We start from the raw sequence: 54090 nt of genomic DNA on the forward strand, positions 1-54090 counted from the left end.
CCGGCCTAGGCCCGGACCTGCCCCGGTCAGGCCCCCCGCGCGCGACGGCCGGCGATCCTGGCCGCCCGCTCCATCGGGTGGCGGGGGTAGCCGTAGCGGGCCAGCAGGTACCAGTAGAGGGGTCCCATCAGCGGGCCGAGCCGCTCGGCCTGGCGGGTGTGCGCCAGCTCGTGGGCCATCAGCACCGGTGAGGGGTCCGCACGGGCGATGACGACGTGGCCCAGCGTGGTCGCGGCGAACCGCCGTCGTGCCAGCAGGGCACCGGGCAGACCGCCGGCGTCGGCGAACAGCAGCACGCCGTCGCGGACGCGGGGTCGCCGCAGGGTCAACAGCCCCACCACCAGCCCGCCGAAGGTCGCGGGAGCCGCCCACACGTAGGCCAGGACCCGCCCCAGCCGCGTGCGCGGCGCCGGCGGCGTCCACCCGGCCAGGGCGCGCACCCACGGCGGTTCGTCGGGCCGGGCGACCAGGTGGGCGTCCGGTGTCGCCCCGAGCGACGCCCGCGGCCGGTCGAGCGGGATGGCGGCGCCGCTCAGGTCCGCGGGCTCGACCACCGGCTCGTCGGCGGGCGCCGGCCGGGTCCGCAGCCAGGCACCCACGGCGACGACGGCACCGAAGGTCGCGGCGCCGCCGACGATCGTCCGCGCGCCACGGCGCACTAGGCGACCTCCAGCCGCACCCGGGCCGCGTGGCCGCCGACCTCCACGAACGCCCCGCCGCTCGCCGGCCCGTCGGCGATGCCGGTCGCCAGCACCTCGCGGCAGATGGCCGTCCGGTGGTCGGCCACGGCCTGCTTCAGCCGGCCATCCGCCGCCACCTCCACCCGGATCCGGTCGCTGAGCTCGAGGCCCTGGCGCTTGCGCAGGTCGTTGACGGTCCGGATCAGCTCGCGGGCCAGGCCCTCGCGCCGCAGCGCCTCGTCGACGGTGAGGTCCAGTGCGACGGTGACCCCCGCGTCGGTCGCGACCTGCCACCCCTCTCGCGACTCCTCGACCACCTGCACCATGGTCCCGGTCACCTCGACGGTGGAGCCGTCGGGCAGCGCGAGCGCCAGCGGCTCGCCGCCCCGCAGCCGCGGCACGGCGGTTGCGGGATCGGCGTCGCCGATGGCGGCGGCGACGTCGGGCGTCCGGGAGCCGAAGGCCCGCCCGAGCTCGCGGAAGTCCGGCTTGAGGCGGTACGTGACCGTCCCGCCGCCCTCGGAGAGCTCGATCGACTTGACGTTGAGCTCCTCGGCGACCACCTCGGCCACCGCCGCCCACCCCGCGGCGTCGGGCAGGTGCACCAGGGCGCGGGGGAGCGGTTGGCGGACGCCGATCTGCGCCTCGTTGCGCGCTCGCAGGCCGAGGGTCGTGACCTGCCGGGCCCCCGCCATCGCCGCGCGCAGGTCGGGGTCCTCCGCCAGCGGGTCGGGCCGCGGGAAGTCGAGGAGGTGGACGCTGTCCGGCGCGTCGTCGTCGACGCTGCGAACCAGGTCGTCGTACAGCGCCTCGGCCAGGAACGGGGTGAACGGCGCCAGCAGGGCGGCCAGGGTGACGAGGCACTCGTGGAGGGTCCAGAACGCCGCGTCGGCGTCCCCGGCGCGCTCGTCGTCGACGTTCCAGAACCGCTGCCGGCTGCGGCGGATGTACCAGTTGCTCAGCCCGTCGACGAACGCCTCGAGCGCCTGGCCGGCGGTGGTCGCGTCGTAGCCCTCGAGGGCGGTGTCGACGGTGCGGACGAGCGCGGCGAGCTCGCTGAGGACCCAGCGGTCCATCACGGGCCGTTCCGCCACGGGCGGACGTGGGCCGAGGGGTGCCCACCCCTCCATCCGCGCGTAGGTGGTGAAGAACACGTGGGTGTTCCAGATGGTGAGGAAGAAGCGGCGGACGACGTCCTCGACCGGCTCGTGGCCGACGCGGCGGTTCACCCACGGCGACCCGTCTGTCAGGAGCAGCCAGCGCAGCGGGTCGGCGCCGTGGCGGTCGATGACCTCCCAGGGGGACAGGATGTTCCCCAGCGACTTCGACATCTTCTTGCCGTCGGCGTCGACGATGTGCCCGAGGCACAGCACCGTCCGGTAGGCGCCCGCGTCGAACAGCAGGGTGGCCTCGGCCATCTGGGAGTAGAACCACCCGCGGGTCTGGTCGATCGCCTCGCAGATGTAGTCCGCGGGGAACCGCTCGGCGAAGGTCTGCTCCGACCCGGGCGCGTAGGGGTAGCCGAACTGCGCGAACGGCATCGCGCCGGAGTCGTACCAGGCGTCGATCACGTCCGGGACCCGGTGCATCGTCCCGTCGCAGGTCGCACGGGGGCAGGCGAAGGTGATGTCGTCCACGAACGGCCGGTGCGGGTCGAGCGCCGACAGGTCGCGGTCGGCGAGGTCGCCGAGCTCCGCGAGCGATCCGACGGCCACGTCGTGACCCCGCGGGTCACCGTCCACCGGCGCCGCGCCGGCCGTCGAGCAGCGCCACAGCGGCAGCGGCGTGCCCCAGTACCGCGACCGGGACAGCGCCCAGTCGACGTTGTGCTCGAGCCAGTCGCCGTACCGGCCGTCCCGGATGTGGGCGGGGTGCCAGTCGGTGTCCGCGTTCACCGCGAGGAGGCGGTCCTTGTGCCGGCTGGTCGCGATGTACCAGGACGGCTTGGCGTAGTACAGCAGCGGCGACCCGCACCGCCAGCAGAACGGGTAGGTGTGCCGGTAGGTGCCCGCCGAGATCAGCAGCCCGCGGTCCCGCAGGTCGGCGATGATGTCGTCGTCGGCGTCCTTCACGAACCGTCCCGCGAAGGGCGGGACGGCGTCGGTGAACCGGCCCTCGAGGTCGACGGGGTTCAGCACCTCGACGCCCTCGGCCAGCCCGACGGCGTGGTCGTCGGCGCCGAAGGCTGGCGCCAGGTGGACCAGCCCGGTGCCGTCGTCGGTCGTCACGAACCCCGCGGTGACGACGTAGCGGAAGTCGCCCTCAGCGGGGCGCACGAACTCGAACGGCCCCCGGTAGTGCACGCCGACGAGCTCGTCGACGGCGACGTCGCGGTGGATCACCGCCCCCTCGCCCAGCACCGCCGCGACCAGGTCCGCGGCCACGACGACGGGGTGGTCGTCACCGGGCGCCTGGGCGAGGACGTAGCGGATCCGCTCGCCGACCGCGACGAAGGTGTTCGAGATCAGCGTCCACGGGGTCGTCGTCCAGATCGCGAGGGACGCGCCGGCCTCCGCGAGCGGCCCCTCGAGCACGGGCATGCGGACCACGACCGACGGGTCCTCCGCCTCGGCGTAGCCGAGCGCCACCTCGTGGTCGCTGAGCGACGTGCCGCACCGGCCGCAGTGGGGGACGACCTTGTGGCCCTCGTACAGCAGCCCGCCGTCCCAGAGCTGCTTGAGGGACCACCAGACGCTCTCGATGTACGACGTCGACATCGTCCAGTAGGCGTCGTCGGTGTCGACCCAGAACCCGATCCGCTCGGTCAGGCGGACCCACTCGTCGACGTACCGCTCGACCGACTCGCGGCACAGCTGGTTGAACGCCTCGACCCCGTGGTCCTCGATCTGCTGCTTGTGGGTGAAGCCGAGCTGCTTCTCCACCTCGAGCTCGACGGGGATGCCGTGGCAGTCCCAGCCGGCCTTCCGCGGCACCCGGTAGCCCTTCATCGTGCGGTACCGCGGGAAGATGTCCTTGAACACCCGCGCCTCGACGTGGTGCACGCCGGGCCGGCCGTTCGCCGTCGGCGGGCCCTCGTTGAAGCTGAAGAGGGGACCCTCCGCGCGCGCGGCGAGGGTCCGGGCGAACGTGCCCTCGGCGCGCCACCGCTCGGCGATGGCGGCTTCCCTCGCGGGGAGGTCGGGCTGGGCGTCGACGGGTGGGAACACGCGGCGATCCTATCCCCGGCGCGGCCGGTCCCCGGTGTGGCACGATGCCACCACACGACACCACGGGGGGACACATGCCGCACGCACCGCAGCCGACCGGACCGGGGACGACCGAGCCCGACGTGATCGAGCGACGGGGGGTCCGGGGACTCGGTCCCGCGGCGCTCGCCGTCGCCACCGCGCTCGCGCTGGTCGCCGCGCTGCTCGTCGTCGGAGGCGCCGGGCGCGCCAACGCGATGGACGAGGCCGCGTACCGCCGCGCCCACGTCGCGGAGGTGCAGCGCACCTACAGCGCCGGGGTGGTGTCCAGCCGCGACGGGGCCGTCCACCGGCCCGACGGGTTGGACGTCCCGGGCCTGCTCGACGCGGTCGCCGACCGGGCCGACCCGCGCACCTTCGCCGCCGCTGCCGTCGTGGCCGCGGAGCGGGCCGGTCTGACGGCGGCCGCGACGTCCTCGTCGTCCGGCGCCCCCGGGGCCGATGGCGCCACCTCCTTCCAGCAGACGCCGTTCCCGCAGCCGACGGTGGGGTACGGCCCCGGCATCTACGGCGGCTGCTGCGGCTCCCCCACGGTGGTCGTCGGCGACCTCACCGGCGACGGGCTCGCCGACGTGGTGCGCTGGGACGTCGAGGAGCCCGACGCAGTCGGCGGAGGGGGCGAGGCGTCGGAGGGTGAGGGTGCCGACGAGCCGGCGGCGCCGCGGGTGACCGCCACGATCTCCGCGGTGCGCGGCGTCGACGGCGAGCCGGTGTGGACCACCGCCCGCGGCGACCTGCTGCCCTGGACGGGAGTGGTGCTGCAGCCGGTCGGGGACCTGACCGCCGACGGCACCGCCGACCTGCTGGTCAGCATCCAGCGCTTCGACGAGGTGCCCACCGGCGGGTGCGGGTCGACCAGCTGCTCCCACTCCGAGCGGTTCACCTGGGACGTCGAGCTGCTCGAGGGCCGGGACGGCACGACGGTCTGGCGCACGTCCTACGAGGGCTCGTCGACCTACTCCGAGGACTTCGACCCGCCGGGCTTCTCATACGAGAGCAGCACGACCAACGCCTTCATCCCCCTCCAGCCCCTCGGGGACCTCACCGGTGACGGGCGGGGCGAGGTCCTCGCGACCCTCACCACCGAGGCGGGCCGCAGCACCCACACCGTCGAGGGCAGCTACCCCGACGCGATCACCGAGACCGCGCGGTCCTCGGGCAGCGCCTCCACCGAGCTGCAGGTCCTCGACGGGGCGGACGGCTCCGTCGTCGACACGATCACCCAGCCCGAGGACGACGCGGTCCGCAGCGCCCAGGTCGTCGGCGACGTCTCCGGCGACGGGTTCCGCGACCTGCTGGTCACCGAGCGGCAGCTGTCCTCGTCCGAGCGGGTCTGCACGACCGAGGGCACGCAGCGGACCTGCACCGAGGAGGGCACCCGCGGCGGGCTCGGCGTGTCGGTCCACCACACCGACGACCTGTCCGTGGCGTGGGAGGCCGCCTTCCCCCTCGAGCTCGGCTGGGCGACGAGCCCCGGCGACCTCGACGGCGACGGGACCCCCGACGTGGTGGTGGAGGCCTCCACCGCGGCGGAGCAGACCGTCGTGGCCGCGCTCGACGGCCAGGACGGCGAGGAGATGTGGACGCGCGTCGGCGACAGCGACACGGGTCGGGGCGGACCCGTCGCCTTCACCCCCCTCGACGCCGACGACGCCCTCGACGTCCTCCTGGTCGAGGTGGACTGGCGCACCTCGTCGGCCGTGACGATCCTGCGCGTCGACGGCGCCACGGGCGACCTGCTCGGCGAGTCGACGACGGCCGTCGACGTCGACGAGGGCACCTATGCCTACCTCACCGCCACCACGGCCGGCGACGCCGACGGCGACGGCAGCGTCGACGTGATGATCATCGCCGAGCGCGAGGACCCCGAGGTCGGCTACCGGATCGAGGCGACGGTCGAGTCCGGGCGAACCGGCGAGGTGCTCGTCCAGCTGCCCGCGACCCGCGGGTACGCCGACTACCCCCAGCCCGTCGGCGACCTCGACGGGGACGGCGGCAGCGACGCGGTGTACACCGAGTACCCCGAGGGCGGGGTCAGCGAGACCCCCGCACCGCCGAGCCCGACCGTCACCGCACAGCCGACCGCGACCGCACAGCCGGGCGCGACCGAGACCGCCGAGCCGGCCCAGCCCGACGTGGTCACCCGCGCGGTCCGGCTGCGCGACGGGTCGGTCGTGTGGGAGCGGGTCGGCATCGGCGAGCCGTACGGGTACAGCCCGACCACCGGTCGCCTGACCGACGGGCCCGGGACCGACCTGCTGCTCCACACCTACGTCGACGTCCCCCTCGGGTTCCGCCCGGTGACGCTGGCCCTCGACGGCGTCGACGGCGCCACCCTGTGGCAGGCGCCGCCGCCACCGGAGGTCCGCCGCGTCGCCGCCGGCGAGCGGATCGGCACGGCCGTCGCGGTCTCCGCCGCGACGCACGACAGCGCCGACACCGTCGTCCTGGCCCGCGCGGACCGGTTCCCCGACGCGCTGGCCGGCGGGCCGCTCGCGGCCGCGCTCGGCGGGCCGCTGCTGCTGACCGGGTCCGCGGGCCTGGATGCGCAGACGTCCGCCGAGCTGCTGCGCCTCGGCGCGGCCACCGTGATCCTGCTCGGCGGCGAGGACGCGCTGTCGGGCCAGGTCGCCGCCGACGTCGCCACCCTCGGCATGGCCGCCGAGCGGATCGCGGGCGGCGACCGGTACGCCACCGCCGCCGCGGTCGCCGACCGGGTCGCGGCCGCGGCCGGCGCGGCCCTCGACCGGGTCGCGATCGCAGCCGGCGGGTCGGGCGATGCCGCGGAGGGGTGGAGCGACGCGATCCTCGCGTCGGCGTACGGCGCCGGCACCGCCGTGCCGCTCGTGCTGGTCGCCGCGGATGCGGTGCCCGACGCCACGGCCGAGGTCCTCACCCGCCTGGCGCCGACGGACTACCTGACGCTCGTCGGGGACGGCGCGGCGATCACGGCCGAGACCGAGCAGCAGCTCCGCGACCTGCTCGACATCGAGACGATCCGCCTGGCGAGCGACACCCCGACGATCACGTCGGTCATGGTCGCCGACTTCGCGCTCCGCGAGGGCGCTGATGCCTCGTCGGTGTGGGTGGCGACCGCGTCGCAGTTCCCCGACGCGCTGGCGGCCACCGCCGCGGTGGGGTCGACCGGTGGGGTGCTGCTGCTCGTCGACCCCGACGACCCGAACCCCGAGGTCGTCAGGCGGTTCCTCCGCCGCTGGTTCACCGCCGTCGAGTCGGTGACGCTGGTCGGCGGCCCCGCCGCCGTCCCCGCGACGACCGAGGACGCCCTGTCCGCGGGGTTCGGGGGTCCGGGCTCGTGACCTGAGCCGCGTGGCAGACTCGACGGTCGATGGACGCCCGGAGCAGACTCGTGTACGCCACCACCGCGGTGGTCGCCGTCGTGTGGGTCGTCCTCGACCAGGCCACGAAGATGGCGGCGGTCCGGACCTACTCGACCCAACCGCCTGACGACCTCGGCCCGCTGGTGCTGCGCCTCATCTACAACGAGGGCGGGGCGTTCAGCCTGCCGATCGAGCTGCCGTGGCTGTTCGTCGCGGTGACCGTCCTGGTCTGCGTGCTGGTCGCCCGCGCGCTGCCGGACACCCACTCGCTCGGGCTGGCCACCGCCTACGGCCTGGTGGTCGGCGGGGCGATCGGCAACGCCGCAGACCGGATCTTCCGCGACGGCGCGGTCGTCGACATGCTCGACCTCGACTTCCCGCCGCTCGAGTCCTTCCCCGTGTTCAACGTCGCCGACATCGGCATCACCGTCGGCGCGGTCGCGGTGGCGGTGCTGATGTTCCTCGCGGAGCGCCGCGCGGTGACCGGCCAGGACCGCGCGGTGCTGGACGACACCGATGCCGCCGCGTCGCCCGAGGGCGATCGACCCCGCGACGAGGCACCGGCCGAGGCCGCGGCGACCACGACGTCCCGGTCCACGCCGGCCCGGTCCGGCGGCGACGAGCCGGCCGGGGCCTGAGCCTCCACGACATGGCCGACGAGCCGACGGGCAGCGGGGAGCTGCTGCGCCGCCGCGCCGGCGACGCCGACGCCGGGACCCGTCTCGACGTCGCCCTGGCGGGCTGGCTGGAGGAGTCCCGCTCGCGGGCGCAGCGGCGGATCGAGGCGGATCAGGTCACCGTCGACGGGGCCGCCGCGGTCAAGTCCGCGGCGCTCGAACCCGGGCAGGAGGTCGTCGTGGCCGCCCCGCCACCCGAGGTGCGACCGACCCCGCCGCCGGTGGACGTGCGCTGGGCCGACGAGCACCTCGCCGTCGTCGTCAAGCCCGCCGACCTGGTCGTCCACCACGGCGCGGGGGTGCGCGGCGCGACCCTGGTCGAGTCCCTCCAAGCCCAGGGGGTGCCCCTCGCCGCCGGCGACGCGGGCTCGCCCGACCCCGACCGGCCCGGGATCGTCCACCGGCTGGACCGCGGGACCAGCGGCCTCCTCGTCGTCGCCTCCTCGCCCGAGGCGTTGCGCGCGCTGAAGGCGACCTTCGCGGCCCACGACGTCGAGCGGGAGTACTGGGCGCTGGTCGAGGGCCACCCCGAGCCGCCGGTCGCCACGATCGACGCGCCGATCGTCCGGTCCACGTCGAACCGGACGGCGTTCACGACCGGTGACTCCGGACGCCAGGCCATCACGCACTACACGACGATCGCGGTGCACGATGGCACCGCGGAGCTCGAGGTCCGCCTCGAGACCGGGCGGACCCACCAGGTCCGCGTGCACCTCCGCGCGATCGGCCGTCCGGTCGCCGGCGACGTGCTCTACGGCGCGACGCCGGCGGTCTCGCGCCGCCTGGGCCTGGGGCGCCAGGCGCTGCACGCCCGGCGGCTCGCGTTCGACCACCCGGTCACGGGCGAGCGGATCGACCTGACCGAGCCCCTCCCCCCGGATCTCGAGGCCGCGCGGGACCGGGCCCGGGGCGGGGCTCAGACCGGCCCGTAGCTGTTGCCCTCGAGCGCCGGGCGGAGCCCGCTGACCGCCATGCAGTCCTCGCAGAGCTTGCCCATGTCGACGTTCTCGTGGTGCACCAGCTTCAGCACGCCGGCCCGACCGCAGTCGGTCCGACCCTCTGCCGCACCGATGTCCATGCCGCCGACCGAGCTCGCATCGGCGTGGTGGATGTGCGTGCGGTCGTCGTCGAGCCAGACGCGGATCTTCGTACCCATGCAGAACCCCTACCCGGTCCGGTGGTCCGTACCCTTGGACGGACGACCGACGGGCTCATCGACACCGCAGGGAGGCGACGTGCCATGTGGGACCCCACGAGCTACCTGCGCTTCACCGACCACCGCGAGCGGCCGTTCGCCGAGCTGCTCGCACGCGTGGGCGCCGTGTCGCCCCGCCGCGTGGTCGACCTGGGCTGCGGGCCGGGGACGCTGACCCCGCGCCTGGCCGAGCGCTGGCCGGACGCGGTGGTCGAGGCGATCGACTCGTCACCCGAGATGGTCGCCGCCGCGCGGGACCGCGGCGTCGACGCGCAGGTGGTCGACGTGGCGGACTGGCGACCGTCGGCGGACGTCGACGTGGTCGTGAGCAACGCCGTCCTGCAGTGGGTCGACGGACACGACGAGCTGCTCCGCGGGTGGGTGGCGGCGCTGGGGGAGGGGGCGTGGCTCGCGGTCCAGGTGCCGAGCAACTTCCATCGCCCCTCCCACGCCCTGGTGCGGGAGCTCGCCGCGTCGTCGCGCTGGGCTGACGCGCTGGCCGGCGTGCGCCTGCGGGGGCCGGATGCGGTGCTCACCCCGGAGGGCTATGCCGACCTGCTGGCCGACGCCGGTGCACGCATCGTGGACGTGTGGCAGACCACGTACGTCCAGCCGATGACCGGGGAGGACCCGGTGCTCGAGTGGATCAGCGGGACCGCCCTCCGCCCGATCCGGCAGGCGCTGGACGACGACGCCTGGGCGGCGTTCCGCGGCGAGCTGGCACCGCTGCTGCGCGACGCCTACCCCTCCCGGGGCGACGGGATCACCTGGTTCCCGTTCGACCGGACCTTCGCGGTCGCCAGGGTCTGATCGGTCTGATCAGGGCGCCCACAGCAGCGTGTCGGGGTGGAACTGGCTCCACGCGAACCAGAACGCCTGGTGGCTGGCGATCGGCTCCCCGTCGAGGGTCGCGGTCAGCCCGCCGGCGTCCGGGAGGAGGTGGACGCCGGCGAGGCTGACCTCCTCTCCGGCGTCGAGGGCTGCGAGCGCCTCGTCGGCGGGGAAGGCCACGGGGGTGCCGTCGGCGAGGATGACCCCGAGGACCTGGTCGTGGACGCCGAGCCGGTCGTCGCGGTCGCCGATCGGGAAGATCGGTCCGTCGTCGTCACGGCCGCCCAGCGGGTCGAGGTCGTAGGACCGGCCGATCCCGCCGTCCTCGGCCACGATCGTGGTGTCGGGATGGGCGTCGCGCCACTCCGCCCAGGTGGTGGTCACGACGGTCGCCTGCTCGAGCTGGGTGCCGGCGTCGTGCAGCGGGCCGCTGACCGCGCGGCCGGTGAAGGTGTCGAACACCGACTGCGTCGTCAGGTCGTACATCACCTTGTTGGAGCGGTGCAGCAGGCCGGAGGTCCGCATCACGATCTCACCGGTCCCGCCGCCGTCGGCGTCGGTGAAGAACACCTGCGCCGCCCCGCAGAGGGTGCAGTAGGGCATCGCGACCCGCCGCCCGCCGATGGTCGCGTTGACCATCTCGTGGACCTCCATGATGTTGCGGGGGAACGCGACGACCTCGTCGCCGATCTGGACCCCGAAGACGATCGCGTCGTCCGGGTACCAGTCGCCCTCGGAGGCCGGGGTCAGCGCCGGGTCGTCGAGGGCGGGGATGCACCCGTTCGGGCACGGGCCGGTCGCGCCGGCCGGGCGGTCGTCGATCCGCACCCCTCCCCAGGAGACCAGTCGCCAGTCGATGTCCGCGTCGGCGTCCTCGAAGAAGGGCGCCCAGCCGGGTTCGATGAAGCGGTAGATCGCGGCCTTGGTGTCGACGTAGCCGTCGAAGGCCGGCAGGTCCCACGCGATCAGGTGGTCGGTGAGGGGACCCCAGCTGAAGTCGTCCATCGCGCGCAGGTCGAGCCCGCTCAGCTCGTCTGCGGCGTCCGTCGCCGCGTCGTAGATCTCGACGTCGAAGGCGATCCGCAGCCAGTCGCTGAGCACCCACAGCACCCGCGGGTCACCGGTGTCGCCCAGGGCCCGGATGGCCGCCGGTTCGGGGTTACCGACCGAGGCGATCGAGCGGGCGACGGCCAGCGCGACCTCCTCGTCGAGGGGGCCGGTTGGGATGTCGGCCGGGGGAGGGGCGAACGTGACCGCGGCCTCGGTCGGGTCGTCGTCCGGGCCGGCGGTGGCGTCGGCGGAGGCGGTGTCGGTCGGGGAGACGGGGGAGGGGGAGCAGGCCGCCACGACCACGGCGAGCAGGGCGAGCAGGACCGCGGTCGACGCAGGGGGCATGGGTGCCACAGTCGCCTGGTGGGGGCGGGGGAGTGGTGAACAGAGTCGTACGGGGTCCTGCCGGGGTGATCGGAGCTCCTGCGGGTCGCGCGGTTCGCCCGTGGGCGCATGACGGGGCCGGTGCGGGGGGTGGCGGACGTGTGTCATCGACCCGTGGTGCGATGGCGGGAGGGGTGCGGGGGTGTGGCGGTCGTGTCATCGACCCGTGGTGCGATGGCGGGAGGGGTGCGGGGGTGTGGCGGACGCGTCATCGACCCATGGGCGCATGGCGGGAGGGATGCGGTCCCGTACACGGGTGCTCGGCTTCCCGGAGTCGTGAACAGATGCGAACGACGTCCGCCACGGCGTCCGTGAAGGTGGGCCTTGTGCTCATCGTGTGTCGAGAGCACGATCCGCCGGCCTCACCGCCCCGTCGCACCCCGCTCGGACTCGTCATGTCGATCGCACGCCCCGCCACGGCCGCTTGGGCCGCCCTGATCCTCGCCGCCGCGCTGGTCGCGGCAGTCCTGCCGTCACTGCCCGCGGGCGCGCAGACGGTGAGCTACAGCCTGGAATTGGTCAGCCTGGACGATGGTGACGAGCAGTTCACCGATGGTGCGTACGAACCGGCGGTGTCTGCAGACGGGAACGAGGTCGCCTTCGTGGTGGACGGCGCGCCAGGTGCCATTTACCTCCGCACCCGGACGGGGGGAACGGAGTTGGCCAGTCCAGAGTTGGAGGCCGGTGAATCCGCGACCACCCCTCGCATCAGCAACGACGGGCTTCGAGTCGTGTTCCGGACGACGAACTCGGGTTCGACGGGCCTCAAGTTCTTCAGCGCTGGGGCCGCCGACACGACCGACATCGATGGGTCCGAAGGGGGCGGCGCGTTCCCCGCTGGACCGGACATCAGCGGCGATGGCCGGTGGGCTGTGTTCTTGGATGACACCGACCCGACGATGACCCTCCAGCGCACCGATCTGGACGTGAACGAACTGGACGTCTCGATCCAGACGGAGATCGACGATTGCGGAGTCTCCTGTCACGTTGCAGTCGATCGGACCGGACGCTTCATCGCCGTCACGGGCATCCGCACGTCGGTGGACGACCCGCAGCCTGGGGTCTGGGTCTACGACGCAACGGATCCGATGTCGCCTGTCTCGCACCAGCCTCCCGGAGCGCAGCGGGTCGAGGCAGTGTCGATGTCGGACAACGCGCAGCACGTGGCCTACTTGGTCCATGGCGGAGGGACCTCGACCCTCTATCGGATGTCGGTCGCCGACGGCACCCCCGAACCGGTGCCGTTGCCCACCGGGTACGTGCCCCAAGGCCCCACGTCCTTGTCGGCCGATGGGCGGTTCCTGAGCTTCGTGATGTCCTGCGGCAGCTGTGGCGAGGGCTCGAACGTCTGGGTACACGACTGGTCAGCGGGGTCCGGGACCGCGCTCACCCTCGCCAGCCGCACGACGGACGGACAGCCCTCCGAGCCCGACGACTTCGCGCCGAGCTCCGCCATCAGCGACGACGGCCGCGTGGTCGTGTTCGACTCGAACGCACCGGGCTTGACGATCGACGACGGCAACGACGCCTTCGACGCCGATGTCTTCGCCGCCACCCGCTCGGTGAGCCAGCCGCCGACCCAGCCCCTCACCGTCAGCCTCGAGGACGTCGAGGTCGACGAGCAGGACGACGGGGAGACCGAGGTGCTGGTGACCGCGCGGTTGAACCGGCCCGCCGGGTTCGACGTGGACATCGACGTGGAGATCACCGACGGGTCGACCAGCCAGGGCGACGACTACACCAACCCGCCGGCCTTCGCCCAGGTGGGGAGCGGGACGATCAAGGTCCCTGCCGGCCAGACCACCGCGGACCTCGCGATCACGGTCCTCGGCGACGAGATCCCCGAGCCGGACGAGACGATGTTCGTGCAGATCACGTCCGTCGACCCCGCGACCGTCCAGATCGACCAGGACACCGCCACGGTCACGATCACCGATGACGACACCCCGACCCCTCCCACCCAGGTGCCCGGCACGACCTACGGCGACACCTGCGTCGTCGACCCGCGCGGACCCGGTCTGGTGAAGGACGTCGACGGCCTGTCCACCGCCGACCTCGCCCTCGGGATGTTCGAGTGCGTGGAGCCCGACGACGTCGACACCGTCCTGCTCGGCCGGGACGACGACTTCGCCGACTCGATGGCCTCCGGCTTCCTGCAGGGCGAGGCGCCGATGCTCCTCGTACCCAGCTCCGGCCCCCTCCCCGCCGACGTCCGGCAGCGCCTGATCGACCTCGCCCCCTCACAGGTCATCATCGTCGGCGGTACGGAGGCGATCGGCCAGGACGTGGAGGACGAGATCCGCGCCCTCGGCATCGATGTGGTCCGCCGCTCGGGCCCGACCCGGCTCGAGACCGCCGTCGACATCGCGGCCACCGACGCCACCGGCGCGACCACGGCGATCATCGCCCGCGCCTTCCCCGGCGCGGACGGTCTGGACCCGACCACGGCGTTCGCCGACTCGATCGCCGCCGGCGGCATGGCCGCGGAGCTCGGCTACCCGGTCCTGCTGACCGAGTCCGACCACCTCTCCACCCCCACCGCGAGCTTCCTGTCCACCTCCACGATCACCGACGTGCTGGTCATGGGCGGCACCGCCGCGGTCAGCGACCAGGTCGTCACCGAGCTGCAGGCCATCGTCCCCGGCACCGTCGAGCGCGTCGCCGGCGACGACCGGTTCGGCACCGCCGTCGAGGTGGCGGAGAAGCTCGGCGCGACCTCGGCCGCCGACGTCGCCAACCTCATCATGGTGGAGGGCCAGGACGAGAACGCCTGGGCGGCCGGGTTCACGGCCGCCTACGCCTCGGCGCAGCAGGACGCCCCCATCGTGCTGCTCAACGGCGACGACGTGCCCCCCGCGACCGAGGCGTTCCTCAGCCCGAACGACCCGACCTTCGCCGTGGACACCAGCCCGACGGCGGGTGCGCAGCCGCTCACCTGCGCCGCCCAGGACGCCGCCTGCTTCACCGCCCGCGCCCTGCTCGGCCTGAGCGGGACGAGGGTGACGTTCGACCCCGCGCCCCTCAGCGACGTCGACGATGGCGACGTGATCGGCATCGACGCCGACCCGGCACTGCCGCCCGACGCCGAGCTCACCGCCGCGGGGTCCTGCCTGAAGGACCCGGTGGCCGACCTCGACGACATCGTGATCCGCGACGACGCCCCCCAGCCGTGCACGGTCACGCTGACGATCAGCTACCCCGACGGGGTCGTGCAGACCGCCTCGACCGTGTACGGCGACAGCTGACCCGGCCGGACCCGCCCCCGTCCGCGACCAGCCTCAGGGCCCGTCGACGGGCGGGGGTTGGCGCCACGCCGTGCGGCCGATGGCCAGCCCGAGGACGAAGACGACGAGGGCGGAGATCCGCAGCAGCCACGGGTCCCCGGCGAAGAACGACACGGTGACCGCGACCACGGCGAGCAGGCCGAGCGCGATCGCGGTCATCGACAGGAACCGGCGACGGTTGGGGGCGGGGGTGCTCATGTCCCGGTTGTTCCCGCTCCGGCCGCCGGCACACGTGCGCCCTCCGGCCCGGCCCCCGCGTCGCCCGAGGACCGCGCCGCCAGGTACAGCGGCCCGCCCGCCGCCAGCAACGCGGCGGCCGCGACGAACGTCCACGGCAGACCGGCCGACGTGGCCAGCGCGCCGAGCAGCGGGGCCGCCACCACGCCGCCGAGGCGGCCGGCGAGGGAGTTGACGCTGACCACCGTGGCGCGGTGCCTGGCCCCGAAGTTGCGGTGCACGAGCCCGTAGTGGGCGACGTTCGCAGCGCCGTGGACGACGTAGAAGCCGAGGTAGGCGATCAGCAGGCCGGTCATCCCCGCCACCACGCCGGCAGCGAGCACCGCGAGCCCCTGCGACACCCGCGTCACCACCGCCGCGGCGACCCACGAGCCGGTCCGCCGGGCGATCCACGGCGCCGCCGACGACCCGACCCCGGAGAGGCCCCACCCGACGGTGGCGGTGATCGCGAACACCAGCACGCCGCGGTCGGCGTCGCCGAGGAGCTCGACCACCCGCGGGCCGGCGAACACCTCCACGCCGACCATGCCCGCACCCCACACCAGCTCGGCGGCGGCCAGGCCGGCGAGCGCCGCGCTCGCCCGCAGCAGCGCGGTGGACTCGGCGACCACCGCCCAGGTCCCGCGCACGGTGGCGAGCACCGCACCGACCCGCCGCCGACCGGATCGGGGCACCAGCCGCACCTCGTCCAGGAGCACCGTGATCGCGATCCCGTCGACCACCCGCAGGGCCAGGGACACGAGGATGGGCACGGCGAGGACCGGCAGCCCGTCGGGCTGGGGGAGCAGGGCGATCCCGCCGCAGGCCAGCGCCCCGACGCCGATCGCCACGCTGAGCACCACGCCGCGCAGTGCCAGGCCCCGCTCGATGTCCGCATCGGGGTCGGCGGCCTGGGCGGCGTCGACGTACCAGGAGTCGAGCGGCCCTGACTCGAGCGCCCGGTAGATCCCCTCCACGGCCCACGCGGCCAGGTACAGCGGCACGGAGGTCGCCACGGCGATCGTGGCCGTCGACACGAGGTTGCAGAGCGTCGCGACGAGCAGCACCGGCCGACGGCCGACCACGTCGGCGAGCCCGCCGGTGGGCAGCTCGAGGACGAACACCACGACCCCGCCGACCGCGGTGATCAGGCCGACCTCGGCGAGGGAGAGGCCGCGCTCCAGCGGTGCGATGGTGATCAACGGGATCAGCAGCCCTGTGGGCAGCCACCGCGTCGCCGTCAGCAGCAGGAAGCGCCGCCTGACCTGATCGGCATCCGCCGTGCTCACGACGGTCCGCCCCGGGTCGGGAACGCGTGCAGCTGGAGGATCACCTGCTCGGTTCCCGGCCGGCCCGGGTCGGCGTGGTCGCGGCGCCAGCGGAGGACGACGTCGTGCAGCTCGGCGACCAGCGCCTCGAGCTCCTCGGCGCTCAGGTGGAGCTTCGCGTCGGACAGGTTGGACGCGGCCTGCCACGCGGCGGGCCACTCGTGGCGCTGCTCGAGCCAGTCCTCGCCCAGCCGGGCGTACCCGCGGAGGTAGTGCGCGTACAGCCAGTCTGCGGCCGCCGCCGCGTCGGGGTCGTCCGCGAAGCGCTGGACGCGGTAGGAGTGGGAGTCCTGCGCCGCCCGCCACCACCGGTCGCGGCCGTCCCCGTGCTCGAGGGCATCGGCGACGAGGCCGACGTCTGCGAGCTTGCGCAGGTGGTAGCTGGTCGTCCCGGTGTTCGACCCCAGCCGCTGGGCCAGCGCCGTCGCCGTGGCCGGGCCGTGCCGGCGGAGGGCGGTCAGCAGTCGCGACCGGATCGGGTGGGCCAGGACCTTGACCTGGACGGCGTCGAGGTCGACGTGGCTGAACCCGCCGTCGCGGGGTGGGGAGGGGACCTCCGGTTCGTGCATGATCGCAGAATACTTCGGCAGAAAGGTTCTGCACAGTTGTTCTGCGGTCCTGATCGCCGACGGTGTGTTGCGACATCGTGGTCCCGGTTCCACGGTTCGCGGCCGCAGAGGCGGCAGCATCGGGACCGACGCCCTGACCGCGTGCCCCGACCCGGACGACGCCGCCATGACCCCCCCATCCCCGCCACCAGACGACGAGGCCGACGGCCTGCCGCTGCCCGTCCGGATCTACCGCGACGTCCTGAAGGCCGCCGTCCGGCTGCTCGCCAACCTGCCGGTGTCGCTGCGGGGCGACGCGCAGGACGATCTCGTCACCGTGGCCACGGCCGGGCTCGACTGGATGGGCCAGCTCGATCGGGTCCGCCTGGCCCGGACCGCCGTGGCCGACGCCGCGGACGTGCTGGCGTCGATCCCTCCCCCTCCACCAGATCCTCGCGCCGACCTGCCGCCCGGCGCCTACCACCACCCCGACTACCGCTCGATGCCGATCGACCGGCCCCCGCCATGGGTCGCGCCGAGCGCGCAGACCCCGCCCCCGCCGCCGCCGGGCAGCTGGTCACCTCCGGTGGTGGCCGCCCCACCGGGGAGCGGCCACCGCACCTGGTAGGCGATCAGGCGGCCGGGTCGAGGACGACCTTGGTGTAGCCCTCCTCGCGCTTGTCGAACCGCTCGTAGGCGTCCGGCGCCTCGGCCAGCGGCACGCGCTTGGACACCACGAAGCTCGGGGTCGCCCGGCCGGCGACGATCAGGTCCCGCAGCTCGCGGTTGTAGGACTTGACGTCCGCCTGCCCGGTCCCCATCGACAGGCCCTTCTCGAAGAACGAGCCGACCTCGAACAGCAGACGTCCCTCGGCGGCCTCCTCGGTGGGGGCGCCCGGGTCGGACGGGACGTACAGGCCGACGACGCCGAGACGGCCGGTCGCCCGCGTCGATCCGACCAGGTTGTTCAGGACCATGGCCGGGACCTCGTCGGTGTCCTCGCCCGTCTGGGCCTGGTAGCCGACCGCGTCGATGCCCTTGTCCGTCCCGCCGTCCGTGGCGTCGAGGATGAACTCGACCGGATCGACCCGGCCGAAGTCGACGGGGACGGCGCCGGAGTGCTCCTCGGCCATCGCGAGGCGCTCGGCCACCTTGTCGACCATGAAGATCTGCGACGCGCCGCGCAGCATCGCGGAGTACGCCGCCATCTGACCGACCGGACCCGCCCCGTACACCGCGACGGTGTCCCCGGGGCTGACGTCGGCCAGCTCGGTCGCGTGGTAGCCGGTCGGGAAGATGTCGGCCAGCATCGCGAAGTCGTGCTCGTGGTCGTCGCCCGCGGGCAGGCGCAGGGCGTTGAAGTCCGCGAAGGGGACGCGGAGGTACTCCGCCTGCCCGCCCCGGTACGGGCCCATGGACACGTAGCCGTAGGCCCCACCGGCGAACCCCTCGTTCACCGTCAGGCAGAAGCCCGTCTTGCCGTCCTCGCAGTTCTTGCAGAACCCGCAGGCCACGTTGAACGGCATCACGACCCGATCGCCGACGGACAGGTCCGCCACGCCGTCGCCGACCGCTTCGACGACCCCCATGTTCTCGTGGCCGAAGACGATGCCGGGCTCGGCGCCGGTCCGCCCCTCGTACATGTGCAGGTCGGACCCGCAGATCGCCGTCGACGTGATGCGGACGATCGCGTCGGTCGGCGCCTCGATGGCGGGGTCGTCGACCTCCTCGACCGAGACGTCGTACGCGCCGTTGTAGACCAGTGCCCTCATGATGTGCCTCGCTCCGTGTGTGTCGTGTACCCATTCGCTATCCGGAGGCTGGAGCCGCTGAACGCGTGGACACGGTCACGCAGGGCGCGCTGCGGTGGGCCTACCGCACCGCGTCGACCGGGTCTACGCTCCGCGGGTTCGCGCCCGGGCACCCGGGGCGCCGGGTGTCGGAGGTGGCCGTGGTCTTCGGACGGGTCGCGCAGTTCGTCAAGGTCGTCAAGGGCTTCCCCGAGCAGGCCCGGGTCCTGCAGGAGCAGGCGCTCGCGATGCACGAGGCCCAACAGCAGGCCCAGCACCACGGCCACCACGGCCATCAGGCGGCCCACGACCAGGGCGGGGGAGGAGGGGGCGCCGCGCCGTCGTTCGACCCGACGAGCTGGCTGCTGCCACCCTCGGAGTTCGTCAAGCGGGGGACCTGCACGTCGTGCGGTGCGCCGAAGGAGCTGCCGACGGTCCGGGAGTACCTCTACTGCGACTTCTGCGGCCAGCTGACGGACTACGACCTCCGCCGGGCGCAGGAGGCGGGACTCCGCGCGCCGACCAGCCAGACCTTCGCGCAGGTCGCGAACGAGCTGACGCCCCAGGCCGATCGGGCGCGGGACGCCGGTGACCGGCAGGGGTACGCGGCGCTCCAGCACCGCCTGCACGTCGCCCGGGCCGAGCTGACGCCGTGGACGGTCCCGCCGCGGGCGTGGAACGACGAGGCCTACCGCCGGCGGTGGATCGACTACACCACCGCCGTGGTGGTCGCCGCTGCCTTCGACCCCTCCCAGGTGGCCCACGCCGAGCGGGTCAGGAAGGCCGCGCTTCGCGTCCAGTGGCGCGGGGGCATGGGGCTCGGGGCGTTCGGCGGCTCGATCGCGATGCTCGGCCGGATCGCCACCCACGGCCTCGACATGCAGAAGATGACGCCGAAGCTCGAGCTCGAGTCGTTCTGGCCCCTCGTGGACGCCTTCGAGGCCCAGATCGAGGACCTCCTCGGGCTGATCAGGCGCGAGGGCATCGGCGAGCTCGACCCGGACATGGGCAGCGACGAGCTCACCCGCCGCCTGGCCAAGTCGGTCATGGCCCAGGGCTGGCTGCGCCACATGGAGCCCGAGGACGGCGAGGCCTACATCGAGCGGATGGGCCTGCGCCACGAGTACCAGCGGGCGAGGGTGCACGGCGACATCCGCCACTGCGGCGGGTGCGGGCACGACGTCACCGCCCTGCCGGGGGCGACCGCGGTGGTGTGCGACGGCTGCGGCCGGCGGGTCGACCTCGCCTCGCCGCAGGCCACCTGCACGGGCTGCAACGCGGTCGTCTGCTTCATCGAGGGGGCGACGCACCTGAACTGCCCGTACTGCGCGGCGGAGATGCGCCGCGTCTGAGCGATCAGCGGATCACACGTCGGCGTGGTCGGCAGCCGCGCGGCCGAGCGCCCCGGTGAGGACCTCGACCGGCTGGGCGCCCGAGACGCCGTAGCGACGGTCGAGCACGAAGAAGGGCACGCCGCTGATGCCCAGCTCGCGGGCGTCGTCGATGTCGCGCCGGACCGCAGCGGCGTAGGTGCCCTCGGCCAGCACCTGGCGGATCTCCTCGGGGTCCAACCCGACGTCGGCGCCCAGCGCGGCGAGCTCGTCGTCGCGGCCGATGTGGCGGCCTTCGGTGAAGTGGGCCGCGAAGAGGCGCTCGGTGGCGTCCCGCTGCACGCCGCGGACCGCGGCCAGGTGGAGGACCTGGTGGGCCTTCAGCGTGTTGGCGGGCCGCTGGGCGGCGAAGTCGTAGCGCAACCCGACCTCGGCGGCGATGCCGCTGACGTGGTCGTGCATCTGGGCGACCTGGTCGGCGGGGATGCCCTTGGCCTGCACCAGCAGGTCGACCGTCGAGCCGGGGTAGTCGTCCGGCAGGTCGGGCATCAGCTGGAAGGAGCGGTAGGTCACGTCGACCGGCGGGGTCGCCCCGTCCTGCGCGAACGCGGTCACCGCCTGCTCCAGACGGCGGCTGCCGATGTAGCACCACGGGCAGGCGAGGTCCGACCACACCTCCACCGCGATCGCCGTCTGGGTGGAGGTCCGGGCCGGTGTCTCAGCGTTCATCGTTTGAAATCGTACTAGCCCGTGCGCGCGCGGCCAGGCGGATGAGGTGGTCGCGCTCCGCGACGTCGGTGGCCCGGTGGGCGGCCTCCGCGTAGGCGCCCGCGGCGGCGGTGGTGTCGCCGGCGAGCTGGTGGAGGTGCCCGCGCACGGCGTGCCACCGGTGCCGGTCGCCGATGGTCTCGCGGAGCCGGTCGGTCTCCCGCAGCCCGGCGGCGGGACCCAGGACGTGGCCCACGGCCACGGCACGGCCGAGCACCGCCGCCGGATCATCGCGGAACGGGTCGGCGGTGAGCGCGACCAGGTCGTCGTACCAGGCGAGGATCTGGGGCCAGTCGGTCTCCTCCGCGCTCGTGGCGTCGTCGTGGAGCGCCGCGATGGCCGCCTCGATCTGGTAGCGGCCCGGCGGACGGTCGTCGGTCTGGACGGCCAGGGCGGACTGCAGCACCCGCACCCCCTCCGCGATCTGACGGGTGTCCCACAACCGTCGGTCCTGCCGGTCGAGCGTCACGATCCGTCCGTCGGCGTCCAGGCGCGCCGGCAGGCGAGCGTGGTTGAGGAGCATCAGGGCCAGGAGACCGCGGGCCTCGGGTTCGTCGGTGGCGAGCGTGAGCTGTCGGGCGAGCCGGATGGCCTCGCCGGTCAGGTCCACCCGACTGCCGTGGCCGGTCGTGTAGATCAGGTACAGGACCCGCAGCACGACGGCCAGGTCCCCCGGGCGGTCCAGCCGGCGGCCGTGGAGGGTGCGCTTGGCGCGGCTGATCCGCTGCGCCATGGTCGCCTCCGGGACGTAGAAGGCGTCGGCGATCTCGCGGGTGGTGAGGCCGCCGACCGCGCGGAGCGTGAGGGCGACCTGGGAGGTGGGGGACAGGTCCGGGTGGCAGCACAGGAACAACAGGAAGAGGGTGTCGTCCCCCTCCTCGGTCGCGCCCTGCGCGGGGTCGGACAGGCTCGGGTCGGACAGCCTCGGGTCGGACAGCACCGCGTCCTCGCGGCGCTGCCGGGCGGTCTGGCCGCGGCGGGCGTCGACGAGCCGCCGGGTGGCGACCGTCGTCAGCCACGCCCTCGGGTCCCGCGGTGGCTGCGTCGGCCAGACCCGCAGCGCGTCGAGCAGGGCGGCCTGCAGCGCGTCCTCGGCGGCGTTGAAGTCCTCACCGCGGCGGACGAGCCCGGCGAGGACCCGGGGGACGAGGGCGCGCAGCGCACCCTCGTCCACCCCGTCGACCTCGATGCGGTCGGGCACGGCGGTCGGTCTGCTGACCTAGCTCATGACCTCGCGGACGTCGATCCACTCGTAGAGCGGCTCGCCGCCCGGGCCGGGCTCGGACGAGACGTACGCCGCCACCTCCATCGCGCGCTCGTGGGAGTCGACGTCGATCATGAACCACCCGGCGATCAGGTCGCTCGTCTCGGGGTGCGGGCCGTCGGTCGTGACCGGGGCGGCGTCCGGGCCGCCGTAGCGGACCCAGGTCTGCGTCGGGGTGAGGGCCTGGGCGTCGACGAACTCGCCGCGGTCGCGCAGCAGCTCGGCGACGTGGCGCTGGAAGGCGATGTGCGCCTCCACGTCGGCGGGGTCCCACTCGTCCATCGGCGGGAACGGGTGGTGCGGCGTCGGGCCGCCGCGGTAGTGCTTGAGGAGCAGGTACTTGGGCATCGGTCTCTCCTGTGTCGTGGGCCGCTCCGTGCGCGACCTCACCTGGTGAGCGGAGCGGCCTGGCGGTTCTCGACATCGACCGCGGAGATTCTCCCACCGCCGCGGGTACGATCACGGGCACCGGCAGCGCGACGGGCCACCGGGGATGGAGAGGTGCCCACCGTGGTGACCCGCAAGACCGACGACGAGATCGCGCGGATGCGTCGCGCCGGGCAGCTGCTCGCACGCCTGCACGACCACCTGGCGACGCTCGTCGCCCCGGGTGCGACGACCCGGCAGCTCGAGGACGCGGCGCAGGCGTTCATCGCCGATCACGGTGGCCGACCGTCGTTCCAGGGCCCGGTGGCGGAGGGGTACGGCGGCTTCCCCGCCGCGCTGTGCACCTCCGTCGACGACGCGGTCGTCCACGGGTTGCCGTCCCAACGGCCGCTGGTGGAGGGGCAGGTCCTGACCATCGACGGCGGCATCATGCTCGACGGGGTGCACTCCGACGCCGCGCGGACGCACGTCGTGGGGGACGGGTCGGTGGCGTCCGCGGCGATCCAGCGCCTGCTGGACGGCACCCGTGCGGCCCTGTGGGCGGGCATCGCCGCCTGCCGGGTCGGCAACCGGGTGGGTGACATCTCCGCGGCGGTGGAGGCGGTCGCCACCCGCCACGGGCTCGGGGTCATCGCCGACCACGACGGCCACGTGCTCGGCGGGCACGGGATCGGCCGCAGCCTGCACGAGGACCCGCACGTCCCGAACCGCGGCCGCCCCGGCCGTGGCCTGCGCCTCAAGCCAGGGCTCGTGCTGGCGATCGAGCCGATGCTGACGCTGGGTGACCCCGACTGGCACGTCGCGGAGGACGGCTGGACCGTCCGGACCGTCGACGGTGCGATCGCCGCCCACGAGGAGCACACCGTCGCGGTCACCGAGGCCGGACCGGTGGTGCTGACGGCTCCGCCGGGCGAGGGGTCGGCAGCCGCGTCAGGCACCTGACCGACGGGGTGTGGACACACGGGCCGGTCCGGGTTCTGTGTCACACCCCCTCTGTAGGTTGACGGTGTGGACGTGGTGGAGGTCATCGACCCGTTCGTCGAGGAGGATCTCGGCGACGAGGGGGCGTACCTGCGCTGCGTGGCGGCTGACGAGCTGCGGCGGGCGGTCGACGCCGCGGACGAGGCGATGCGGCAGGTCGTGTTGGCGTTGCAGTTCGCGATGACCGAGCAGCCCGACCCGTCGGGTGCGGCGCCTGAGGACCTGGCCGGCCTCGCGGTCGGGATGGTCGGGCAGGACCGGCGGTTCCTCCGCCGGGTGGTGCTGGTGTTGGACGCGATGCCGATCGTCTGGCGGGCCTTGGCCGACGGGCGGGTGTCGTGGTCCCAGGCGGCCGGGGTCGTGCGGGCGGTCGCCAACCTGCCGCGGGCTGACCGGGCGGTGGTGGACCGCCAGCTGTCGGGACTGATCGACCGGGCCGATGATCCTGACCGGATCGTGGAGGTGGCCCGGGCGGTCGCTGCCGAGCTGGACGCCGCCCGTCAGGCCGACCGGGACCGGCGGCAGCTGGCGGCGAACGTGCTGGTGGTCCAGCCGGCGTTCGAGGGGGGTGGTCGGGGCTACTTCGAGTACGACCCGGTGGCGATGGAGACGGTGCTGTCCGCGGCGTCCGCTGCGGCGGATGCACCGGTCGGCGATGACGATCCCGAGCCGGTCGACGCGGACGGGAACGTGATCCCGAAGGCGTGGCGGACGCCGACGCGGCGGGGCTACCAGTTGGCGGAGGGGTTGCGGCGGGTGTGCGCGTCGTTCTTGGCCGGAGTGACCGGCGGCCCGACCGGGACCGCGACCGCGAAGCCGTCGTGCCAGGTCATCATCGATGGTCAGCTCCTGGCTCACCAGGCGCACCGGACTGAGGTGACGACCGCGGGGCGAGAGGCCGTGGCGGCCGGTGAGGTGGGGTGGCCGACCGCGGTGCTGTTGTGGGGCCTGGCGGGTGGCCGGACGGTGCTCACGAGGCTGATGGCCGAGGTGATCTCCTGCGACGCCAGCCTCATCCCCGTGCTGCTCGACGACACCGACACGCCGGTCGCGATCGGCGACGCCGACGCCCCCATCACCACCCCGATGCGCCGTGCCGTGGCCGCCAGGGACCAGGGCTGCCGGTTCCCCGGCTGCCGCGCACCCCAGCAGTGGACTGACTGCCACCACGTCGTCCCCCGGGCGCGCGGTGGGGGCACCCACGTCGGCAACCTGGTCGCCTTGTGCAGGGTCCACCACGTGGCCGCGCACGAGCGCGGCTGGCAGCTGCACCTCGCCCGCGACGGGACCCTGACCGTGACCCATGGCCGCTACCGGCACACCAGCCGGCCGCGGCTCCGACCACCCCCGCCCAAGCCCCCGCCCGCACCCCTGATCCGCGGTCGAGCACCCGCCGGCCGACCATGCGGCCTGCCCTTTTAGGGCTCGGACGCCACCGTCGCGCCCCGACCGGTGGTGGGGGAATCCCCACCACCGACTCGGCGGGTCACGGGATGGTCCGCGACGCCGGCTTGCACGATCGTGGTCGCCACCACCCGACGACGAGGGAGACCGACGCGTGACGATGGCGGAGGGCGTGCTGGACGACCCGACCTGTGGGCGTTCTACTGGCGACCACCATGACCATGAGCGGCCAGGCCCTGTGGACGGGCGCCCGATGAGCGCCGTGGAGCAGCGCGAGCCGCTCGACGAGCCGGCGACCCCGCCGTGGGCGATCCCCGAACCGCCCCCGGCCTCGGCGTTCCCCGACCCCCCACGTCCGGCTCCGGTCGGACCGTCCGCGTGGGCGGAGAACCTCCGGCTGCCAGACCGTGCCCGTGCGCTGCGCCGGGACGTGGCATCCCTCCTCCAGCGACTGCTCCCCGGCCTGGTCGCCTACCCCCTCCTGGCCCTCGGCCTTGCCGCGGTCATCCCCTCCGGGGTGGCGCTCGGGTTCGCGACCGTGTTCGTGCTGCCCTGGCTGGCGCTCGCGGTCACGGCGCTGTGGCTCACGACGGTGCTGGTGGGCGTGGTCGCGCCGCCCGTCAGGGCGTGGCGTCGGCGGCTCCCGTTCCGCACCAGGGTGGCGCGCGCCGTCCGGCCGGTGCTGACGCCGATCGCCGCGGTGGTCACGTGGTGGCTCCTCGCGTTCCGCCGTGCTGCCAGACGTGACCGATCCCGCCTCGCCGTCCGGCACGCCGTGACGATCCCCGCGCCGCACCGCCAGGTGCCGCGGCGGTGGACCGACGCCGCACGCATCGTCATGGCCGATCCGATGACCTGGCGCGACCTCGCCCACACCCTCGTCGGCCCCGCCTACGCCGTCGTGGCGTGCAGCACCGTCGCCGGGATGCTGGTCGGCGGCATGTCCCTGCTCGTCGCCACCCCCTCCATCGCCGGTGGGCTGCTGCTGTTCGACCTCGAGGCGTGGGCGGCGATGACCTCCGGCCTCCTGCTCCTCTCGCTCTCGCCCTGGGTCGCCGAGCGCCTCGCACGCGGTGCGGTCCACCTCGCTGTCGGGGTGCTCTCCCCGGGTCAGGACGCAGCGATCCGCGCCGAGCTGGACGACCAGCGCCTCCGCCGCCAGCTCGCCGTCGACGCGGCCGAGCGCGAGCGGCGGCGCATCGAGCGCGACCTGCACGACGGCGCCCAGCAGCGGTTGGTGGCGCTCGGCATCACCCTCGGGTTGGCCCGCCAGGCCCTGCCCGACGACCCCGACGCCGGCGCGGCGCTCGTGGCCGAGGCCCACGAGGAGGCCAAGCGGGCCCTCGCCGAGCTCCGCGACCTCTCCCGCGGCATCCACCCGGCCATCCTCGGCGACCTCGGGCTCGACGCCGCGCTCTCCGACCTGCTCAGGCGGTCGCCCGTCCCCACCTCGATCATCGTCACCGTCCCCGAGCGGCCGCCCACCGCCGTCGAGTCCACGGCCTACTTCGTCGTCGCCGAAGCCCTCACGAACGTGGCCCGCCACGCGTCGGCGCAGCGCGCGTCGGTCCACATCAGGCGGACCGACGACCTCCTCGTCGTCGAGGTCGCTGACGACGGGATCGGCGGGGCGGATCGCAGCCTCGGCACCGGGCTCGCCGGCCTGGCCGAACGGGTCGAGGCGCACGACGGCCACCTCTCGGTCGACAGCCCCGTCGGGGGGCCGACCACGGTCCGCGCCGAGCTGCCGTGCGGCTGGTGATCGCCGAGGACTCCGTGCTCCTGCGCGCCGGGCTCGAGCGGCTGCTGACCGGTGCCGGCCACGAGCTCGCAGCCGCGGTGGGGGACGGGGCCGCGCTTCGCCGGGCCGTCGACGCCCACGCCCCGGACCTGGTCATCGCCGACGTCCGCATGCCCCCGACCCACACCGACGAGGGGCTCCGCGCTGCCGTCGACGTCCGCACCGCGCACCCGGGCACGCCGGTGCTGGTGCTGTCCCAGTACGTCGAGGAGCGCTACGCCGCCGAGTTGCTGGCCGACGACGGGGGAGGGGTGGGCTACCTGCTGAAGGGCCGCGTGATGGACGTCGACGACTTCCTCGACGCCGTCGACCGGGTCGGCGCCGGTGAGGTCGTGATCGATCCCGAGGTGGTCCAGCAGCTCCTCGGCCGCCGCCGGCGCGCCGCGCCGCTCGCCCGGTTGACCCCGAGAGAGCGGGACGTGCTCGCGCTCATGGCCGAGGGGCGGACCAACGCGGCGATCGCCGCCGAGCTGGTCGTCACCGACGGCGCGGTCGAGAAGCACGTCCGGAGCATCTTCGCCAAGCTCGACCTGACCTCCAACCCGGAGTCGAACCGCCGCGTCCTGGCCGTGCTGACCTACCTCGAGGGGTGACCGGGATCAGTCCACCGGGATGTCGGCCAGGGTGCCGTCGAGCAGCTCCTGGCTGACCTCGCGGACCTTGCGGCGCTCGCTCCGCGCGTGGCGGCGGATCACCTCGAACGCCTGCGCGGGGGTGAGGTCGTGCCGCTCGGCGATGATGCCCTTGGCCTGCTCGATGACCACGCGCGTGTCGAGCGCCTGCTGGAGCTGTGCGGCCCGAAGGTTGGCGGCGTTCACCTCGCGCTCCTGCAGGATCCCGATCGCGGCCGCGTGGGCGAAGGCCTGGGCCAGGCGACGGTCGTCCTCGGCGAAGCTCCCGGTGTCGCGCCGGTAGAGGTTGAGGGCCCCGATGCACCGGTCGCGCAGCCTGATGGGGAACGCGAAGCCAGCGTGCATCCCGAACCCCCCGAGCTGGCTGACGAGCTCCGGCCAGCGGTCCGCGTGGGCGGAGAGGTCGTCGGCGATGACCTGGTCGCAGGTCCGATACGCGTCGATGCACGGCCCGACGCCCGACGCGAGCTCTGCCCGCTCGATGTCGTCCATCGCCGAAGAGGTGGCTGCGGTCAGCCGCAGGGTCCCCTCCGGCCCCTCGAGCAGGACCCCGGCCACGTCGGCCTCCAGGATGTGAGCGCAGCGGTGGACGAGGAAGGTCAGGAGCTCACCGACCTCGAAATCGCTCGCGAGGGTGTCCGCCAGCTCGACGAACGCGTCGATGATCTCGTGCTCGCGGTGGCGGTCGGCGTCTTCTCGCATGCGTGTCGTCCCGTCCTGTCCGGCTGCCCGACGCATGGTGTCACAAGTCGACGCGGCTCAGAACTGGAAGTAGATGAAGGGGGCGACGCCGACCGGGCCGAGCGTCTCCACCACCATGAGGAACCCCGCGAGGAGCACGCCCTGCAGGATCACGCCGCGGCGGCTGAACACCGCCATCACCCGGTCGCCGACGTCGCCGGGGGTCAGCTGGGCGAGCAGCGGCAGGACGATCGCGAGGGGGATCCAGAACGTCGGCACCGACGGGTCCAGGGCCGGCGCGACGCCCCAGCCGGTGACCAGCTGGCCGAGCAGGGCCATCGCCGAGGCGAACGTCTCGGCGCGGAAGAAGATCCAGGCGAGGCAGACCACGTGGAAGGTGATCAGCCCGCGGATGATCTTCTGCCGTCCCTGCGGGGCGACCCCGCCGTAGATGACCCCGCGGCGCTCGAGGACCTGCCACAGCCCGTGGATCCCTCCCCACAGCACGAACGTCCACGCCGCCCCGTGCCACAGCCCGCCGAGCAGCATGGTGATCATGATGTTGCGCTCGGCCGACCAGCGTCCCGCCCCGCGGTTCCCGCCGAGGGGGATGTACAGGTAGTCCCGCAGCCAGCGGGAGAGGGTCATGTGCCAGCGTCGCCAGAACTCCTGCAGCGTCACCGCGGAGTAGGGCCGGTCGAAGTTGTCGGGGAACCGGAAGCCCAGCAGCAGCGCGACGCCGATCGCGATGTCGGTGTAGCCGGAGAAGTCGGCGTAGATCTGCACCGCGTAGCCGTAGACGGCGGTGATGACCTCGACGGCGTTGAACCGCTCGGGGTTGGCGAAGACCCGGTCGACCAGCTCGGTGGCGAGCAGGTTGGCGATCACGACCTTCTTGAACATCCCGGCGGCGATCAGCCAGAAGCCGCGCGTCGCGTCGACCGCCCGCGGGTCCTGGCGGCGGCGCAGCTGGGGCATCAGCTCCGACGCCCGCACGATCGGGCCGGCGACCAGCTGGGGGAAGAACGACAGGTAGACCGCGGAGTCGAGCAGCGGCACCGCCTCGGTGTCCCCGCGGTGCACGTCGACGACGTAGCTGATCGCCTGGAAGGTGAAGAACGACACGCCGACCGGCAGGACGATCTGCAGCAGCGGCAGGCTCACGTCGAGCCCGAGGGACGACAGGGCGTTCTGCGCCGACACGACGAAGAACCCGTAGTACTTGAACCACCCGAGGACGACCAGGTCGACGGTGACGGTGCCGACCAGCACCAGGTTCCGCACCCTCCCCGCCCGCAGGCGGGAGATCGCGGTCGCCCCCACGTGGTTGACGATCGTGACCGCCGCGAGCAGCAGGCAGTACCGCGGGTTCCACCAGCCGTAGAACACGTACGAGGCGACCAGGATGAACAGCTTCCACCGGCCCCTGCGGGGCATCAGCAGCCACGACCCCGTCAGCACGACGACGAAGAAGAGCGCGAACTCGATGGTGGGGAACAGCACCTCGGCAGCAGGTTAGGTCAGCGCCGCCCGCCGACCCGCGAGGATCAGCCGTCGACCCCGCTGGCGCGGACGGCGGCGTCGACCAGCGCGGCCACGGCCGTCTCGGCGACCGCGGCGGTGCCCCCGAGGACGCGCAGCCGGGCGACGGGCGATCCGCCCTCGGCCAGTGCCGCCACGACCTCGGGCGACCGTGCCGCGGGGGCCTCCGGGTCGGTGAGGAGCAGCACGTCACCGGCCGCGGCGACCGCCGCGCCCGCCGCGAGGGCGTCGGGCCAGTCCGCACCGGTCGCGATCCACGTCGTCGCGGACGAGGCGCCGTCGGCGACCAGCTGCGCGGCCACGGCGGCGGCCGTGCCGTACCGGGTCGGCCCGGCCACCCGCTCCGGGGCGAACCCGCCGGCCGTCAGCTCCTCGAGGACGCCGTCGGACACCGCCGCGGGGCCGCCCACCACCACGGCCCGGGTGACGCCGAGGTCCGCCAGCGCAGCAGCCGTCGGGGCGGGCAGCTCGTCGCGACCCGTCAGCAGGATCGGCGCGCCGGTGCGCGCCGCCAGGGTCGACGCGGTCAGGACGTCGGCGAACGTCTCGCCGGAGGCGATCACCGCGGTCCCGTCGCGCAGCCCGATCGCCCGGGCGGCGGCAGCCGCGGTGGCGTGCCGGTCCGGGCCTGCCACGCGGGTGACCTCCACGCCGTCGGGCAGGCCGGCGAGCGCCGCGTCGGCCACCGCCGACTGCCCTCCGAGGACGACCACCCGCTCGGGCGCGAGGCGCGCGAGCTCCGCGACGGTCACCGCCGGCATGGCGTCCCGGCCGGTCAGCAGCAGGGGGGCGTCGAGGCTGGCGGCCACCGGCGCGCCGGCCAGCCCGTCGGCGAACGCGTCGCCGCGGGCGAGGACCACGACGGCGGCCCCGTCGGGGTGGCCGTCCCGGGCGATCGTGACCGCGGTCTCGTACCGGTCGACGCCGGCGAGGCGGTCGACGGCGGGTGGAGCGGTCGCCACCTGGGCGATGCCCACCTCGGTCGGGACGAGGCCCAGCAGGACGTCGAACCGCAACCGGCGGTCCTCGCCGACGGTGACCTCCGTCGTCTCGCCGCCGGTCGTGACCGCGTAGGTCGCGCCGGCCGGCAGGTCCGGTGGAGTGGCCACGGCGAGGGTGCCCGACCCCGAGGCGGTGAACCCTGCGGTGGAGACGCCGCCGAGCTCGGTCAGCGCGTCCCCGGTCCGGTCGATCGCGAAGTCCCAGCCGCCGACGGAGAACGCGGTGTCGATCGTCACGTGGTCGAACGGGCCGAGCGCGGCCGGGACGTCGGCCTGCCCGCGGTGGACCGCGCTGATCTCAGCCCACGCGTGGGTCTGCAGGCCGTCGTGCCAGTGCCACCAGTTGTGCCCGCCCTGTGGGACCGACAGGTAGTCGTGCTCGACGCCTGCCGCGGTGAGGGCCGCGTCGAACTGGTCGTTCAGGCCGGCGACCACGCCCTCGAGGGCCAGCCCGGCGGGGTCGTCGTCGGCGGGGGAGGGGCCGCCGGGCAGCCCGCGGTTGGTGCGGAACCACACGCGCGTCTGGTGGAGGTTCGCCGCCAGCCTCGTCGGGCTGTGGCCCTGCACCCGGACCGCATCGAGGACCGGATCGCCCCACACGTCGGGGAAGGCGACGGCGAGCGCGGTGGTGTCCATCGCGCCGGAGAACCCGAACGCAGCCCCGAAGGTGTCGGGGTGCCGCGCGGCGTAGTGCATCGCCCCGCCGCCGCCCATGGACAGCCCGGCGACGGTGATGCCGGCGCGGTCCTCGCGGATGCGGAAGGCGTCGGCCAGCCAGGGCAGGAGCTGGCCGATGTGGTAGGTCTCCCACTCCGGGGCGCCGTACTCGCCGCCGCGGTGCCAGTCGGTGTACCAGCCCGGTTCGTCGGGGGTGCCGCCGTCGGGCATGGCGATCACGACGTCGGCGTCAGCGGACCACTCCTCCAGCGTGGTGGGCCAGCCGTCCTGCTTGGTCGTCCACCCGTCGTACCGGTCGCCGGCGCCGTGGAGGAGCAGCAGCAGCGGGTACTCGCGCAGCGAGGCGTCGTAGCCCGGCGGCACCAGGACCCGCACCGTCGTCTGGGCCAGCGGCGGGTCCAGGCGGGGGCTGTCGAAGGTGACGTCGACCATCCGGTCGCTCAGCCACTCGACCGCGACGGGTTCGAGAGGCTCGACGTCCGCCGCCGGCGCGTTCTCCGCGGCCACGGCCGGCTCGACCGCCTGCGGCGCGGCCAGGCCGGCCACGAGCACGGTGAGCAGGACGACCAGCACGACCGCCGACCAGCGACGACCACGGGACAGGACAGGGCCAAGGGGCACGATGGGCTCCGGGAACTCCGGGGGGACCCCGGTCGACTGCGGACCGCGAGACCCTACGCCGGCCCGGTCGTACGGTGCGAGTCAGGCGCACGGTACTGGTACGAACCTGTCGCATCGAAGGTACTGTTACCAACCTGCGCTGCGCTGGTACTGTGACGTCGATGCACAGATCGGTGCTCAACAACCCCTTCGCACCCGGATCCGGGGCTGTCCCGGACGTGTGGGTGGGTCGGGACGACGAGCTCGCCGACGTCGAGGCGCGGCTGGTACCGCGACGCCTGGCCGGGCTGTTCGAACGCGGCCGGACCTACCTCGGCGACCCGGGGCTCGGGAAGTCGGTCCTCGTCAACCGGATCGCCGACGACCGTGGCCGAGCCGGGGATCTGGTCGCGGCACCGCTCCGCCTCGCGCGCGGTCGTGATCCCCTGGCCGCCCTCGCGGCCGCCGTGCTGCCGCTCGTCCCTAGCGGGGAGCGGGTGGCGTCGCGCATCTCGCGGGCGGTCGATCGCGTGCGCGACGTCGGCCTGCTGGGCGCGTCGGTCGGCGTCAGTGCCCCGGCGGAGGACCGGTACACGGGGCTGGCCGAGCTCCTCGGATCCCTGGCCGCCCACGCCAAGTCGCTCGGCCGCCTGCTGGTCATCCGAGTCGACGAGGTGCAGAACCTGGCCGGCGACGAGCTCAGCCAACTGCTCACCGTGCTCGGTGATCTGCTCGAGGCACGGGTTCCGGCGTCGACCGCGACCGGTGAGGAGGTCGAGGAGTACCTGCCGGTCGTGGTGCTGCTGTCGGGCCTCCCCCAGTTCGCGCAGCAGGCCGAGGACGCAGGGGTCACCTTCTCGCGCCGCTTCGCGACGGCGTTCCTCGAGCCGTTCACCGACGATGAGGTGCGCGCGGCTCTCACGTTCGCGTTCGCCGACGGCTACCCGGTCGTCGGCGACAGCGGGCCGACGTCGGTGCTCATGGAGCGCAGAGCTGGCGAGGCGCTGATCGAGCGGTGTCTGGGTGATCCGTTCCTCTTCCAACTGGCCGGCGCGGCCGCCTGGGACGCCGAGACCGGTCCGGTCATCACCGCCGACGACGTCGCCGCCGGTTGGCTGCGCGTCCGACGGGAGGTCGACGCACACGTCCGCAACCGCGTCGCCGGCCTCACCGACTGGCAGCTGGAGGTGCTCACCGCCGCGGCGACCCTCGGCCCTGCGGCGGACGGCACCGCCATCGCCCGGGCGGTCGGGCGGACCCGCTCATCGGAGATCGGGTCCACCCTCCAGGGGTTGGTCGCGAAGCGCCTGCTGGCACACGACCCCGCGGGCTACCGCATCATCTCCCGGTCGCTCGCCGCGCACCTCAGGGCCAGCTGAGCCGCCGGGCAGGCCCGCGGTCCGTCACAGCGCAGCCAGCACCGCCGGGTCCTCGCACGCGGCGGCGAACGCCGCGATGCGGGCGCGGATCTCGCGGCCCAGCAGCCACTGCCCGATCTGCTCGGCGATCGGGCGCAGGACCGCCGGGCGGACCGCGTAGGTGTACTTCCACACCGCGGTGGTCCCCTCGACGCCGCCCTCGGAGGACGGGGTGAAGCGCCAGCCGCCGCCGAAGGAGGCGAAGAACCACGGCCCCTCGACCATCGTCATGCCGACCGACGTCGGCGGTCGGTAGGAGACGTACTCGCTGATCATCCTCGGTCCGACCCGCGCACGGGTCAGGGTGCGCACCCCCTTCGCCGGGCGGTCGGCGCCGAGGAGCTCCTGGTGGCGGATGAACGGGTCCCATGCCAGCCGCACCTCCCCGGTGGTCTGGGACACCGCGAACGCGGTGTCGGGCGGGACGGGGACGAACGTGGACGCGGTCACCTGTGGCACCCCGCCAGCCTGCCCGACGGGCGGCCGGACCACGCCGCAGGCGGGGTCTCCGGCGATCCAGCACCGCCCGGTCGCCGCCGATAGGATCCCGCGGACGATGGCGACGCGATCAGGTTCCCCCGACCCCGAGATCGCCCCCACCGACGCTGGCGGCGACCCTCTCGGGCGCTGGTGCGCCGCCCTGGACGACGCCTACCCGCCCGTGCACGCCGAGTCCTGGGACGCCGTGGGCCTGCACGTCGGCGACCGCCTCGGCGACCGGGTCACCGGGGTGCTGGTCACCCTCGACGTGACCGAGGCGGTGCTCGACGAGGCCGCCGGGCTGGGCGCGGACCTCGTCGTCGCCCACCACCCCCTGCTGTTCGGCCCGCTCGCCCGGCTCACCCCGACCACCGCGCCCGGCCGCCTGGCTCTGCGCGCCGCCCGGCAGGGCGTCGCCGTGCTGGCCGTCCACACCAACGTCGACAAGGCCGTGGACGGCACGTCCCACCCCGCGGCCGACGTGCTCGCGCTGCAGGAGCGCCGGCCGCTGCAGCCCCTCGCCCCCGACCCCGGTGACGCCCCCACGAAGATCGTCACCTTCGCGCCCACCGACGCCACCGACGCCGTCATCCGCGCCATGGCCGCGGCCGGCGCCGGGGTGATCGGCGACTACACCGAGTGCGCGTTCACGACCCCCGGGACCGGCACGTTCCGGCCCGGGGACGCCACCGACCCCCACGTCGGCACCCGGGGGCAGCGCGAGTTCGTCGCCGAGGACCGCATCGAGGTGGTCGCCCCCCGACGTCACGTCCCCGCGATCCGCGCCGCCCTCGCCGAGGCCCACCCCTACGAGGAGGTCCCGATCGACCTCTACCCCCTCGTCGCCGACCCCTCCCCCTCCGCCATGGGGTTGGGCGTCCGCGGTCGCCTGCCCGACCCCCTCCCCCTGGCCGAGGTCGCCCGCCGGCTGGCCGACGGCCTGCCGTCCCCCCACCTGCGCCTTGCGGCGACCGACCCGGCGGCGACCGCCACGACCGTCGCGATCTGCGGCGGCTCCGGCGACAGCCTGATCGAGGCGGTCCTCGACGCCGACGGGCGGGCGACGGTGGACGTGTTCGTCACCGGCGACCTCAAGCACCACCGCACCCTCGACGCGCTCACCCTGGGGCTGCCGCTCATCGACGCCGGCCACTTCGCGACCGAGGACCCGGCGATGGACGGCGTCGTCGCCGCCCTCGAGGCCCGCCGCGACGACTTCGGCCTGACCGCGCCGATCCACCGCTCGTGCGTCGTCACCGACCCCTGGACCGACTGGAGAGCTCCTGCATGAAGGCAACCCCCGAACAGCAGCAGCAGCTGCTCACGCTGGCCGACACCGACGAGGAGATCCGCCGGCTCGAGCACAAGCGCCAGAACCTGCCCGAGCAGAAGGCCCTCGACCTGCACGTCGAGACCCAGGAGAAGGTCGCCGACGAGCTGGTCGAGGCCACCCAGACCCAGGAGCGCCTGGCTGCCCAGACCGCCCGCCACGAGCGGGAGATCGAGACCGCCGAGGCCGGCCGCAAGCACTCCGAGGCCCAGATCTACTCCGGTCAGCTGAAGTCGGAGCGCGAGCTGCAGGCCCGCCGCGAGGAGATCAGCGAGTTCAAGCGGCGCAAGTCCGACATCGAGGACTCGCTGCTCGAGATCATGGAGCAGTCCGAAGAGGTCGGCTCCCTGGTCGAGGAGCTGACCGCCCGCCGCACCGAGCTCGCCGAGCAGGTCACCGACCTGACCCGCCAGCGCGACGAGGCCGCCGCCGACATCGACGCCGAGCTCGAGGCGCTCCGCACACGCCGCGGTGAGGAGTCCGGCGTGCTCGACGAGGGCGTCCTCGGCGCCTACGACACCCTGAAGGCCAAGCGGCCCGGCCGGGTCGTCGCCCGGTTGGAGCGGCGGACCTGCACCGGCTGCCAGCTCGAGCTGACCGCCATCGAGCTCGAGGAGATCAAGGAGACCGCCCGCCACTCCCTGGCCTACTGCCAGCAGTGCGGCTCGATCATCGTTCCCGCCTGACCCGGTTCGACGTCACACCCATCGGACACACTGGGCAACGCGATGGAACGGAACGCTGCCGCGGGCACGCTCGTGCTGATGGGGTCGGGCGAGACGACCCCGACGATGGTCACCACCCACAAGGCGCTGCTGGACCGGACCCGGTCACGCACCGGCCGTGACGACGTCCGCGCCAGGCTGCTGACGACGCCGTACGGCTTCCAGGAGAACGCCGGTGAGATCACCGCCAAGGCCCGGCAGTACTTCGCCCACAACGTCGGCGTCGACGTCGCCGCGATCGACGCCGGGTCGCTCGAGGACGCCGACGGGCTGACCGTCGAGCGCGTGCGCGACGAGGTGCGGCGCAGCGACTGGCTGTTCGCCGGGCCCGGCAGCCCGACCTACGCGCTGCGGCAGTGGCGGGCCGCGGGGCTGGCGGACGCGATCGGCCAGGTCCACCGCGGTGGCGGCACCGTGGTGCTGGCGTCGGCGGCGGCGGTGACGGCCGGCTCCCACGCCGTGCCCGTCTACGAGGTCTACAAGGCCGGGCAGGTGCCCCACTGGTGGGAGGGGCTCGGGCTCGTCGAGGCGCTCACCGGCTGGCCGGCCGTGGTGATCCCGCACTTCGACAACGCCGAGGGCGGCACCCACGACACGCGGTTCTGCTACCTCGGGGAGCGGCGGCTCTCCGCGATGGAGGCCGAGCTGCCGGAGGGCACCTGGGTCCTCGGCGTCGACGAGCACACCGCCTGCATCGTCGACGGCGACACCGCGACCGTGCGGGTGGAGGGGCGCGGCGGGGTCCACGTCCGCGCGGGCGGCGAGGTGGTCCTGACCGTCGGGGCGGGTGAGGAGCGCCCGATGGCCGACCTGGCCGCCGCCGGGACCGGTCGCCTCGCCGAGGTCGGACGCCCGACCGAGACCGTCGCGCCGGGGGTGGTAGACGCCGGGTCGCAGCTCGCCACCGGCGGCCCGGAGGGGCCGTTCCTCGACGCGCTCGCTGCCGAGCAGGGGCGGTTCGACGACGCCCTGGCCGCCCAGGACGCCGAGACCGCCACGGCCGCGGCGCTGGCGACCGAGCAGCTGATCCGCGACTGGTCGGCCGACACCCAGGTCTCCGACGCGGCCGAGCGCGGGACCGCGCAGCTGCGCGGGATGATCACGCGGCTCGGGGCTCTGGCGGGGGAGGGCATGCACGACCACGTCGAGCTGGTCCGCCCCGTCATCGAGACCCTCCTCCACGTCCGCGAGGACGCCCGCCAGCGCAAGGTGTACGAGGTGGCCGACCACATCCGCGGGCACATGGACGCCGACGGGATCCGTGTCAAGGACACCCGCGAGGGCGCGGTGTGGGAGTGGGACGAGCCGTCGGACCGCTGACCGGGTCAGGGGAGGGTCAGCAGCGCGCGGTGCAGGTCGCGGGCCAGGTCGAGGTCGGGTTCGCGGGCGTTCAGCAGGTCCGCGAAGATCATCGACTCGCCGATCCGGACGAACATGTACGCCAGCCGGCCGACCTCGCGGGGGAGGGTGAGCGCCCCGGACGCAGCAGCCTCCTCCATCTCACGGCGCCAGATCGCCACCGACGCGTCGTGGACGCCGCCGGTGTCGGTGAACAGCACCCGGAAGGCTGTGGCGGGGTCCTGCTCCATCAGCTGTCGCAGCGGCCCGAAGGCCACGACGTAGCCGTTCATCCGCCGGGCGCCCTCCACGATCCGGTCGATCCCGGGCGGGTGGATCTGCGCCACCTCCGCCATCGACATCCGCTGGGTCACCTCGGCCAGGTCGTTGACGATCCGCCCGAGCAGCCGGTCGCGGCTGCCCACGACCCGGTACAGGGTCGCCCGGCCGACCGCCAGCTCCTCGGTCAGGCGGCGCATGTCCACGTCGCCGGTCGCCATGAACTGCCGTCGGGCGGACCGGACGGCATCGTCGAGGGAGATGACACGAGACACCCAGCGTGTGTACCACCCGGGCGCGGTCGCGCCGAATCAGCCGAAGGGGAGGATCAGCCGGGAGGTGTACATCCGCCGGCCGCCGCGCAGGACGACCTCGAGGATCTCGCCGGTCGCGCCGGGGTGGAAGATCGACGCCGGCACGCGGTTGATCGCCACGTACTCCTGCCACCCCTCGATCGCCCCGGACCCGTCGCCGGCGACCCGGCGGATCCGACGGCCGGCGATCTCGTACACGGAGCCGGACTCCGTGCGGTAGATCTCCAGGGTGGCGGTTGACATGTCCGCCAGTGTGGCGCATGGCCGACCGGACACAGAAGACTTGGGAACATCTTGACCCTCGGGGACGTCGAGGGTGTGGCGCCGGGGACGGTGGTCGGCGTGGACCTCGGGCTGCGGACCGGCGTCGCGGTGCTGGACGGCGTGGTCGACGGGCCCGTCCGGCTGCGCCGCTACACCTCCACCCACATCGGGTCGCGGTCGGCGCTGCGACGCGGCGCGGTCGGGATGCTGGCGGAGGTGGGGCCGATCGCGGTCCTGGCCGTGGAAGGCGATGAGGGGTTGGCGCGCATCTGGGAGCGCGCCGCCCGCGGGACGGGTGCGGAGGTCGTCCGGGTCCACGCCGAGCGGTGGCGCGAGGTGCTGCTGCTCCCGCGCGAGCGCCGGACCGGCAAGCTGGCCAAGGCCGCCGCGCAGGCCAAGGCCGTCCGGGTGATCGAGTGGTCCCGCGCGAACGGCGGTCGTGCGCCGGCGCCGGTGGGGCCGCTCCGCCACGACACGGCGGACGCGATCATGATCGCGGTGTGGGCGGCGGTCGCCCTCGGCGGGGTCGAGGTGCGGTCGCTGCCCTTCGACGTGCCGGGCTGACGGTCGGTCGTCGGTCCGTTCAGCCCAGGACGTGGGCGAGGACCTCCGGCTGGGTCATCGCGTCGGGCAGGTCCGGTCCGTCCGCGGTGATGCCGGCCACGCGGATCGGCCGGCTGCCGGCGGTCGTCAGGCCGGTGCGCGCCCGGTAGCCGGGGAGCGGCCCGTCGTCGGTGGGGAGCTGGACCCGCTCGTAGTTCGGGCCCTCGGAGGTGTCCATCACCGCGTGCTGGTCATCGGTCAGCCAGGAGACGAACACGGCGCAGCTGGCGCCCGGCCACGGGGTGACGGTGGCGGGGATCGCGCCGTAGGACGTCATGTGCCCGGCGTAGACGACCAGGTGGTCGCGCAGCACGGTCGGGGTCAGCACGACGGGTCCGCCGAGGGTCTTCGCGTGGATCTGGGCCGGGCAGGCGTTCGACCCGATCGCCACGATCGGGGTCCGGCCGTCGGTGCCGTGCGGCGAGCGGGGGAGGGGGACGACCCGGTCGCCATCGACCACGACCGCGCGGTCCGGCCAGGTGCCGGGGTAGGCGTGGGCGACGTCGATCGGCGCCGGTCCGTAGTCGGCGACGGTGTCCATGTGGGGGGTACGGTGTGGGGGCTGAGGGGAGTCGGTCGGACGGCCGCGGCGTGCTCGCACCGGCTGGTGCGGCGCACGTCGAGGAAAGTCCGGACTCCACAGGGTAGGACGCTGGGTAACGCCCAGGCGCAGCGATGCGCGGCAAGTGCAACAGAGAGCAGACCGCCAGCGGCCGGACCTCCGGGTCCGGTGCGGGTGAGGGTGAAAGGGTGCGGTAAGAGCGCACCGGCACCGGCGGTGACGTCGGTGGCCAGGCAAACCCCGTCCGGAGCAAGGCCACGCAGGTGCGATGACGCGACCCGCCGAGCACCGGGTAGGCCGCTCGAGGCCAGCGGTGACGCTGGTCCTAGATAGATGGTCGTCCTCGACAGGATCCGGCTTACAGACCGGCTCCCCCCAGCACGACCGTCTGACCTGCGGCCGAGGGGTCACCCGACCCTGGCGGTCACCAGCCGCTCCGCGCCGAAGGCATCCGGGCGGGTTGGCAGGCCGGCGGCGCGCGCCCAGTCCGCCGGGGCGGTGACGTGCGCGTCGACGCCGCCGTGTGCGACGACCACGGCCTCCGCCGCGTCCTCGTCGTACGTCGAGAGGATCGGCTCGCCCAGCACCCGGAACGCCCAGGCGGCGAGCGGGCGTGTGACGGGCGCGAGCGGTCCCCGTCCCAGCAGGTCGGGGTGGGCCACCGTCATGGCGAGGTGGCTGCCGGGGGCCGAGCAGGTGGCGATGCCGTCGAGCACCTCCTCGACCGCGGTCGGCGGCAGGTAGGGCGCCACCCCCTCCCACACCCACGCGGTCGGGACGTCGCGGCGGTGGCCGTGGCCGTCGAGGGCATCGGGGATCGTGGTGGCGGCCAGGTCGACGGGGACCAGGTGGAGGCCGTCGCGGTGGGCCCGGTCACCGAGCGCCTCCCGCTTGGCCTGCTGGGTGGCGGGCAGGTCGAGCTCCCAGACCGGCGTCGACGCGAGCGCGTCCAGCCGCCACGCCCGCGTGTCGAAGCCGGCACCCACCACGACGACCTGGGTGCAGCCGCCGTCGACGGCCACCGTCACGAACCGGTCGATCGCCGCCATCCGGAGCGCCGTGTGGCGCGACAGGCCCAGGGTGGCGACGGCCATCGCGTCCGCCCCGGCCGGCCGGACGGCCACGCGCCGGGCCGCGGCGGCGACCCGCCGCTCCACCGGCGGCAGGAACGTCGTGGCCAGCGGGTCGTGGAGGTGCCGGTAGCCGATCGCCCGCCCGGCAGCCACGGCGCGCGCGGTCAGCGACGCCCGACCGGCCGTCATCGCCGGCCCGCCCGCACCACCGCGGCGGCCCGCTCGACGTCCGAGGCGTCGTTGTACAGGTGGAACGACAGCCGGAGCCGGCCCGCACGGACGGCCGCCACCACGCCCGCCGCCTCGAGGACGGCCGGGTCGACGTCGACGTCCACGCTGACGATGGCGCTGCCCGCCGGCTCGACGTCGATCGCCTCGCAGAACGCGTCGGCGAGCCCCACGTCGTGGGCGCCGATCGTGGCGATGCCAAGATCGCCCAGCAGCTCCGCGGACGGCAGCGCCCCCACCACGCACGGCCAGGACGGCGAGAGGTCGAAGCGGCGGGCGTCGGCCGCCAGGCGCAGCGGCGGGCCGTAGATCGACGACCAGATGTCCCCCCCGGCGTACCAGCCGGCCTGGCGGGGGACCAGCCAGTCGACGTCCTCGCGCACAGTCATGAACCCGACCCCGCGGGGCATCAGCAGCCACTTGTAGGCGCTGGTGGCGGTCACGTCGAACCGGCGGGCGTCCACCTCGAGCCAGCCGGCCGCCTGGGTCAGGTCGAGGAACGTCCGGGCCCCGGCGTCGCCTGCCGCCGTCGCCAGCCCGTCGAGGTCCAGCACCCGCCCGTCGGCGGACTGCACCGCCGACACCGCGATCATGTCGACATCCGGGGTGACCGCGTCGAGGAGCCCGTCGAGCGGCACGGTCCGGACGTCCAAGCGGTCGTCGGCCAGGAAGGGGAACAGCACGCTGGTGAAGTCCTCCTCAGCAGCGAGCACCGTCGCGCCGTCGGGCAGGCAGGAGGCGACCAGACCGGCCACCGGGGACAGCACGCCGACGACGGCGACGCGGGCTGACGGCATCCCGACCAACCCGGCGTACGCCGCCCGCAGCGACTGGACGGTGGCGTCGAACGCCGGCGGGTGGACCCGCCCCTCCACCCAGTCGTCCAGGTGGGCGTGCATCGCGGCAGCCGACGCCTGTGGTCCGAGACCGACCGAGGCGGTGTTCAGGTAGCCGGGGACGGGTCGGACGCGGTCGGGGGCGAGGGCGGTGAGGTGGGACATGGTCCCGCAGTCTCCCCGACCGGGGATCACGGGTGCACGTCAGGCCCCCGACCCCGCCCCTCCGACGGTCAGGCTGCGCCCGCGGCCCTGACGGCGGGACCCTGCCGGACGGCCTTCGGCTCCCACCGGAAGGTCCGCGCGGCCACGAGGGCCCCGACGACCGCCCACGCGGTCAGCGCGGCGAGCTCGGGCCAGGCCCAGGCCGGCGATCCGCCGTCGAGCGCCCCGGTGAGCGCGTGGACGAACGGCTTCAGCGGGAACGCCCACCCGACGACCTGCAACGCGGTCGGCAGCGGGGCGAAGCTGAACACGTCGGACACGAACGACAGCGGCAGGAGCAGACCCAAGCTGATCGGCGGCACCGACTTCGCGGTGCGGGCCAGGCCGGCCACCACGACGCCGAGCGCGGTCATCGCGGCGGTGCCGATGCCGAGCGCGACCACGGCAGCCGGGACGCGGGCGAGCGGCACCGACAGGTCCCACACCAGCGCGGCGGCGACGAAGGTCACCACCGCGATCGCCACCGCGACCACGACCACGGCGACCAGGCGGCCACCGAGGTAGGCAGCCGCCGGCAGCGGGGTGCCGCGCAGCCGGCGCAGGACGCCGGCGTCCCGCGCCCGGGCGAGCTGCTCGGGCAGGTTGACGAACCCGTGGGTCGCCACGCCGTAGGCGACCATCGCCGGGGCGAGGACCTGGACGAACGGGAGGTCGAAGCCCTCGAGCGTCCCCTCGCCGAACACCGCCGGCATCAGCAGGACCAGCAGCAGCGGGAACAGCACGGCGAAGAAGACCGAGCCGACGTCGCGGCGCACCGCCAGCAGCGCCGCGCGGACCTGACCGGCCAGCAGCGCGACCCCGCCGGGACGACCGACCTCGACGACGGCGCCGACCGCGGATGCCGGGGTGACCGGCACCTCCTCCACACGGGCGGGGGTGGGCTGGCCGCCGCCGGCGCGGGTGGCCGGCTGCCAGCTGAAGCGCCACACGGCCAGCGCGGTCGCGCCGACCCCCCAGGCGGCGACGACGGCCAGGTGCTCCCAGCCGAACGCCGGGGTCCCGAAGGGGTGGAACGCATCGCGGAGCAGCGCCCCGAGGTGCGACAGCGGGAACAGGTCGCCGATCAGCGCGAGCGGGCGGGGCAGCTCGGCGCCGACCAGGAAGATGTCGGACACGAACCCGAGCATCACCACCGACCCGGTCGTGACCATGTTGACGGTCTCGGCGGACCGGAACACCGCCACCGCCGCGAACGCGAGCGCCGCCAACGACGCCGAGGCCAGCACGATCACCAGGGCTGCCTGGGGCAGCGTGCGGGCGAACACCTGCACGTCGAAGGTGAGCACCGCCACCACGACGGTGAGCAGGAACGCGACCAGCGCCACCAGCGCGGCGCCGACCACCCGGCCGCCCAGGTAGGCCCAGGCGGGCAGCGGGGTGCCCCGCAGCCGCTTGAGCACACCGGTCTGGCGGGCGAACGCCATGGCCGATGCCGGTGTGGTGAAGCTCGCCATGGCGACCGCGAAGGCCATCATGCCCGGGGTGGCGAACTGGGTGACCCGCACCCCGGTCGCCTCGTCGACGACCTCGTCGCCGGCGAGGATGCCGATCAGGACGACGAAGATGACCGGGAAGGCGAAGGTGAAGAACGCCGCTATCGGCGTCCGGACGACCCCCAGGACGGCGTAGCGGACCTGACCGGCGACGAGCTGCAGCGCCGACGGGCGCGTGGGCTGGCGCTCAGACATCGTCGGCGCGGACGTCGTCCGCCTCCACGTCGTCGACCAGCTGCAGGTAGGCCTCCTCGAGGGTGCGCCGCCGCAGCGACAGGCCGGGCAGCGACGTGCCGCGCGCGAGCGCCCAGCCGGTCAGGGCGTGCAGCGCCGCGACGGGATCCTCGGCCGTCGCCGTGACCAGCTCACCGTCGACCCGCACCGCGGGGGAGGGGAGGGGCAGGTCGGCGACGGCGACGTCGGCGGGCAGCCGGAAGGTGATGACAGCTGCGTCGGTCCCGGCGATCAGGTCCTCGGGCGTGCCGGTGGCGACCAGGCGGCCCCGCGCCACCACCGCGACGCGGTCGGCGAGGTGCTCGGCCTCGTCCAGGTAGTGGGTCGTCAGCAGGACGGTCTTGCCGAGCTCCCGGAGGCGTTCCACCAGGGTCCACGCCTGTCGGCGGGCGGCGGGGTCGAACCCGGTGGTGGGTTCGTCCAGGAACAGCAGCTCCGGATCCCCGATCAGGCCCAGGGCCAGGTCCAGGCGACGTCGCTGCCCGCCGGAGAGGGTCGTGACCCGCGACCGGCGCTTCTCCGCGAGGCCGACGAGCTCGATGACCTCCCCGACATCACGTCGACGCGGGTAGAACCCGGCGTGCGTCGCGACGAGCTCGACGACCGTCAGGTCCTCGTCGAGACCGGCGTCCTGCAGGACGATCCCGATCCGCTCCCGGTAGTCCCGACCACCGGTCGCCGGGTCGAACCCGAGCACCTGGACCTGGCCGGAGGTGCGGGTCCGGTGCCCCTCCAGGATCTCCACCGTCGTCGTCTTGCCGGCGCCGTTGGGGCCGAGGAGGGCGAAGACCTCGCCGTCGGCGACCTCGAAGGACAGGTCGTCGACCGCGCGCTGCACCCCGTACAGCTTGCAGAGGTCCTTCACGATGATCGCCGGCATTGCCGTGCCTCCTGGACGTCGCGCGCACGGTCGACGCAGTCGACGCGTCGACCTGCCGCCATGGTGCGATGGACCAGGCCCCCGCGGCAGGGTCCTCAGACCCCCCGGCCGCCGCCGTTGGTCCTGGTCAGCCGTCGAGGACGATGTCGGCGGCGACCGCGAGGTGGTTCGACGGGGCCGGCTCGTCGTCGGTCCGGCCCGCGAGGGCGACGTCGCGGACGCTGACCCCGGCGCCGGGCCGTCCTGGTCGTAGGAGGAGGTAGTCGACGCGCTCCTGGGGCTGGCGGGGTGCGCCCGGGACCGCGCAGCGGGTCGCCGCGTCCGGTTGGCCGCCGCCCAGGGTCCAGGCGTCGACGGTGACCCGGAGGAGGGGGCGCAAGGCGTCGGCGTCCGGTCCCGCCCGGAGGTCCCCGGCGATCACGACCGGCAGGTCGCCGTCGAGGGTCGGGTTGGTGACCAGGTCGGCGAGCGCCTCGGTCTGGGCGAGGTGGTCGTCGGCGTACGTCGACGACCACTCGGTGCTCACCGAGCAGACGTGCAGCGGCCCGAGGGGGTGGTCGACGGTGACCAGCAGCGCGGGCGGGCGGTGACGACGCGTCGAGGGCAGCCGCTTGGCCTGCTGGCGGACGACCGGCCAGCGGCTGAGGACGGCGACGCCGAGGTCGGCACCGGCTTGGTCGGGGTGCTCGGGCGGGGAGGGGACCGGCGGGAAGGACTCCGGCGCGAACGCGGCGTGCATGCCGAGCTCGGCGGCGAGGACGTCGGCCTGCGTCCGCGACGGGGTGCTCCACACCTCCTGCAGCCCGACCACGTCCGGCCGGAGCGCCTTCAGGACCTCGACGACGCGGTCCTGGCGGGCACGCCAGTCGTCGCCGAAGCGCCACCAGATGTTCCAGGACATGGCTCGGAGATCCACGTCCGCGACCCTACCCACTCCCTGGCACCGTGCCCGCTCACCAGCGGGCGCGGGACTCCTCCGCGAAGCCCTGGACGGCGTCGAGCTCCAGTCGGCGGCCGTCCGCGTCCCGCACCCAGCCGGTCCAGGTCCCGAAGACCTGGTGGGTCTCGCGGCGCAGGACGGCGAGATCGACGGTGGAGTGCTCGTCGTGGCGGGGGTGGAGGGTGACGTCGAGGTGTCCGTCGGGGTCGTGGACCCGCCACGGCCGGAGGGGCGCGTCCCAGTCGTAGTCCCAGGTGAGCTCGGTCCCGATCTTCGTGAGCCGGCCGTCGACGAGGATCCCGTTCTCGGTCGCACCGGTCCCGGCCGTCCAGCGCCCGCCGAGCTGCAGGCCCACCACGACGTCGTCGGCGCCGGTGGCGGGGCCCGCGCCCCCTCCCCAGTTCCAGCGGGTGGTGTACGGCCAGCGACCCCGGCCGACGTCGAGGACGCCCCAGGCGGGCCGGTCGTCGGACCCGAACACCCAGGTCCGGTCGCCGACGGCCACGCGGCCGCGGGCGGGTCGGGCCTGGTGCTTGGAGGTGTACTGGAACCGGCGGTCGGTCCAGGGGATCACGACGTTGAGGGACTGGTGGCCGGGTGGCAGGTCGACGACGACGTCGAGGGTCCCGGGCCGGCCGTCGCGGTCGCGCCACGACGCCGCCAGGTGGGTCGCGCCTGACGCGTCGTCGCGTAGGGCGAGGTCGAGGCCTCGGCCGCGCACCCGCACCGGGACGGTGCCGGCCATCTCGGGCAGGTCGATGCCGACCGCGAGGGGTCTGAGGAGCTCCGCACCGCCGGTCGCGCCGGTCGCGAGGTCCGCCCACCACACCTCGGCCATGCCGACGTAGTCGATGTCGGCGACCAGGGCGGACACGACCAGGTCGCCGGCCAGGACGGCCCAGTAGTCCCACCGCTTCGTCCGCCCCCACGATCCGCGGAGGTTCGCGCGGTGCAGCGGGTGGCGCGACCAGCCGCGTGCGGCGGGGTTGAGCCGCCTCCCGTCCGGAGTGGCCAGGTCGACGCGGGTGGTCAGCTCGGGTTCGGGGGTGGTGGCGGGCATGGCCCGATGGTGGCCGCAGACCCGCCGCCGGGCCCAATCGGGGGCTAGACCGCGTGCAGTCCGTGCGCGGCGAACCGGTTGCGGACCCGCGCGAGGGCGGCGGCGTCCGGCGGCTCGACGTCGGCGATGGGGTAGGGCCGCCCGAGCGCCGCGTACTTGGCGGCGCCCAGTCGGTGGACGGGCAGGACGTCGACCCGCTGCACGCAGCCGAGCGACGCGGCGAACCCGGCGACGCCGTCGACCACGGCGTCGTCGTCGGTCATGCCCGGCACGACGACGAACCGGATCCAGGTCGGCTGCCCCCGGTCGGCCAGCCGGCGGGCGAGGGCCAGGGTGGGTGAGATGTCGCCGCCGGTGAGTGCCCGGTACCGCTCCGCGCCCCAGGACTTGAGGTCGAGGAGGACCAGGTCGGTGGCGTCGAGGATGCCGACGAGCGACGCGACCCGGTCCTCCGGGGTGCGGTCGAGGCTCGACGGCGTCATGGAGGCCGTCCAGGAGATCCCGTCCTCGGCGTGGGCGTACGGGATCTTCGCGAGCGACAGGGCGGTCGGCACCACCCCGTGGACATCACGGCCGTTCATGGGGTTCGCGCCCGGCGCGAACGGCTCGCCGGCCTTGCGGCCGTCCGGGGTGGCGCCCGTCCCCCGGCCGTACACCACGTTCGAGGTGATGGTCAGCACCGACTGGGTCGGGATCGCATCGCGGTACGTCGGCTTGCGGCGGAGCTTGAGCTCCTGGACGTCGGACTCGGTGATGCGGCCGGCAGCGAGGTCGCGCTGCAGGTAGATGTCGAGGAACGTCGCGCTCGACGACCGGACGTACACCGTCGTCGGCCGGCGACTGCACGGCGAGGCCCGCTGACGCCGCGAGGCCAGATGTGCAGTCGGGCCACCCTCGTGGCCGAAGTGCACATCCTGGCCGCTGGGGCCGCCCGAGCGCGGTCCCGGTCCACCGACCGCGAGTAGCCTCCGCCGTCGTGACCCTGCCCCGACGTGACCTGGCCGACGATGCGCTGGCCGCGCCGTTCGAGGCGCTCCGCGACGAGCTCGACGTCCCGGCCGCCTTCCCACCCGCGGTGGTCGCCGCCGCCGAGGAGGCCGCTGCGCGCGGGCCGTCCGGGGATCGCGAGGACGCGACCGACCTCCCCCTGGTCACGATCGACCCCCCGGGCGCGCGGGACCTCGACCAGGCGCTGGGCGTCACCGACGGCCCGGCCCGCGGGCTGGTCGTCCACTACGCGATCGCCGATGTGGCCGCCTTCGTCCGCCCCGGCGACCCGGTGGACGTCGAGGCGTGGGACCGCGGCGTGTCCCGCTACAGCCCCGACGTCGTGACCCCGCTGCACCCGCCGGCCCTCAGCGAGGGGGCCGCGAGCCTCCTGCCGGGCGAGGACCGGCCGGCGGTCCTGTGGACCCTCACCGTCGACGCGACCGGGGAGCTGACCGGCACTGCCGTCCGACGCGCCACCGTCCGCAGCCGTGCGCAACTGACCTACGCCGACGCCCAGCGGGCCATCGACGCCGGCACGGACGCGATGCTCCTCCGCCTCTCACGGCTCGGGCGGCTCCGCGCCGAGCGCGAGTGGGTCCGCGGCGGGGTCTCCCTCGAGCTGCCCGACCAGGAGGTCCACCGCACCGACGACGGGCGCTGGGACCTGCGCTACCGCGCGCCGCTCCCCGTCGAGTCCTGGAACGCCCAGGTCTCGCTGCTGACCGGCCACGCCGCCGGCCGGCTGATGGTCGACGCCGGTGTGGGGGTCCTGCGCACCCTTCCCGCCCCCGCCGGCGACGCGATCGACGACCTGCGCCGGCGTGCCTGGGCGTTCGGCCTGCCCTGGCCCGTCGAGATCGACTACCCGGCGTTCGTCCGGACCCTCGACCCCCACGTCGCGGTCGAGGCCGCCATGCTGTCCGCCGCCGCCGTCGGCCTGCGCGGCGCGGGCTACGCCGCCTTCGACGGCGAGGTCCCACCCCTCCACCGCCACGAGGCCATCGCGGCGGTCTACGCCCACGTCACCGCACCGCTGCGCCGCCTGGTCGACCGCTACGCCGCCGAGGTGGCGCTGGCCGTCGCCGCCGACGTGCCTGTACCCGGCTGGGTGACCGACCGCCTGGCCGACCTGCCGACCGCGATGGCGCGGGCGCGCGGCCGGGCGGCGGCGCTCGACCGGGCGGTCCTCGACCTCGTCGAGGTGCAGGTGCTCGCCGACCGGCTCGGTCAGGAGTTCGCGGCGACCGTGCTGCGCACCTCCGACCGGGGCAGCGACCTGCAGCTGCGGCACCCGGCGGTCACGGTCCGGGTCGACGAGCAGCTCGACCCCGGCACCGAGGTGCGGGTCCGGGCGGTCGCCGTCGACGTGGGCGCCCGGACCACCACCGTCGAGGTCGTCTAGTTGGGCGGCACCACGTAGGAGGACAGGGTGGCCTCGGCCTCCTCGTCGACCGCGGCGACGCCGCCGGCGATGCGGAGGCGCTCGGGTTCGGCTGCCTCGATCGCCTGGACGCTCTCGGGGCTGTTCGCGAGGTCCATCCCGTCGATCAGGTAGAAGACGCCGCGGGTCGCGGCCACCGCCGCACCGGACACCAGCCCGTCGGGGAACGCCCTGCCGGTCGCCACGTACACGTTGCGCTCGTACGTGCCGAGCTCGACCGACCGGGCCGCCACGGCCGCCGAGGTCGCGTACACGTCGTCCCCGGCGATCCGGGACACCTCCCCGGCGGCGGCGTCGATGGCGCCGGCGACCTCCGCGGACACGTTCGACTCGTTGCCGACGATCGTGACCTCCATGTTCTCGTCGAGGAGGTCGGAGGTCTCACCCGGCAGGCGCGCGGCGTTGACGAGCAGCAGCGGGATCCGGTGGGTGGCGCCCAGCGCCGAGGCGCTCAGGGCGTCCTGCCAGCCGCGGGAGGGGTCGGCGTGCTCGCCCTCGGCGATCAGAACCTCGCCGAGCAGGCCCATGCGCTCGGCGATCAGGGCGGCGGTCGCGAAGCGGTTCGACCCGCCGATCCGCTCGACGGACAGCCCGTCGCGGAACAGCTCGCCGGCGATCGCCTCGGACAGCGCCGCCTCGCCACCCAGCAGGATCGCGGTCTCGGCGCCCAGGCGATCGATCTCCTCCGACACCTCGGCCGGCAGCTGCTCGGCCTCGCTCAGCAGCACCGGCGCGCTCATCGACGCGGCCAGCGGGGCCGCGGCCAACGCGTCGGCGTACACGCCGCCGGTGGCGATGAACACCGTGTCGGCCGTGAGGTAGGTGTCCTGCGACACCTCGATGGCGGTGGTGACCCGGCCGGGGCCGGCGAGGCGGGCGATGTCGAGGGGCTCGTCCTGGGCGACGGCCGCCGGGACGGCGGCGAGCACCAGGGTGAGCGCCACGACCAGGGTGGTGGCGGTCTTGCGCATCGGGGTCTCCGGTCTCAGGCGATGCCCACGATCTCGGCGGTGGCGAGGACATGGCCCTCCGCCGCCTTGCGGAGCTCGTGGCGGGTGGCGCCGGGGGACAGCTCGACCAGCTCGGCGTCCATGGCGAACAGCCGGAAGAAGTAGCGGTGCGGCCCGCGGTCCTCCGCGGAGGTCGGCCCGGTCCACCCGGAGTTGTCGAACTCGTTGAGGCCCTGGTACAGCTCGAACCCCTCGTGGGAGACGAGCGCCTGGTCGCCGAGGTCCTCGGGCAGCCCGTCGGTCTCGTCGGGCAGGATCCCGTAGACGACCCAGTGGGTGACGACGCCCTCGTCGCCGTCGCGGTCCTCGCAGATCAGGACGAGCTCCTTGGTGCCCTCGGGCACCCCCTCCCACGTGAGGGGTGGGGACACGTCGTCGCCGTCCTGGGTGAAGCGGACCGGCAGGTCGTCGTCGTGGTCGAACGCGGGGCTGGTGAGGCGGAAGGCCGCCATCAGGCTGTGTTCCTCGAGATGTGCATCTACAGGTCCGACAGTGTCGCATGTTCCGACCGCGGCCGCGGGCGGACCGCCAACCCGGCTCGCTCGAGGGCGGCGCAGGCGGCCAGGACCGTCGCGTCGTCACCGCGGCGGCCCACCACCTGCAACCCGATCGGCAGGCCGCTGCCGGGACCCGTCCCGGGCGTGACCCCGACCGGGACGGAGGCGGCTGGCAGCCCGCACAGGTTGGCGGGGAACGTGTAGGCGGTCATCGCGTCGATCAGGTCGGTGTCGAGGACGCCCTCGGCCAGGTCGGCATCGCTCGGGCGGGGTGGCGCGGGCAGGGCGACGGTGGGGACCAGCAGGACGTCGACGTCGTCGAAGGCGCGGTCGAGGCCGTCCGCGAGCAGCTGGCGGACCTGCTGGGCGCGCAGGTAGTCCGCGCCGCTGATGTTCGCCGCCTGGGCGACGGCGGTCCGGATGTCGGCGGAGAACGCCTCCGGGCGGTCGCGCAGGGTCTCCCAGATCCCGGCGGTCAGCTCGCTCAGGGCGGTCGCGTAGCCGGCTGTCCGGGCCAGCTCGATCCCGGGGATCGTCACAGGGGTCGGGGACAGCTCGGCCGCCGCGGCGCGGCACGGCGCGTCGACGGCCGGGTCGGGCTGGCCCCACCAGGCCCAGTCGACGCCGTAGCGGAGGGGCCGGTCGACCACGTCGTAGCGGCGGTCCGCCAGGACGCCGAGGACCGTGGCGAGGTCGTCGGCGCAGCGGGCCAGTGGTCCCAGGTGGTCGAGGGACCACCAGCCGACGGGGGCGGTCCCGTCGCCGGGCACGACACCCCAGCTGGGCTTGATGCCGAACACGCCGCAGACCGCGGCGGGGATGCGGATCGACCCGCCGCCGTCGCTGCCGACGCCCACCGTGGTCAGGCCGGCGGCGACCGCCGCGCCGGTGCCCGAGGACGACCCGCCGGTCAGACGGGACAGGTCGTGGGGGTTGCGGGGCGTCGGCTGGGCGCCGCTGGTCCCCGTCGGGCTCAACCCCAGCTCCGTCGTGTGGGTCTTGCCGGCGATCACCGCCCCGGCGTCGCGCAGGCGTCGGACCAGGGTCGCCTCGACCGCGCCGTCGCGGGCCGGGTCGTGGTAGGCCAGCTCCCGCGTGCCGGCGAGGGTCCGGTAGCCGGCCACGGCGACAGCGTCCTTGACCGCGACCAGCACCCCGTCGAGCGGCCCGATCGCGTTCCCGGCGGCGTGGCGCTCGGTCGCGGCGCGGGCCTGGTCGATGACGTCGTCGGCGTGGACGGCGCGGAACGCCGCGAGCGGCCCGTCGACCGGATCGGCGGCGAGGAAGGTCTCGGCGACCCCGATCGGTGTCGCCCGGCCGGCGGCGAACGCGTCCTGCAGGTCCGCGAGGGTGGTCACGGGGTCCGTCGGGGGCGGGGGAGGGGCGGCGCGACCGCCGGTGGCACCGGGCCGATCCGCGCCTCGCGCAGGGCCTCCAGCCCGAGCTGGCCCCGACCGACCAGGCGCACCCCGGCGCGGAGCACGGGGACCTCGGACGCGCGCGCGCTCACGCGCAGCGCACGGCCGGTCAGGCGACGGGGGTTCGGGAGGGGCACCTAGTACAGGCCGTTCCGCTTGACGTGCTCGAGGAACGGACGTGGGGAGGACGGGAGCTGCAGGTAGTCGACCTCGGACTCCCACACCCGCAGCAGCTGGCCCCAGCTGACCTCGCGCAGCTGGATGTCGCCGGCGCGGGGCTGGTGGGGCAGCTCGCGCGGGAGGTCGCGCCGCAGCTGCTCCATCCGGACGCTCAGCTGGCGGGCGGCCGGGCTGCCGCCGGCGTAGACGACGGCGACGGCGAGCGTCTTCGACAGGTGCCGGGCGTGCTCGATGCCGGCGTCGATCAGCTCGAGCAACCGGTCGCGGCCCTTGGTGCCGCGGTCGAGCTCGTCGAGGACGGTGTCCACCAGGCAGAGCACGTCGGGCGACTCGATGCGGACCGGCACCTCGATCGGGGCGCGGAACTGCGCCAGATCCGCCTCGGTGGCGCCGGCTGCGCTCGCGCGCTCGCGGATCGCGGCGACGTACCCGCGGGACGGCTGCAGGAGCGGATCGGCGTGCTCGCCGGTCCACAGCTGCACGCGCACGGGCGCGGTGACCCCGGTCCCACCGAACTGCTGCAGCCGGTAGGCGAGCCAGTCCTCGTCGTAGTGGGTCTCGAGGGTCTGGAAGACGTTCCAGGCCAGCAGGTCCAGGCTGAGGGGGTCCTCGAGCGCGCGCTCGAAGCGATCCTCACCCAGGTGTGCGCGGGCGCGGTCGGCCCAGAAGACGGGCATCGGCTTGGTCGTGGTCGCCATGGCGGCACGAAGACTACAGAGGATCGCCGCCGTTCCTGAACCTGGGACCGCGGATCAGGGGTCGTCGACCGGCGGGGGCGGGGGCAGGTCGAGGGAGGGGTCCTCGGCGTCGGCCCGCTCGATCTCCTCCCGCGTGATGCCGAGGAGGAACAGGACCGCGTCGAGGTACGGGACGTTCACCGCGACCTCGGCCTGCTCGCGCACGACCGGCTTGGCGTTGAAGGCGATGCCGAGCCCGGCCCGGGACAGCATGTCGAGGTCGTTGGCGCCGTCGCCGACCGCGACGGTCTGGGACAGCGGGACGCCCTCGCGGGCGGCGACCTGCTCGAGGTGGCGGGCCTTCGCCTGGCGGTCCACGACCGGTCCGACCAGCCCGCCGGTCAGCGTCCCGTCGACGATCTCGAGAGTGTTCGCGTAGGCGTAGTCGACGCCGAGGTCGGCGGCGAGCGCGTCGGTGACCTGGGTGAACCCGCCGGAGACGATCGCGGTGACGAAGCCGAGGCGGCTGAGGGTCCGGATGACGGTCCGCGCCCCCGGCGTCAGCCGCAGGTGGCTGCGGACGTGGTCGACGGCGGATGCGGGACACCCCTCGAGCAGGGCGACGCGGGCGCGCAGGGACTGCTCGAAGTCGAGCTCGCCGCGCATCGCCCGCTCGGTGATCTCCGCCACCTCCTCCGCGCAGCCCGCGTGGGCGGCGAGCAGCTCGATGACCTCGCCGTCCACCAGCGTCGAGTCGACGTCGAAGACGATCAGCCGCTTGGCGCGGCGGTGCAGCCCCGCCCGCTGCACCGCGACGTCGACGCGGGCCGCGGCCGCCGCCGGCCCGACTGAGCCCTTCAGGACCGCGGTGTCGGCCACGCCGCTGACGAGCAGCTCGAAGCTCATGATCGGGTAGCGGCTGAGCCGCTCGATCCGCTCGATGTTGCCGCCGACCGCGGCGATCGCGGCGGTGATGTCGGCGATGGCGCCCGGGCGCAGCGGCTGGCCGAGGATGCTGACGTGGTGGCGGTCGACCGGGTCGCGGCGTTCCGGGCGGCGGTGGCTGACCTGCTCCACCTCGCAGCTGACGCCGTGCTCGGCGGCGACCGCCTCCAGGGCCTCGCGCACCGGGTCGACGTCCCCGCCCGGGGAGACGAGGATCCCCAGCACCAGCCGGTCCTGGATGACGACCTGCTCCATGTCGAGGATGCGGGCGTCGGCTCGCGCGAGCTCGGCGCACAGGCGGGAGGTCAGGCCCGGGCGGTCGCGTCCGGTGACGGTGATCAGCAGGGCTGCGGCGTCGTCCATCGCCTCGTAGCCTGCCTGCTCAGGTCCATGGATCGCATCCCGAAGCCGGCCGAGCTGCTGGCCGCACGCGAGGCGAGCGCCGCGCTCTTCAGCCAGCTGCAGCGCTGGTTCGACGTGCCGGACGAGGTGTCCCTCGACCTCCGGTCGATCGACTCCGCGGACGCCCAGCTGGTCGACGCGCAGTACGTCATGGCCACCGCGATGCGCAAGCTGCAGGCGCTGCACCTGCTGACCACGCCGGGGGTGGTGACCACCACCGACGTGGTGCTGACCATCGTCCAGGACCTCGAGCGGGCGTTGCAGCAGGCCCCCCGTGCGCGCCTGCGGCGCGAGGCGGCGACCACGGACTGGGATGCCGAGCTGGCCGCCCTCGGCGACGGGGACCTCGATGCCGAGGACGAGCCCGAGACGCTCCTCGACGACGAGAGCCGGCGCTTCCGCGAGGCGCACCGGACGATCCGCAAGGCTGCCCAGGCGGTGCTGCAGGCGTCCGAGGGCCGGATCCGCAGGCTGGGGTAGGGCACACGTCGAAGGGCACGGCCCGCGGCGTGCGGACCGTGCCCCTCGGGGTCGCCTCCCTCGGCCTACCCGGTGTGGCTGCCGAGCTGGGCGGCCACCGCGTCGGAGACCGCGGCGGCGCCGCCGATCACCCTGACGCTGTCGGGGCCGACCGCGTCGAGGTAGTCG

Annotated in this window: 48 protein-coding genes, 1 other RNA gene and 1 pseudogene; 19 read left to right on the top strand and 31 right to left on the bottom strand. The window is 74.3% G+C overall.

Annotated elements, in window-relative coordinates:
• Positions 1-26: 26 nt before the first annotated feature.
• Both ACEQ2X_RS03895 and ileS read right to left on the bottom strand, forming a co-directional pair.
• Complete coding sequence (locus tag ACEQ2X_RS03895) at positions 27-659, bottom strand: hypothetical protein (protein WP_370324466.1); 633 nt, start codon at positions 657-659, stop codon at positions 27-29.
• Positions 659-3847, bottom strand: coding sequence for an isoleucine--tRNA ligase (gene ileS / locus ACEQ2X_RS03900; RefSeq protein ID WP_370324467.1), 3189 nt, complete (start codon positions 3845-3847; stop codon positions 659-661). Before ileS ends, ACEQ2X_RS03895 begins: the two co-directional genes overlap by 1 nt.
• Before the next feature lie 74 nt (positions 3848-3921).
• Between ileS and ACEQ2X_RS03905 the strand changes: the two genes are divergently transcribed.
• From ACEQ2X_RS03905 to ACEQ2X_RS03915, 3 genes are read left to right on the top strand one after another with little or no spacing between them, the layout of a single operon-like run.
• Positions 3922-7206: a cell wall-binding repeat-containing protein gene (locus ACEQ2X_RS03905; RefSeq protein ID WP_370324468.1), complete on the top strand. Its 3285-nt coding sequence runs from the start codon at positions 3922-3924 to the stop codon at positions 7204-7206.
• A 29-nt stretch (positions 7207-7235) separates the two neighbouring features.
• Positions 7236-7865, top strand: coding sequence for a signal peptidase II (gene lspA / locus ACEQ2X_RS03910; RefSeq protein ID WP_370324469.1), 630 nt, complete (start codon positions 7236-7238; stop codon positions 7863-7865).
• A gap of 11 nt (positions 7866-7876) precedes the next feature.
• Positions 7877-8836 (top strand): RluA family pseudouridine synthase, encoded by a 960-nt coding sequence (locus ACEQ2X_RS03915; RefSeq protein ID WP_370324470.1) that lies wholly within the window; start codon positions 7877-7879, stop codon positions 8834-8836.
• Here the strand turns inward: ACEQ2X_RS03915 and ACEQ2X_RS03920 are convergent.
• Positions 8821-9060 (bottom strand): hypothetical protein, encoded by a 240-nt coding sequence (locus ACEQ2X_RS03920; protein WP_370324471.1) that lies wholly within the window; start codon positions 9058-9060, stop codon positions 8821-8823. The genes ACEQ2X_RS03915 and ACEQ2X_RS03920 overlap by 16 nt on opposite strands.
• Before the next feature lie 84 nt (positions 9061-9144).
• Between ACEQ2X_RS03920 and ACEQ2X_RS03925 the strand changes: the two genes are divergently transcribed.
• A complete protein-coding gene (locus tag ACEQ2X_RS03925) occupies positions 9145-9909 on the top strand; it encodes a trans-aconitate 2-methyltransferase (protein WP_370324472.1) in 765 nt (254 codons plus the stop codon).
• Positions 9910-9918: 9 nt separating this feature from the next.
• Here the strand turns inward: ACEQ2X_RS03925 and ACEQ2X_RS03930 are convergent, their stop codons facing one another.
• A complete protein-coding gene (locus ACEQ2X_RS03930; RefSeq protein WP_370324473.1) occupies positions 9919-11325 on the bottom strand; it encodes a DUF3179 domain-containing (seleno)protein in 1407 nt (468 codons plus the stop codon).
• A gap of 1247 nt (positions 11326-12572) precedes the next feature.
• Between ACEQ2X_RS03930 and ACEQ2X_RS03935 the strand changes: the two genes are divergently transcribed.
• A complete protein-coding gene (locus tag ACEQ2X_RS03935; protein WP_370324474.1) occupies positions 12573-14609 on the top strand; it encodes a cell wall-binding repeat-containing protein in 2037 nt (678 codons plus the stop codon).
• 33 nt (positions 14610-14642) lie between these two features.
• On the opposite strand, the gene ACEQ2X_RS03940 is transcribed toward ACEQ2X_RS03935, so the two are convergent.
• Genes ACEQ2X_RS03940 through ACEQ2X_RS03950 form a run of 3 tightly spaced genes read right to left on the bottom strand, consistent with a single transcriptional unit; the run spans position 14643 to position 16761 of the window.
• Positions 14643-14846, bottom strand: coding sequence for a hypothetical protein (locus ACEQ2X_RS03940; RefSeq protein ID WP_370324475.1), 204 nt, complete (start codon positions 14844-14846; stop codon positions 14643-14645).
• Positions 14843-16153, bottom strand: coding sequence for an MFS transporter (locus ACEQ2X_RS03945; RefSeq protein ID WP_370324476.1), 1311 nt, complete (start codon positions 16151-16153; stop codon positions 14843-14845). Before ACEQ2X_RS03945 ends, ACEQ2X_RS03940 begins: the two co-directional genes overlap by 4 nt.
• Positions 16150-16761: an ArsR/SmtB family transcription factor gene (locus ACEQ2X_RS03950; RefSeq protein ID WP_370324477.1), complete on the bottom strand. Its 612-nt coding sequence runs from the start codon at positions 16759-16761 to the stop codon at positions 16150-16152. Before ACEQ2X_RS03950 ends, ACEQ2X_RS03945 begins: the two co-directional genes overlap by 4 nt.
• A 166-nt stretch (positions 16762-16927) precedes the next feature.
• Between ACEQ2X_RS03950 and ACEQ2X_RS03955 the strand changes: the two genes are divergently transcribed.
• Positions 16928-17368 (top strand): hypothetical protein, encoded by a 441-nt coding sequence (locus ACEQ2X_RS03955; RefSeq protein ID WP_370324478.1) that lies wholly within the window; start codon positions 16928-16930, stop codon positions 17366-17368.
• 4 nt (positions 17369-17372) lie between these two features.
• Here ACEQ2X_RS03955 and ACEQ2X_RS03960 read toward each other — a convergent pair whose 3' ends face one another.
• Positions 17373-18512, bottom strand: a complete 1140-nt coding sequence (locus ACEQ2X_RS03960; protein WP_370324479.1) for a glutathione-independent formaldehyde dehydrogenase — start codon at positions 18510-18512, stop codon at positions 17373-17375.
• Positions 18513-18577: 65 nt separating this feature from the next.
• On the opposite strand from ACEQ2X_RS03960, the gene ACEQ2X_RS03965 reads away from it, so the two are divergent.
• Positions 18578-19882, top strand: coding sequence for a heterocycloanthracin/sonorensin family bacteriocin (locus ACEQ2X_RS03965; RefSeq protein WP_370324480.1), 1305 nt, complete (start codon positions 18578-18580; stop codon positions 19880-19882).
• 12 nt (positions 19883-19894) lie between these two features.
• Here the strand turns inward: ACEQ2X_RS03965 and ACEQ2X_RS03970 are convergent, their stop codons facing one another.
• The 3 genes from ACEQ2X_RS03970 to ACEQ2X_RS03980 are packed head-to-tail and all read right to left on the bottom strand — an operon-like array spanning position 19895 to position 22241.
• Positions 19895-20590 carry a DsbA family protein gene (locus ACEQ2X_RS03970; RefSeq protein WP_370324481.1) on the bottom strand — a complete coding sequence of 232 codons (696 nt, stop codon included), beginning with the start codon at positions 20588-20590 and terminating at the stop codon, positions 19895-19897.
• Positions 20580-21830 carry an RNA polymerase sigma factor gene (locus ACEQ2X_RS03975; RefSeq protein WP_370324482.1) on the bottom strand — a complete coding sequence of 417 codons (1251 nt, stop codon included), beginning with the start codon at positions 21828-21830 and terminating at the stop codon, positions 20580-20582. The genes ACEQ2X_RS03970 and ACEQ2X_RS03975 overlap by 11 nt, the downstream gene beginning before the upstream one ends.
• Positions 21831-21848: 18 nt before the next feature.
• A complete protein-coding gene (locus ACEQ2X_RS03980) occupies positions 21849-22241 on the bottom strand; it encodes a YciI family protein (RefSeq protein WP_370324483.1) in 393 nt (130 codons plus the stop codon).
• 153 nt (positions 22242-22394) lie between these two features.
• On the opposite strand from ACEQ2X_RS03980, the gene map reads away from it, so the two are divergent.
• The 4 genes from map (at position 22395) to ACEQ2X_RS04000 (ending at position 27059) form a co-directional block, all read left to right on the top strand.
• A complete protein-coding gene (gene map / locus ACEQ2X_RS03985) occupies positions 22395-23222 on the top strand; it encodes a type I methionyl aminopeptidase (RefSeq protein ID WP_370324484.1) in 828 nt (275 codons plus the stop codon).
• A 66-nt stretch (positions 23223-23288) separates the two neighbouring features.
• Entirely contained in the window at positions 23289-24683 is a 1395-nt protein-coding gene (locus ACEQ2X_RS03990; protein WP_370324485.1) for an HNH endonuclease signature motif containing protein, read from the top strand.
• A 235-nt stretch (positions 24684-24918) separates the two neighbouring features.
• Positions 24919-26427, top strand: coding sequence for a sensor histidine kinase (locus ACEQ2X_RS03995; protein WP_370324486.1), 1509 nt, complete (start codon positions 24919-24921; stop codon positions 26425-26427).
• The gene (locus tag ACEQ2X_RS04000) at positions 26415-27059 is read left to right on the top strand and encodes a response regulator (protein ID WP_370324487.1); all 645 of its coding nucleotides are present in this window, start codon (positions 26415-26417) and stop codon (positions 27057-27059) included. The genes ACEQ2X_RS03995 and ACEQ2X_RS04000 overlap by 13 nt, the downstream gene beginning before the upstream one ends.
• 6 nt (positions 27060-27065) lie before the next feature.
• Here ACEQ2X_RS04000 and ACEQ2X_RS04005 read toward each other — a convergent pair whose 3' ends face one another.
• Genes ACEQ2X_RS04005 through ACEQ2X_RS04015 form a run of 3 tightly spaced genes read right to left on the bottom strand, consistent with a single transcriptional unit; the run spans position 27066 to position 31621 of the window.
• Positions 27066-27800, bottom strand: a complete 735-nt coding sequence (locus ACEQ2X_RS04005; RefSeq protein ID WP_370324488.1) for an ANTAR domain-containing protein — start codon at positions 27798-27800, stop codon at positions 27066-27068.
• A 57-nt stretch (positions 27801-27857) separates the two neighbouring features.
• Positions 27858-29282, bottom strand: coding sequence for an MBOAT family protein (locus ACEQ2X_RS04010; protein ID WP_370324489.1), 1425 nt, complete (start codon positions 29280-29282; stop codon positions 27858-27860).
• A 44-nt stretch (positions 29283-29326) separates the two neighbouring features.
• Entirely contained in the window at positions 29327-31621 is a 2295-nt protein-coding gene (locus tag ACEQ2X_RS04015; RefSeq protein ID WP_370324490.1) for a cell wall-binding repeat-containing protein, read from the bottom strand.
• Positions 31622-31782: 161 nt separating this feature from the next.
• On the opposite strand from ACEQ2X_RS04015, the gene ACEQ2X_RS04020 reads away from it, so the two are divergent.
• Entirely contained in the window at positions 31783-32979 is a 1197-nt protein-coding gene (locus tag ACEQ2X_RS04020) for an ATP-binding protein (RefSeq protein WP_370324491.1), read from the top strand.
• A gap of 24 nt (positions 32980-33003) precedes the next feature.
• On the opposite strand, the gene ACEQ2X_RS04025 is transcribed toward ACEQ2X_RS04020, so the two are convergent.
• Complete coding sequence (locus ACEQ2X_RS04025; protein ID WP_370324492.1) at positions 33004-33477, bottom strand: type II toxin-antitoxin system RatA family toxin; 474 nt, start codon at positions 33475-33477, stop codon at positions 33004-33006.
• A gap of 97 nt (positions 33478-33574) precedes the next feature.
• Here ACEQ2X_RS04025 and ACEQ2X_RS04030 point away from each other — a divergent pair, with 97 nt between their 5' ends.
• Genes ACEQ2X_RS04030 through ACEQ2X_RS04040 form a run of 3 tightly spaced genes read left to right on the top strand, consistent with a single transcriptional unit; the run spans position 33575 to position 36873 of the window.
• Positions 33575-34789 carry a Nif3-like dinuclear metal center hexameric protein gene (locus ACEQ2X_RS04030; protein WP_370324493.1) on the top strand — a complete coding sequence of 405 codons (1215 nt, stop codon included), beginning with the start codon at positions 33575-33577 and terminating at the stop codon, positions 34787-34789.
• A complete protein-coding gene (locus tag ACEQ2X_RS04035; RefSeq protein WP_370324494.1) occupies positions 34786-35514 on the top strand; it encodes a zinc ribbon domain-containing protein in 729 nt (242 codons plus the stop codon). The genes ACEQ2X_RS04030 and ACEQ2X_RS04035 overlap by 4 nt, the downstream gene beginning before the upstream one ends.
• A gap of 42 nt (positions 35515-35556) precedes the next feature.
• Positions 35557-36873, top strand: coding sequence for a Type 1 glutamine amidotransferase-like domain-containing protein (locus ACEQ2X_RS04040; protein WP_370324495.1), 1317 nt, complete (start codon positions 35557-35559; stop codon positions 36871-36873).
• Positions 36874-36878: 5 nt separating this feature from the next.
• Here the strand turns inward: ACEQ2X_RS04040 and ACEQ2X_RS04045 are convergent, their stop codons facing one another.
• Complete coding sequence (locus ACEQ2X_RS04045; protein WP_370324496.1) at positions 36879-37445, bottom strand: QsdR family transcriptional regulator; 567 nt, start codon at positions 37443-37445, stop codon at positions 36879-36881.
• Between the two features lie 36 nt (positions 37446-37481).
• The gene (locus ACEQ2X_RS04050; RefSeq protein WP_370324497.1) at positions 37482-37727 is read right to left on the bottom strand and encodes a hypothetical protein; all 246 of its coding nucleotides are present in this window, start codon (positions 37725-37727) and stop codon (positions 37482-37484) included.
• A 51-nt stretch (positions 37728-37778) separates the two neighbouring features.
• Here ACEQ2X_RS04050 and ACEQ2X_RS04055 point away from each other — a divergent pair, with 51 nt between their 5' ends.
• Positions 37779-38312 carry a hypothetical protein gene (locus ACEQ2X_RS04055; protein ID WP_370324498.1) on the top strand — a complete coding sequence of 178 codons (534 nt, stop codon included), beginning with the start codon at positions 37779-37781 and terminating at the stop codon, positions 38310-38312.
• 19 nt (positions 38313-38331) lie between these two features.
• On the opposite strand, the gene ACEQ2X_RS04060 is transcribed toward ACEQ2X_RS04055, so the two are convergent.
• The gene (locus ACEQ2X_RS04060) at positions 38332-38892 is read right to left on the bottom strand and encodes a hypothetical protein (protein ID WP_370324499.1); all 561 of its coding nucleotides are present in this window, start codon (positions 38890-38892) and stop codon (positions 38332-38334) included.
• 27 nt (positions 38893-38919) lie between these two features.
• Between ACEQ2X_RS04060 and rnpB the strand changes: the two genes are divergently transcribed.
• An RNA gene (rnpB, locus tag ACEQ2X_RS04065) (RNase P RNA component class A) lies at positions 38920-39290 on the top strand.
• Positions 39291-39320: 30 nt separating this feature from the next.
• Here rnpB and ACEQ2X_RS04070 read toward each other — a convergent pair.
• The 7 genes and pseudogenes from ACEQ2X_RS04070 to ACEQ2X_RS04100 form a co-directional block, all read right to left on the bottom strand.
• Positions 39321-40175, bottom strand: coding sequence for a class I SAM-dependent methyltransferase (locus ACEQ2X_RS04070; RefSeq protein ID WP_370324500.1), 855 nt, complete (start codon positions 40173-40175; stop codon positions 39321-39323).
• Positions 40172-41215, bottom strand: a complete 1044-nt coding sequence (locus ACEQ2X_RS04075; protein WP_370324501.1) for an aminotransferase class V-fold PLP-dependent enzyme — start codon at positions 41213-41215, stop codon at positions 40172-40174. The genes ACEQ2X_RS04070 and ACEQ2X_RS04075 overlap by 4 nt, the downstream gene beginning before the upstream one ends.
• Before the next feature lie 68 nt (positions 41216-41283).
• Complete coding sequence (locus ACEQ2X_RS04080) at positions 41284-42963, bottom strand: ABC transporter permease (RefSeq protein WP_370324502.1); 1680 nt, start codon at positions 42961-42963, stop codon at positions 41284-41286.
• Positions 42956-43882, bottom strand: a complete 927-nt coding sequence (locus tag ACEQ2X_RS04085) for an ABC transporter ATP-binding protein (RefSeq protein ID WP_370324503.1) — start codon at positions 43880-43882, stop codon at positions 42956-42958. The genes ACEQ2X_RS04080 and ACEQ2X_RS04085 overlap by 8 nt, the downstream gene beginning before the upstream one ends.
• 127 nt (positions 43883-44009) lie before the next feature.
• Complete coding sequence (locus ACEQ2X_RS04090) at positions 44010-44798, bottom strand: endonuclease/exonuclease/phosphatase family protein (RefSeq protein ID WP_370324504.1); 789 nt, start codon at positions 44796-44798, stop codon at positions 44010-44012.
• A 37-nt stretch (positions 44799-44835) separates the two neighbouring features.
• Positions 44836-45882, bottom strand: a complete 1047-nt coding sequence (locus tag ACEQ2X_RS04095) for a DUF2804 domain-containing protein (RefSeq protein WP_370324505.1) — start codon at positions 45880-45882, stop codon at positions 44836-44838.
• A gap of 413 nt (positions 45883-46295) precedes the next feature.
• Positions 46296-46610 (bottom strand): annotated as a pseudogene (locus tag ACEQ2X_RS04100) (glycine radical domain-containing protein); the annotation flags it as partial.
• A gap of 248 nt (positions 46611-46858) precedes the next feature.
• Here ACEQ2X_RS04100 and ACEQ2X_RS04105 point away from each other — a divergent pair.
• A complete protein-coding gene (locus tag ACEQ2X_RS04105) occupies positions 46859-48274 on the top strand; it encodes a ribonuclease catalytic domain-containing protein (protein WP_370324506.1) in 1416 nt (471 codons plus the stop codon).
• Here the strand turns inward: ACEQ2X_RS04105 and ACEQ2X_RS04110 are convergent.
• Genes ACEQ2X_RS04110 through serB form a run of 6 tightly spaced genes read right to left on the bottom strand, consistent with a single transcriptional unit; the run spans position 48271 to position 53403 of the window.
• Positions 48271-49284 (bottom strand): cell wall-binding repeat-containing protein, encoded by a 1014-nt coding sequence (locus ACEQ2X_RS04110; protein WP_370324507.1) that lies wholly within the window; start codon positions 49282-49284, stop codon positions 48271-48273. The genes ACEQ2X_RS04105 and ACEQ2X_RS04110 overlap by 4 nt on opposite strands.
• Positions 49285-49298: 14 nt before the next feature.
• Positions 49299-49775 (bottom strand): YbhB/YbcL family Raf kinase inhibitor-like protein, encoded by a 477-nt coding sequence (locus ACEQ2X_RS04115; RefSeq protein ID WP_370324508.1) that lies wholly within the window; start codon positions 49773-49775, stop codon positions 49299-49301.
• A gap of 26 nt (positions 49776-49801) precedes the next feature.
• Positions 49802-51178, bottom strand: coding sequence for an amidase (locus tag ACEQ2X_RS04120; RefSeq protein ID WP_370324509.1), 1377 nt, complete (start codon positions 51176-51178; stop codon positions 49802-49804).
• The gene (locus ACEQ2X_RS04125; RefSeq protein WP_370324510.1) at positions 51175-51375 is read right to left on the bottom strand and encodes a hypothetical protein; all 201 of its coding nucleotides are present in this window, start codon (positions 51373-51375) and stop codon (positions 51175-51177) included. The genes ACEQ2X_RS04120 and ACEQ2X_RS04125 overlap by 4 nt, the downstream gene beginning before the upstream one ends.
• On the bottom strand, positions 51376-52116 hold the full coding sequence (locus tag ACEQ2X_RS04130; RefSeq protein WP_370324511.1) for a hypothetical protein: 741 nt from the start codon (positions 52114-52116) through the stop codon (positions 51376-51378).
• A gap of 54 nt (positions 52117-52170) precedes the next feature.
• Positions 52171-53403 (bottom strand): phosphoserine phosphatase SerB, encoded by a 1233-nt coding sequence (gene serB / locus ACEQ2X_RS04135; RefSeq protein ID WP_370324512.1) that lies wholly within the window; start codon positions 53401-53403, stop codon positions 52171-52173.
• A gap of 27 nt (positions 53404-53430) precedes the next feature.
• On the opposite strand from serB, the gene ACEQ2X_RS04140 reads away from it, so the two are divergent.
• Positions 53431-53922, top strand: coding sequence for a hypothetical protein (locus ACEQ2X_RS04140; RefSeq protein ID WP_370324513.1), 492 nt, complete (start codon positions 53431-53433; stop codon positions 53920-53922).
• Positions 53923-54090: the final 168 nt, after the last annotated feature.

It is taken from the genome of Euzebya sp., from assembly GCF_964222135.1.
Taxonomy (GTDB): Bacteria; Actinomycetota; Nitriliruptoria; order Euzebyales; family Euzebyaceae; genus Euzebya.

Coding starts and splice junctions, on each gene's coding strand:
- ACEQ2X_RS04075 (WP_370324501.1), bottom strand. CDS start 41,215: ATGTCCCACCTCACCGCCCTCGCCCCCGACCGCGTCCGACCCGTCCCC.
- ACEQ2X_RS04085 (WP_370324503.1), bottom strand. CDS start 43,882: ATGCCGGCGATCATCGTGAAGGACCTCTGCAAGCTGTACGGGGTGCAG.
- ACEQ2X_RS04070 (WP_370324500.1), bottom strand. CDS start 40,175: ATGACGGCCGGTCGGGCGTCGCTGACCGCGCGCGCCGTGGCTGCCGGG.
- ACEQ2X_RS03905 (WP_370324468.1), top strand. CDS start 3,922: ATGCCGCACGCACCGCAGCCGACCGGACCGGGGACGACCGAGCCCGAC.
- ACEQ2X_RS04140 (WP_370324513.1), top strand. CDS start 53,431: ATGGATCGCATCCCGAAGCCGGCCGAGCTGCTGGCCGCACGCGAGGCG.
- serB (WP_370324512.1), bottom strand. CDS start 53,403: ATGGACGACGCCGCAGCCCTGCTGATCACCGTCACCGGACGCGACCGC.
- ACEQ2X_RS03950 (WP_370324477.1), bottom strand. CDS start 16,761: ATGCACGAACCGGAGGTCCCCTCCCCACCCCGCGACGGCGGGTTCAGC.
- ACEQ2X_RS03960 (WP_370324479.1), bottom strand. CDS start 18,512: ATGAGGGCACTGGTCTACAACGGCGCGTACGACGTCTCGGTCGAGGAG.
- ACEQ2X_RS03970 (WP_370324481.1), bottom strand. CDS start 20,590: ATGAACGCTGAGACACCGGCCCGGACCTCCACCCAGACGGCGATCGCG.
- ACEQ2X_RS04130 (WP_370324511.1), bottom strand. CDS start 52,116: ATGGCGACCACGACCAAGCCGATGCCCGTCTTCTGGGCCGACCGCGCC.
- lspA (WP_370324469.1), top strand. CDS start 7,236: ATGGACGCCCGGAGCAGACTCGTGTACGCCACCACCGCGGTGGTCGCC.
- ACEQ2X_RS03940 (WP_370324475.1), bottom strand. CDS start 14,846: ATGAGCACCCCCGCCCCCAACCGTCGCCGGTTCCTGTCGATGACCGCG.
- ACEQ2X_RS04005 (WP_370324488.1), bottom strand. CDS start 27,800: ATGCGAGAAGACGCCGACCGCCACCGCGAGCACGAGATCATCGACGCG.
- ACEQ2X_RS04080 (WP_370324502.1), bottom strand. CDS start 42,963: ATGTCTGAGCGCCAGCCCACGCGCCCGTCGGCGCTGCAGCTCGTCGCC.
- ACEQ2X_RS03980 (WP_370324483.1), bottom strand. CDS start 22,241: ATGCCCAAGTACCTGCTCCTCAAGCACTACCGCGGCGGCCCGACGCCG.
- ACEQ2X_RS03935 (WP_370324474.1), top strand. CDS start 12,573: ATGTCGGTCGCCGACGGCACCCCCGAACCGGTGCCGTTGCCCACCGGG.
- ACEQ2X_RS04110 (WP_370324507.1), bottom strand. CDS start 49,284: ATGCGCAAGACCGCCACCACCCTGGTCGTGGCGCTCACCCTGGTGCTC.
- ACEQ2X_RS03915 (WP_370324470.1), top strand. CDS start 7,877: ATGGCCGACGAGCCGACGGGCAGCGGGGAGCTGCTGCGCCGCCGCGCC.
- ACEQ2X_RS03930 (WP_370324473.1), bottom strand. CDS start 11,325: ATGCCCCCTGCGTCGACCGCGGTCCTGCTCGCCCTGCTCGCCGTGGTC.
- ACEQ2X_RS03920 (WP_370324471.1), bottom strand. CDS start 9,060: ATGGGTACGAAGATCCGCGTCTGGCTCGACGACGACCGCACGCACATC.
- ACEQ2X_RS03995 (WP_370324486.1), top strand. CDS start 24,919: ATGAGCGCCGTGGAGCAGCGCGAGCCGCTCGACGAGCCGGCGACCCCG.
- ACEQ2X_RS04060 (WP_370324499.1), bottom strand. CDS start 38,892: ATGGACACCGTCGCCGACTACGGACCGGCGCCGATCGACGTCGCCCAC.
- ACEQ2X_RS03925 (WP_370324472.1), top strand. CDS start 9,145: ATGTGGGACCCCACGAGCTACCTGCGCTTCACCGACCACCGCGAGCGG.
- ACEQ2X_RS04095 (WP_370324505.1), bottom strand. CDS start 45,882: ATGCCCGCCACCACCCCCGAACCCGAGCTGACCACCCGCGTCGACCTG.
- ACEQ2X_RS04115 (WP_370324508.1), bottom strand. CDS start 49,775: ATGGCGGCCTTCCGCCTCACCAGCCCCGCGTTCGACCACGACGACGAC.
- ACEQ2X_RS03955 (WP_370324478.1), top strand. CDS start 16,928: ATGACCCCCCCATCCCCGCCACCAGACGACGAGGCCGACGGCCTGCCG.
- ACEQ2X_RS04035 (WP_370324494.1), top strand. CDS start 34,786: ATGAAGGCAACCCCCGAACAGCAGCAGCAGCTGCTCACGCTGGCCGAC.
- ACEQ2X_RS04030 (WP_370324493.1), top strand. CDS start 33,575: ATGGCGACGCGATCAGGTTCCCCCGACCCCGAGATCGCCCCCACCGAC.
- ACEQ2X_RS04020 (WP_370324491.1), top strand. CDS start 31,783: ATGCACAGATCGGTGCTCAACAACCCCTTCGCACCCGGATCCGGGGCT.
- ACEQ2X_RS04050 (WP_370324497.1), bottom strand. CDS start 37,727: ATGTCAACCGCCACCCTGGAGATCTACCGCACGGAGTCCGGCTCCGTG.
- ACEQ2X_RS04040 (WP_370324495.1), top strand. CDS start 35,557: ATGGAACGGAACGCTGCCGCGGGCACGCTCGTGCTGATGGGGTCGGGC.